At 58.9% G+C, this 54,176-nt stretch carries 66 protein-coding genes (1 of these 66 cut by a window edge); 59 read left to right on the plus strand and 7 right to left on the minus strand.

The window, feature by feature from the left end; genetic code table 11:
- Positions 1–48 precede the first annotated feature (48 nt).
- The 8 genes from ACA074_RS05810 (at position 49) to rpoS (ending at position 7,267) form a co-directional block, all read left to right on the plus strand.
- Positions 49–1,161, plus strand: a complete 1,113-nt coding sequence (locus ACA074_RS05810) for an S-(hydroxymethyl)glutathione dehydrogenase/class III alcohol dehydrogenase (RefSeq protein ID WP_008081726.1) — start codon at positions 49–51, stop codon at positions 1,159–1,161.
- Between the two features lie 65 nt (positions 1,162–1,226).
- Positions 1,227–2,072, plus strand: coding sequence for an S-formylglutathione hydrolase (gene fghA / locus ACA074_RS05815; RefSeq protein WP_497618198.1), 846 nt, complete (start codon positions 1,227–1,229; stop codon positions 2,070–2,072).
- A gap of 45 nt (positions 2,073–2,117) precedes the next feature.
- Positions 2,118–2,591: a 2-C-methyl-D-erythritol 2,4-cyclodiphosphate synthase gene (gene ispF / locus ACA074_RS05820; protein ID WP_187679140.1), complete on the plus strand. Its 474-nt coding sequence runs from the start codon at positions 2,118–2,120 to the stop codon at positions 2,589–2,591.
- Positions 2,588–3,646, plus strand: coding sequence for a tRNA pseudouridine(13) synthase TruD (gene truD / locus ACA074_RS05825; RefSeq protein ID WP_497678593.1), 1,059 nt, complete (start codon positions 2,588–2,590; stop codon positions 3,644–3,646). The genes ispF and truD overlap by 4 nt, the downstream gene beginning before the upstream one ends.
- Entirely contained in the window at positions 3,634–4,383 is a 750-nt protein-coding gene (gene surE / locus ACA074_RS05830; RefSeq protein ID WP_187679138.1) for a 5'/3'-nucleotidase SurE, read from the plus strand. Before truD ends, surE begins: the two co-directional genes overlap by 13 nt.
- Before the next feature lie 41 nt (positions 4,384–4,424).
- Positions 4,425–5,060: a protein-L-isoaspartate(D-aspartate) O-methyltransferase gene (locus tag ACA074_RS05835; protein WP_177327338.1), complete on the plus strand. Its 636-nt coding sequence runs from the start codon at positions 4,425–4,427 to the stop codon at positions 5,058–5,060.
- 211 nt (positions 5,061–5,271) lie between these two features.
- Positions 5,272–6,153 (plus strand): peptidoglycan DD-metalloendopeptidase family protein, encoded by an 882-nt coding sequence (locus tag ACA074_RS05840; protein ID WP_489880873.1) that lies wholly within the window; start codon positions 5,272–5,274, stop codon positions 6,151–6,153.
- A gap of 106 nt (positions 6,154–6,259) precedes the next feature.
- Positions 6,260–7,267, plus strand: coding sequence for an RNA polymerase sigma factor RpoS (gene rpoS, locus ACA074_RS05845; RefSeq protein ID WP_489880874.1), 1,008 nt, complete (start codon positions 6,260–6,262; stop codon positions 7,265–7,267).
- Between the two features lie 483 nt (positions 7,268–7,750).
- Here the strand turns inward: rpoS and fdxA are convergent, their stop codons facing one another.
- Entirely contained in the window at positions 7,751–8,074 is a 324-nt protein-coding gene (gene fdxA, locus ACA074_RS05850) for a ferredoxin FdxA (RefSeq protein ID WP_054047139.1), read from the minus strand.
- Between the two features lie 163 nt (positions 8,075–8,237).
- Positions 8,238–10,820 carry a DNA mismatch repair protein MutS gene (mutS, locus tag ACA074_RS05855; protein ID WP_497678594.1) on the minus strand — a complete coding sequence of 861 codons (2,583 nt, stop codon included), beginning with the start codon at positions 10,818–10,820 and terminating at the stop codon, positions 8,238–8,240.
- 208 nt (positions 10,821–11,028) lie between these two features.
- Between mutS and ACA074_RS05860 the strand changes: the two genes are divergently transcribed.
- From ACA074_RS05860 to recX, 45 genes are all read left to right on the plus strand, one after another.
- Positions 11,029–11,763, plus strand: a complete 735-nt coding sequence (locus tag ACA074_RS05860; protein ID WP_095191963.1) for a LexA family transcriptional regulator — start codon at positions 11,029–11,031, stop codon at positions 11,761–11,763.
- Positions 11,764–12,280: 517 nt separating this feature from the next.
- Positions 12,281–12,697, plus strand: coding sequence for a tail fiber assembly protein (locus ACA074_RS05865; RefSeq protein WP_489878298.1), 417 nt, complete (start codon positions 12,281–12,283; stop codon positions 12,695–12,697).
- A 152-nt stretch (positions 12,698–12,849) separates the two neighbouring features.
- On the plus strand, positions 12,850–13,188 hold the full coding sequence (locus ACA074_RS05870; protein ID WP_038357950.1) for a phage holin family protein: 339 nt from the start codon (positions 12,850–12,852) through the stop codon (positions 13,186–13,188).
- Positions 13,189–13,259: 71 nt separating this feature from the next.
- On the plus strand, positions 13,260–13,781 hold the full coding sequence (locus ACA074_RS05875) for a hypothetical protein (protein ID WP_497678595.1): 522 nt from the start codon (positions 13,260–13,262) through the stop codon (positions 13,779–13,781).
- Between the two features lie 3 nt (positions 13,782–13,784).
- Positions 13,785–14,393, plus strand: coding sequence for a phage baseplate assembly protein V (locus ACA074_RS05880; protein WP_497616678.1), 609 nt, complete (start codon positions 13,785–13,787; stop codon positions 14,391–14,393).
- Between the two features lie 14 nt (positions 14,394–14,407).
- Positions 14,408–14,740: a phage baseplate protein gene (locus ACA074_RS05885; protein ID WP_095188860.1), complete on the plus strand. Its 333-nt coding sequence runs from the start codon at positions 14,408–14,410 to the stop codon at positions 14,738–14,740.
- A complete protein-coding gene (locus tag ACA074_RS05890; RefSeq protein ID WP_497678596.1) occupies positions 14,737–15,732 on the plus strand; it encodes a baseplate J/gp47 family protein in 996 nt (331 codons plus the stop codon). Before ACA074_RS05885 ends, ACA074_RS05890 begins: the two co-directional genes overlap by 4 nt.
- Positions 15,729–16,364 (plus strand): phage tail protein I, encoded by a 636-nt coding sequence (locus ACA074_RS05895; RefSeq protein ID WP_497678597.1) that lies wholly within the window; start codon positions 15,729–15,731, stop codon positions 16,362–16,364. Before ACA074_RS05890 ends, ACA074_RS05895 begins: the two co-directional genes overlap by 4 nt.
- Complete coding sequence (locus tag ACA074_RS05900) at positions 16,365–17,978, plus strand: phage tail protein (RefSeq protein WP_497678598.1); 1,614 nt, start codon at positions 16,365–16,367, stop codon at positions 17,976–17,978.
- Between the two features lie 9 nt (positions 17,979–17,987).
- On the plus strand, positions 17,988–18,581 hold the full coding sequence (locus ACA074_RS05905) for a phage tail protein (RefSeq protein WP_497678599.1): 594 nt from the start codon (positions 17,988–17,990) through the stop codon (positions 18,579–18,581).
- Between the two features lie 94 nt (positions 18,582–18,675).
- On the plus strand, positions 18,676–18,861 hold the full coding sequence (locus ACA074_RS05910; protein ID WP_003222199.1) for a hypothetical protein: 186 nt from the start codon (positions 18,676–18,678) through the stop codon (positions 18,859–18,861).
- A gap of 2 nt (positions 18,862–18,863) precedes the next feature.
- Positions 18,864–20,030, plus strand: coding sequence for a phage tail sheath protein (locus tag ACA074_RS05915; RefSeq protein WP_497678600.1), 1,167 nt, complete (start codon positions 18,864–18,866; stop codon positions 20,028–20,030).
- Positions 20,030–20,536, plus strand: coding sequence for a phage major tail tube protein (locus ACA074_RS05920; protein WP_497678601.1), 507 nt, complete (start codon positions 20,030–20,032; stop codon positions 20,534–20,536). The genes ACA074_RS05915 and ACA074_RS05920 overlap by 1 nt, the downstream gene beginning before the upstream one ends.
- A gap of 154 nt (positions 20,537–20,690) precedes the next feature.
- On the plus strand, positions 20,691–21,272 hold the full coding sequence (locus tag ACA074_RS05925) for a phage tail assembly protein (RefSeq protein ID WP_187679125.1): 582 nt from the start codon (positions 20,691–20,693) through the stop codon (positions 21,270–21,272).
- Positions 21,273–21,400: 128 nt separating this feature from the next.
- The gene (locus tag ACA074_RS05930) at positions 21,401–23,377 is read left to right on the plus strand and encodes a phage tail tape measure protein (protein WP_497678602.1); all 1,977 of its coding nucleotides are present in this window, start codon (positions 21,401–21,403) and stop codon (positions 23,375–23,377) included.
- Positions 23,377–23,760: a phage tail protein gene (locus ACA074_RS05935; protein ID WP_489878306.1), complete on the plus strand. Its 384-nt coding sequence runs from the start codon at positions 23,377–23,379 to the stop codon at positions 23,758–23,760. The genes ACA074_RS05930 and ACA074_RS05935 overlap by 1 nt, the downstream gene beginning before the upstream one ends.
- A complete protein-coding gene (locus tag ACA074_RS05940) occupies positions 23,753–23,965 on the plus strand; it encodes a tail protein X (protein WP_497678603.1) in 213 nt (70 codons plus the stop codon). Before ACA074_RS05935 ends, ACA074_RS05940 begins: the two co-directional genes overlap by 8 nt.
- A 9-nt stretch (positions 23,966–23,974) precedes the next feature.
- Positions 23,975–24,991 carry a phage late control D family protein gene (locus tag ACA074_RS05945; protein WP_497678604.1) on the plus strand — a complete coding sequence of 339 codons (1,017 nt, stop codon included), beginning with the start codon at positions 23,975–23,977 and terminating at the stop codon, positions 24,989–24,991.
- Between the two features lie 146 nt (positions 24,992–25,137).
- Complete coding sequence (locus ACA074_RS05950; protein ID WP_497678605.1) at positions 25,138–25,722, plus strand: phage tail terminator protein; 585 nt, start codon at positions 25,138–25,140, stop codon at positions 25,720–25,722.
- On the plus strand, positions 25,719–25,901 hold the full coding sequence (locus ACA074_RS05955) for a DUF2635 domain-containing protein (RefSeq protein WP_095188872.1): 183 nt from the start codon (positions 25,719–25,721) through the stop codon (positions 25,899–25,901). The genes ACA074_RS05950 and ACA074_RS05955 overlap by 4 nt, the downstream gene beginning before the upstream one ends.
- The gene (locus tag ACA074_RS05960; RefSeq protein WP_497678606.1) at positions 25,901–27,397 is read left to right on the plus strand and encodes a phage tail sheath subtilisin-like domain-containing protein; all 1,497 of its coding nucleotides are present in this window, start codon (positions 25,901–25,903) and stop codon (positions 27,395–27,397) included. The genes ACA074_RS05955 and ACA074_RS05960 overlap by 1 nt, the downstream gene beginning before the upstream one ends.
- 67 nt (positions 27,398–27,464) lie before the next feature.
- A complete protein-coding gene (locus ACA074_RS05965; protein ID WP_007908779.1) occupies positions 27,465–27,812 on the plus strand; it encodes a phage tail tube protein in 348 nt (115 codons plus the stop codon).
- The gene (locus tag ACA074_RS05970; protein ID WP_007908778.1) at positions 27,809–28,105 is read left to right on the plus strand and encodes a phage tail assembly protein; all 297 of its coding nucleotides are present in this window, start codon (positions 27,809–27,811) and stop codon (positions 28,103–28,105) included. Before ACA074_RS05965 ends, ACA074_RS05970 begins: the two co-directional genes overlap by 4 nt.
- Positions 28,106–28,235: 130 nt before the next feature.
- Positions 28,236–29,816: a phage tail tape measure protein gene (locus ACA074_RS05975; protein WP_497678607.1), complete on the plus strand. Its 1,581-nt coding sequence runs from the start codon at positions 28,236–28,238 to the stop codon at positions 29,814–29,816.
- A complete protein-coding gene (locus ACA074_RS05980) occupies positions 29,803–31,038 on the plus strand; it encodes a DNA circularization protein (RefSeq protein ID WP_187679117.1) in 1,236 nt (411 codons plus the stop codon). The genes ACA074_RS05975 and ACA074_RS05980 overlap by 14 nt, the downstream gene beginning before the upstream one ends.
- A 3-nt stretch (positions 31,039–31,041) precedes the next feature.
- On the plus strand, positions 31,042–32,085 hold the full coding sequence (locus ACA074_RS05985; RefSeq protein WP_497678608.1) for a phage baseplate assembly protein: 1,044 nt from the start codon (positions 31,042–31,044) through the stop codon (positions 32,083–32,085).
- A gap of 140 nt (positions 32,086–32,225) precedes the next feature.
- Positions 32,226–32,735 carry a phage baseplate assembly protein V gene (locus tag ACA074_RS05990; RefSeq protein WP_401269992.1) on the plus strand — a complete coding sequence of 170 codons (510 nt, stop codon included), beginning with the start codon at positions 32,226–32,228 and terminating at the stop codon, positions 32,733–32,735.
- Complete coding sequence (locus ACA074_RS05995) at positions 32,735–33,133, plus strand: phage GP46 family protein (protein WP_187679114.1); 399 nt, start codon at positions 32,735–32,737, stop codon at positions 33,131–33,133. The genes ACA074_RS05990 and ACA074_RS05995 overlap by 1 nt, the downstream gene beginning before the upstream one ends.
- Positions 33,123–34,169, plus strand: a complete 1,047-nt coding sequence (locus tag ACA074_RS06000) for a baseplate J/gp47 family protein (protein ID WP_497678609.1) — start codon at positions 33,123–33,125, stop codon at positions 34,167–34,169. The genes ACA074_RS05995 and ACA074_RS06000 overlap by 11 nt, the downstream gene beginning before the upstream one ends.
- On the plus strand, positions 34,157–34,756 hold the full coding sequence (locus ACA074_RS06005) for a YmfQ family protein (protein WP_100847363.1): 600 nt from the start codon (positions 34,157–34,159) through the stop codon (positions 34,754–34,756). Before ACA074_RS06000 ends, ACA074_RS06005 begins: the two co-directional genes overlap by 13 nt.
- 14 nt (positions 34,757–34,770) lie before the next feature.
- Positions 34,771–35,706, plus strand: coding sequence for a hypothetical protein (locus tag ACA074_RS06010; RefSeq protein ID WP_497678610.1), 936 nt, complete (start codon positions 34,771–34,773; stop codon positions 35,704–35,706).
- Positions 35,707–35,708: 2 nt separating this feature from the next.
- The gene (locus ACA074_RS06015; RefSeq protein ID WP_497616707.1) at positions 35,709–36,110 is read left to right on the plus strand and encodes a phage tail assembly chaperone; all 402 of its coding nucleotides are present in this window, start codon (positions 35,709–35,711) and stop codon (positions 36,108–36,110) included.
- Positions 36,111–36,286: 176 nt separating this feature from the next.
- On the plus strand, positions 36,287–37,378 hold the full coding sequence (locus ACA074_RS06020; protein ID WP_497678611.1) for a phage tail protein: 1,092 nt from the start codon (positions 36,287–36,289) through the stop codon (positions 37,376–37,378).
- A gap of 8 nt (positions 37,379–37,386) precedes the next feature.
- The gene (locus tag ACA074_RS06025; protein ID WP_497658830.1) at positions 37,387–37,953 is read left to right on the plus strand and encodes a tail fiber assembly protein; all 567 of its coding nucleotides are present in this window, start codon (positions 37,387–37,389) and stop codon (positions 37,951–37,953) included.
- Positions 37,954–37,975: 22 nt separating this feature from the next.
- A complete protein-coding gene (locus tag ACA074_RS06030) occupies positions 37,976–38,899 on the plus strand; it encodes a glycine-rich domain-containing protein (protein WP_497658831.1) in 924 nt (307 codons plus the stop codon).
- The gene (locus ACA074_RS06035) at positions 38,899–39,366 is read left to right on the plus strand and encodes a phage tail assembly chaperone (protein WP_497678612.1); all 468 of its coding nucleotides are present in this window, start codon (positions 38,899–38,901) and stop codon (positions 39,364–39,366) included. The genes ACA074_RS06030 and ACA074_RS06035 overlap by 1 nt, the downstream gene beginning before the upstream one ends.
- 30 nt (positions 39,367–39,396) lie before the next feature.
- A complete protein-coding gene (locus ACA074_RS06040; RefSeq protein ID WP_497658832.1) occupies positions 39,397–40,137 on the plus strand; it encodes a gp53-like domain-containing protein in 741 nt (246 codons plus the stop codon).
- Positions 40,138–40,139: 2 nt separating this feature from the next.
- Complete coding sequence (locus ACA074_RS06045; RefSeq protein WP_489878322.1) at positions 40,140–40,571, plus strand: phage tail assembly chaperone; 432 nt, start codon at positions 40,140–40,142, stop codon at positions 40,569–40,571.
- Positions 40,572–40,599: 28 nt separating this feature from the next.
- Positions 40,600–41,802, plus strand: a complete 1,203-nt coding sequence (locus tag ACA074_RS06050) for a carbohydrate binding domain-containing protein (protein ID WP_489878323.1) — start codon at positions 40,600–40,602, stop codon at positions 41,800–41,802.
- Between the two features lie 9 nt (positions 41,803–41,811).
- Positions 41,812–42,030 (plus strand): hypothetical protein, encoded by a 219-nt coding sequence (locus ACA074_RS06055; protein WP_497678613.1) that lies wholly within the window; start codon positions 41,812–41,814, stop codon positions 42,028–42,030.
- Between the two features lie 33 nt (positions 42,031–42,063).
- Positions 42,064–42,630 carry a glycoside hydrolase family 19 protein gene (locus ACA074_RS06060; protein ID WP_497678614.1) on the plus strand — a complete coding sequence of 189 codons (567 nt, stop codon included), beginning with the start codon at positions 42,064–42,066 and terminating at the stop codon, positions 42,628–42,630.
- Complete coding sequence (locus tag ACA074_RS06065; protein ID WP_497678615.1) at positions 42,609–43,127, plus strand: lysis system i-spanin subunit Rz; 519 nt, start codon at positions 42,609–42,611, stop codon at positions 43,125–43,127. The genes ACA074_RS06060 and ACA074_RS06065 overlap by 22 nt, the downstream gene beginning before the upstream one ends.
- Positions 43,128–43,195: 68 nt before the next feature.
- Entirely contained in the window at positions 43,196–43,696 is a 501-nt protein-coding gene (locus tag ACA074_RS06070) for a CinA family protein (RefSeq protein WP_187679099.1), read from the plus strand.
- Positions 43,697–43,779: 83 nt separating this feature from the next.
- Positions 43,780–44,838 carry a recombinase RecA gene (gene recA / locus ACA074_RS06075; protein ID WP_187679098.1) on the plus strand — a complete coding sequence of 353 codons (1,059 nt, stop codon included), beginning with the start codon at positions 43,780–43,782 and terminating at the stop codon, positions 44,836–44,838.
- A gap of 9 nt (positions 44,839–44,847) precedes the next feature.
- On the plus strand, positions 44,848–45,315 hold the full coding sequence (gene recX / locus ACA074_RS06080; RefSeq protein ID WP_187679097.1) for a recombination regulator RecX: 468 nt from the start codon (positions 44,848–44,850) through the stop codon (positions 45,313–45,315).
- Positions 45,316–45,372: 57 nt separating this feature from the next.
- On the opposite strand, the gene ACA074_RS06085 is transcribed toward recX, so the two are convergent.
- Complete coding sequence (locus tag ACA074_RS06085; RefSeq protein WP_497616719.1) at positions 45,373–46,491, minus strand: LOG family protein; 1,119 nt, start codon at positions 46,489–46,491, stop codon at positions 45,373–45,375.
- A gap of 351 nt (positions 46,492–46,842) precedes the next feature.
- On the opposite strand from ACA074_RS06085, the gene ACA074_RS06090 reads away from it, so the two are divergent.
- Entirely contained in the window at positions 46,843–47,037 is a 195-nt protein-coding gene (locus tag ACA074_RS06090; protein WP_401270014.1) for a hypothetical protein, read from the plus strand.
- Here the strand turns inward: ACA074_RS06090 and ACA074_RS06095 are convergent, their stop codons facing one another.
- Entirely contained in the window at positions 47,038–47,463 is a 426-nt protein-coding gene (locus ACA074_RS06095; RefSeq protein ID WP_187679094.1) for a PA3611 family quorum-sensing-regulated virulence factor, read from the minus strand. It lies immediately after the preceding gene.
- Between the two features lie 189 nt (positions 47,464–47,652).
- Between ACA074_RS06095 and ACA074_RS06100 the strand changes: the two genes are divergently transcribed.
- The 3 genes from ACA074_RS06100 (at position 47,653) to ACA074_RS06110 (ending at position 49,709) form a co-directional block, all read left to right on the plus strand.
- On the plus strand, positions 47,653–48,399 hold the full coding sequence (locus ACA074_RS06100; protein ID WP_497678616.1) for a tRNA-uridine aminocarboxypropyltransferase: 747 nt from the start codon (positions 47,653–47,655) through the stop codon (positions 48,397–48,399).
- Between the two features lie 222 nt (positions 48,400–48,621).
- Positions 48,622–49,272, plus strand: a complete 651-nt coding sequence (erdR, locus tag ACA074_RS06105; RefSeq protein ID WP_042557931.1) for a response regulator transcription factor ErdR — start codon at positions 48,622–48,624, stop codon at positions 49,270–49,272.
- 74 nt (positions 49,273–49,346) lie between these two features.
- Positions 49,347–49,709 (plus strand): diacylglycerol kinase, encoded by a 363-nt coding sequence (locus ACA074_RS06110; RefSeq protein ID WP_129390014.1) that lies wholly within the window; start codon positions 49,347–49,349, stop codon positions 49,707–49,709.
- On the opposite strand, the gene ACA074_RS06115 is transcribed toward ACA074_RS06110, so the two are convergent.
- Positions 49,706–50,632 (minus strand): LysR family transcriptional regulator, encoded by a 927-nt coding sequence (locus ACA074_RS06115; protein WP_187679092.1) that lies wholly within the window; start codon positions 50,630–50,632, stop codon positions 49,706–49,708. The two genes, ACA074_RS06110 and ACA074_RS06115, sit on opposite strands and share 4 nt — an antisense overlap.
- A 142-nt stretch (positions 50,633–50,774) precedes the next feature.
- Between ACA074_RS06115 and fpr the strand changes: the two genes are divergently transcribed.
- Positions 50,775–51,554, plus strand: a complete 780-nt coding sequence (gene fpr, locus ACA074_RS06120) for a ferredoxin-NADP reductase (protein WP_002554680.1) — start codon at positions 50,775–50,777, stop codon at positions 51,552–51,554.
- Between the two features lie 387 nt (positions 51,555–51,941).
- Entirely contained in the window at positions 51,942–52,913 is a 972-nt protein-coding gene (locus tag ACA074_RS06125) for an IS110 family RNA-guided transposase (protein WP_497657519.1), read from the plus strand.
- Positions 52,914–52,945: 32 nt separating this feature from the next.
- On the opposite strand, the gene tsaA is transcribed toward ACA074_RS06125, so the two are convergent.
- A complete protein-coding gene (gene tsaA / locus ACA074_RS06130; RefSeq protein ID WP_497678617.1) occupies positions 52,946–53,644 on the minus strand; it encodes a tRNA (N6-threonylcarbamoyladenosine(37)-N6)-methyltransferase TrmO in 699 nt (232 codons plus the stop codon).
- An 84-nt stretch (positions 53,645–53,728) separates the two neighbouring features.
- A protein-coding gene (locus tag ACA074_RS06135) for an SDR family oxidoreductase (RefSeq protein ID WP_497658836.1) crosses the window boundary here: on the minus strand, positions 53,729–54,176 show its 3' portion. Its footprint extends 323 nt past the window's final position; the window shows 448 of its 771 coding nt (coding positions 324–771); its start codon lies beyond the right edge, outside the window — the gene reads right to left on this strand; the stop codon is at positions 53,729–53,731.

A 54,176-nucleotide genomic window follows, 5' to 3' on the forward strand; every position in this document is an offset into this window, starting at 1 on the left:
CACTCCTTGTCTGGTTTTTTTATTCAATGGATTCACTGGAGAGTCAGCATGATCAAGTCGCGCGCCGCCGTTGCCTTCGAGGCCAAGAAGCCGCTGGAAATCGTAGAAGTCGATGTCGCCATGCCCAAGGCTGGTGAAGTGTTGCTGCGCGTGGTGGCTTCCGGCGTTTGCCACACCGACGCTTACACCCTGTCCGGCGCAGACCCGGAAGGCATCTTTCCGTCGATCCTCGGCCACGAAGGTGGCGCAATCGTTGAAGCCATCGGCGAAGGCGTGACGTCAGTTGCCGTCGGCGATCACGTGATTCCGCTGTACACCCCGGAATGCGGCCAGTGCAAATTCTGTAAGTCGGGCAAGACCAACCTGTGTCAGGCGATTCGTGCGACTCAGGGCAAAGGCTTGATGCCGGACGGCACTTCGCGCTTTTCCTACAAGGGCGAAACGATTTTCCACTACATGGGTACTTCGACCTTCTCGGAATACACCGTGTTGCCGGAAATCTCCGTCGCAAAAATTTCCAAAGACGCACCGCTGGAAAAGGTCTGTCTGCTCGGTTGCGGTGTCACCACCGGTATCGGCGCAGTGCTCAACACTGCCAAAGTCAAACCGGGTGACACCGTGGCAATCTTCGGCTTGGGTGGCATCGGCCTGTCTGCAGTGATCGGCGCGGTGAAAGCCAAGGCTGCACGCATCATCGCCATTGACATCAACCCGGCCAAATTCGAAATCGCCAAGCAGCTCGGCGCCACCGACTGCGTGAACCCGAAAGACTTCGATCGTCCGATCCAGGAAGTGATCGTCGACATGACCGATGGCGGCGTCGACTTCTCCTTCGAATGCATCGGCAACGTGCAACTGATGCGCGCAGCCCTTGAGTGCTGCCACAAAGGCTGGGGCGAGTCGGTAATCATCGGTGTTGCCGGTGCTGGTCAGGAAATTTCCACCCGTCCATTCCAGTTGGTCACCGGTCGCGTCTGGCGCGGTTCGGCGTTCGGTGGCGTGCGCGGTCGCACCGAATTGCCAAGCTATGTCGACATGGCCCAGAGCGGCGAAATCCCGCTGGATACTTTCATCACCCACACCATGGGCCTGGAAGATATCAACAAGGCGTTCGACCTGATGCACGAAGGCAAGAGCATTCGTACCGTCATTCATTTCTGATCAATCGTGGTGACATGGCAACAAGTCGTGAAGTCTTGTTGCCGTGACCGCGTAGGAGTCTTTACATGAGTCTGGAAAACATCTCCTGTCAGAAAAGTTTCGGTGGTTGGCACAAGCGCTATCGCCACCGATCCGACGTGCTCGGTTGCGACATGGTATTTGCCGTGTACCTGCCGCCGCAGGCGGAGCAGGGCGGCAAGCTGCCGGTGTTGTATTGGCTGTCGGGTCTGACCTGCACCGATGAGAACTTCATGCAGAAGGCTGGCGCCATGCGCATGGCCTCCGAGCTGGGCTTGATCATCGTGGCGCCGGACACCAGTCCGCGCGGCCCTGATGTCCCGGGCGATCCGGATGGCGCGTGGGATTTCGGTCTCGGTGCCGGTTTTTATCTGAATGCCACGCAGGAACCCTGGTCGCGGCACTATCGGATGCATGACTATGTCGTGCAGGAATTGCCTTCACTGGTTGAAGCGCATTTCCCGGCGTCCGATAAGCGCAGCATCAGCGGGCACTCTATGGGCGGTCACGGTGCGTTGGTCTGTGCATTGCGCAATCCGGGGCGTTACCAATCGGTGTCGGCATTTTCGCCGATCAACAATCCAATGGATTGCCCGTGGGGGCAGAAGGCGTTCTCCCGTTACCTGGGCGAAGACCGTTCGAAGTGGAAAGAATGGGATGCCTGCGCGCTGATCGCCGAGGCCGATGAAAAGCTGCCGCTGCTGGTTGACCAAGGTGATCGCGACGACTTCCTCGCCACCCAACTCAAACCGGAAGCCCTGCAACAAGCAGCAAAACAAGCGGGCCATCCGCTGACCTTGCGCTCTCAACCGGGCTACGACCACAGCTATTTCTTCATCTCAAGCTTTATAGACGACCACTTGCAGCATCACGCACGCGCTCTGCGCGGTTAATGCAGGTAGAATCACGCCCTGACAAAAATCGGGGCGTTTTTTCTTATGCGTATTGGCCACGGCTATGATGTGCACCGTTTCGCTGAAGGCGATTTCATTACTCTGGGCGGGGTGCAAATCGCACACAGCTTCGGGCTGCTCGCTCATTCCGACGGTGACGTCCTGCTGCACGCCTTGAGCGATGCCTTGCTCGGTGCCGCGGCGCTGGGTGATATCGGTAAACACTTTCCGGACACCGATCCGCAGTTCAAGGGCGCCGACAGCCGTGCGTTGTTGCGCCATGTGGTCGGGCTGATCCACGCCAAAGGCTGGAAAGTCGGCAACGTCGATAACACCATCGTCGCGCAGGCACCCAAAATGGCCCCGCATATCGAATCGATGCGCGCGCTGATCGCTGCGGATCTTCAAGTTGAGTTGGACCAAGTGAACGTGAAAGCTACTACTACCGAGAAGCTTGGCTTTGTCGGTCGCGAAGAAGGCATTGCCGTGCACTCCGTTGCCTTGTTGCTGCGCGCATGAATGAACTGCAATTGCTCGGCCCGCGGGCCTATGGCGAACCCCTCGGCACCGCAGTACTGAAAGCCATCGCTGAGGATTTCCAGGTCGATGAAGTCCTCGATATTCCGTTTAGCGGTGACGGCGAACACCTATGGATCTGGGTCGAAAAACGCGGCCTCAATACTGAAGAGGCTGCACGGCGCATCGCCAAGGCTGCCGGTGTGCCTCTGCGCACGGTCAGTTATGCCGGGCTGAAGGATCGTCAGGCGCTGACCCGTCAGTGGTTCAGCGTGCAGCTGCCGGGCAAGGCTGATCCGGATCTGTCGGCAGCGGAAAACGATACGCTGAAGATTCTCAAAACCACCCGCCACAAGCGCAAGCTGCAACGCGGCGCGCATTCGGCCAATGGTTTTACCCTGCGCCTGACCCAATTCGCTGGCGACAAAGCGGCTATTGAAGAGCGTCTGCAACTGATCGCCAAGCAAGGCATTCCCAATTACTTCGGCGCTCAGCGTTTCGGCCATGACGGCGGCAACGTCGTCGATGCGCGTGCGTGGGCGGCGCGCAAGGCGTTGCCTGAGCAACGCAATGTGCGCTCGCGACTGCTGTCGACGGCACGCAGTTTTCTGTTCAATCAGGTGCTGGCGGCGCGGGTCGCCGATGGCACCTGGCAGCGCGCGCTGGTTGGCGACCTGCTGGCATTCACCGACAGCCGCAGCTTTTTTCCCGCCGGTGAAGCTGAATGCAGCGATCCGCGTCTGGCGATTCTCGACCTGCATCCCACCGGCCCGCAGTGGGGCGAAGGTGACTCCCCGGCCGCTGGCGCTGTCCATGATCTGGAGCAGGGGATTACCGCCCGTGAAGCGGATCTGCGAGATTGGTTGATTCACGCCGGCATGAGCCACGAACGTCGCATCCTGCGGCTGCCCATTGGCGGGTTGACGTGGCATTATCCCCAGCCTGACATTCTGCAACTGGAATTCGTCCTCCCGGCCGGATGCTTCGCCACCGTATTGGTGCGCGAACTCGTTGATCTGGTGCCGGTGGGGCAGACGGACAGCCCATGCGTATTCTGATTTCTAACGACGATGGGGTAACCGCACCCGGTCTCGCCGCGCTTTATGCTGCGCTGGCAGATTACACCGAGTGCGTGGTTATCGCCCCGGAGCAGGACAAAAGCGGCGCCAGCAGTTCGCTGACGCTCGACCGTCCGTTGCACCCGCAATATCTGGCCAACGGCTTTATCAGCCTCAATGGCACACCGACCGACTGCGTGCATCTGGGCCTTAATGGTCTGCTGGAACGTGAGCCGGACATGGTGGTTTCCGGTATCAACCTCGGCGCCAATCTTGGCGATGATGTGTTGTATTCCGGGACAGTGGCGGCCGCCCTTGAAGGGCGATTCCTCGAACGTCCGTCGTTTGCCTTTTCGCTGGTCTCACGTCAGGTGGATAATCTTCCTACGGCGGCCTACTTTGCGCGCAAACTGGTCGAGGCCCATGCCGGGCTCGATCTGCCGCCGCGCACGGTGCTCAACGTGAACATTCCCAATCTGCCCATCGACCATATTCGCGGTATTCAGCTGACCCGACTTGGCCATCGTGCCCGGGCGGCGGCGCCGATGAAAGTCGTCGATCCACGCGGCAAAGCCGGTTATTGGATTGCTGCCGCTGGCGATGCTGAAGATGGCGGGCCGGGCACGGACTTTCATGCCGTGATGCAAGGCTATGTTTCCATCACCCCTTTGCAGCTCGATCGCACCTTCAACGATGCCTTCAGAAGTCTCGACGGCTGGCTGGAGGGACTGCGCTGATGGCTCGTGAACACGAAGACAGAATGCGCAGCGGCATCGGCATGACGTCCCAGCGCACGCGGGAACGTCTGATCCAGCGCCTGTACGAAGAAGGCTTGTCCAACGCCAAGGTGTTGGAAGTGATTCGCCGCACGCCGCGACACCTGTTTGTCGACGAAGCACTGGCGCACCGCGCTTATGAAGACACGGCGCTTCCAATCGGCCATAACCAGACCATTTCCCAGCCTTATATGGTGGCGCGCATGAGCGAGCTGCTGCTTGAGGCCGGTCCGCTGGACAAGGTACTGGAGATCGGCACCGGTTCGGGTTATCAGACGGCCGTGTTGTCGCAACTGGTGGAGCGGGTGTTCTCGGTTGAGCGCATCAAGGTTCTGCAGGATCGCGCCAAGGAACGTCTGGTCGAGTTGAACTTGCGCAACGTGGTGTTTCGTTGGGGCGACGGTTGGGAAGGCTGGCCGGCCCTGGCGCCTTACAACGGCATTATCGTTACAGCCGTGGCCACCGACGTGCCGCAAGCGTTGCTTGATCAGTTGGCTCCGGGTGGACGTCTGGTGATCCCGGTAGGCTCGGGGGAAGTACAGCAATTGATGCTGATCGTGCGTGAAGAGCACGGTTTCTCACGACACGTTTTGGGCGCTGTTCGCTTCGTGCCTTTGCTCAATGGGCCGTTGGCCTGAGCATTTATGCACAGGCGCTGAATTCCTTTCGTTCGCCTCGGTCTTACTCCGGCGACGATGGTTTAAACGGCGCAGATTGTCAGCTTGCAAACGTGTGCGCGAAGCGATTTCGCTTCATTAAAGGTAAAGCCGATTCGGCCCGTTATACTTGCGATACTTATGCCGAAATCCGGCATTCAAAATTTTTCAGCCACCACAAAGGGAGCGGCGGGTGAGTCTCACAGTCATTGCGCAGCGTATGGGTAACACGAGCTTTCAGCGCCTGGTGACTGGCCTTGTCTTGAGCACCTTGCTGGTGGGTTGCTCCAGCACCAAATCGAGCAATGTCCGGGTAGTCGATCGCAACAATGCAGTCGCGCAGCGTCCTACAGTGACGACCGGGCAATACGTGGTCCGTCCGGGCGATACGATGTTTTCAATCGCTTTTCGCTACGGCTGGGACTACAAAGCCCTCGCAGCCCGGAACAATATTCCTACGCCGTATACGATCCATCCGGGTCAGACAATTCGCTTCGACGGCCGCGCCGGTTCAACGTCCACGGCGGTGGTAAGCAACGCCAGTTCTTCGCCTTCATCATCCAGCAAAACTACGGTAATCCGGCGTCAGGCAAATGGCACGACCACCACTACAACCACCGGTTCTGCGGGCGGTTCTACTGGTGCAGTACCGTCCGTCGCCAACAAGCAAACCCAAGCTCCACTGCCTCCAGCGGGTCCAGCCCCGACCGGCTGGGGATGGCCATCTAATGGCATTCTGATTGGAAAATTCTCTTCAAACGGTAGTTTGAATAAAGGAATTGATATCGCCGGGGATTTGGGACAGCCTGTTTTAGCTGCGTCTGATGGGACGGTGGTATACGCCGGGAGTGGCTTAAGGGGCTACGGCGAATTAGTCATCATCAAACACAGCGAAACCTACGTCAGTGCTTACGGTCACAACCGTCGGCTGTTGGTTCGGGAGGGACAGCAGGTCAAGGTCGGACAGACAATTGCCGAAATGGGGTCAACGGGTACAGACCGGGTGAAACTGCATTTTGAGATTCGCCGACAAGGTAAACCTGTAGATCCGCTGCAGTTCCTGCCAAGACGTTGATTTGTAAGCCAGCCTGTTCCGTCGCGTAGAGGGGACAGGCTCCAGCGCTGCCAAGGATAAAGGCGTCGCTTGAGCTTGGGGTCGAACTCACCAAAGGACTATAACAATGGCTCTCAGTAAAGAAGTGCCGGAGTTTGACATCGACGATGAGGTTCTCCTTATGGAGGCCGGCATCGATTCGGATTCGATGTCGAATGATGAAGGGGCTGCTCCACCTTCCGTTCGTTCCAAATCCAAACACTCCGCTTCACTTAAACAACATAAGTACATCGACTACACGCGGGCACTCGATGCCACGCAGTTGTATCTCAACGAAATCGGCTTTTCCCCATTGCTCTCCCCGGAGGAAGAAGTTCATTTTGCGCGCTTGTCGCAAAGTGGCGATCCCGCCGGGCGCAAGCGCATGATTGAAAGTAACCTGCGGCTGGTGGTCAAAATCGCCCGGCGTTACGTCAATCGGGGGTTGTCGCTGCTGGATTTGATCGAAGAGGGCAACCTCGGATTGATCCGCGCGGTGGAAAAGTTCGATCCCGAACGCGGTTTCCGCTTCTCGACCTACGCGACCTGGTGGATTCGTCAAACCATCGAGCGCGCCATCATGAATCAGACCCGGACCATTCGGCTGCCGATTCATGTGGTCAAGGAGCTCAACGTGTACCTGCGGGCTGCACGGGAGCTGACGCAAAAGCTCGACCACGAACCTTCACCCGAAGAAATCGCCAACCTGCTGGAAAAACCAGTGGCCGAGGTCAAGCGCATGCTGGGCCTGAACGAGCGGGTTTCTTCGGTCGACGTCTCGCTGGGTCCGGATTCGGATAAAACCCTGCTGGACACCCTGACGGATGATCGGCCAACCGATCCATGCGAACTGCTGCAGGATGACGACTTGTCGCAGAGCATCGATCAATGGCTGTCGGAGCTGACCGACAAGCAGCGCGAGGTGGTCATACGCCGCTTCGGTCTGCGCGGCCACGAGAGCAGCACACTGGAAGACGTAGGCCTTGAGATCGGTCTGACCCGGGAACGGGTGAGACAGATCCAGGTGGAGGGCCTCAAGCGCCTTCGGGAAATTCTCGAGAAGAATGGCCTGTCGAGCGAGTCGTTGTTCCAGTAAGCGCATCGAACCACCGCCCACAAAAAGCCCCGACTGGTTCGGGGTTTTTTGTTGCCGGACATACGGTCAGCATTTCCATCATTTGTAGTCTCTCGGTGTAAGCTTCGGCTTACTCTTTCGTAAGTGTTCGCAAGATTTGCACGGTGGCAGACGTCTATTCTGATTGTGGTATTTTTATAACTTATTGATTTATATCTTTATTTATTAATATGAAGTGCTTGTGACAGCCCATTCCAGTCTCCACCGCCAATTGCTCTTGGCAGGGAACTCTTTAGTATCTGGGTTGTGTCGACGGACAGACACGCCCTTCAAGGACGAGGGGAAGGACATCGCAGGACGCGATTCATCAGGACGATGAAAAGGAACACAGGGAATAGGGAAAAAATGTGGGCGGGTCAAACCGCCCCTTTTTTTGTCTGCAAAAAAGCAATCCCGGAAAAGCAAAAGGCCCGCAAGGGGCCTTTTTATTGAACGCGGGGCAGATCAGCGTTCGAGGTCTTTGATCTTGCCTTTGACGCCATCCCACTCTTCGGCATCCGGCATCGATTCTTTCTTCTCTGTGATGTTCGGCCAGATCTCGGCCAGCTCGACGTTCAACTGAATGAACTCCTGCATCTCCTCCGGAACTTCGTCCTCGGAGAAAATGGCTACGGCCGGGCATTCTGGTTCGCACAGGGCGCAGTCGATGCACTCATCCGGGTGAATGACCAGGAAGTTCGGGCCTTCGTAAAAGCAGTCCACCGGACAGACTTCTACGCAGTCGGTGTACTTGCACTTGATGCAGTTGTCGGTGACGACGAAGGTCATTTCTAATTTTCTCCTCAGGCGGCGGCAGCGTTGCCCCTTCACGGTTGGGGTCGCCAGGTTCGGGAGCGATGCCTGCTGGCCAGGCTATTAGCCAGCAGCATCCCAAACCGCGCGAGATTCTAACAGCTTGAAGCCGTTTGCGTTATATCCGCTTCTTCAGTGCTTATATCCGGTTCTTCAATGCATAGAGCATTTCTAGCGCACGGCGTGGCGTCATGTCGTCGATATCCAGTTTAGCCAACTCATCCAGTACCGGATGCGGCAGGCTGGCGAACATGTCGCTCTGTTGTGGCGTGGCCGGTTTACCTTTTGCGGCTGGTTTCGGTGCCTCATGCGGCAATGCCGTATCTTCCAGGCGGCTCAAGTGCTCGCGGGCACGCACGATCACTTCGCTTGGCACACCGGCCAGTTGCGCAACCGCCAAGCCGTAGCTCTGGCTCGCAGGCCCCGGCAGCACATGGTGCAGGAACACGATGCGCTCGTTGTGCTCTGTTGCGTTGAGATGCACGTTGGCCACCAGCGGCTCGGCTTCCGGCAGAACAGTCAGTTCAAAATAGTGAGTCGCGAACAGCGTGTAGGCACGCAGGTGCGCCAGACGCTCAGCCGCCGCCCATGCCAGCGACAGACCGTCGAAGGTGCTGGTACCGCGGCCGACTTCGTCCATCAGCACCAGACTGCGCTCGGTCGCGTTGTGCAGGATGTTGGCGGTTTCGCTCATTTCCACCATGAAGGTCGAACGGCCACCGGCCAAGTCATCGCTGGAACCGATCCGGGTGAAGATCCGATCGACCAGCGACAGTTCGCAACTGGCAGCCGGCACGAAGCTACCGATATGCGCCAACAGCACGATCAGAGCAGTCTGACGCATGTAGGTGGATTTACCGCCCATGTTCGGGCCAGTGATCACCAGCATGCGCGTGTTGTCATCCAGACTCAGGTCGTTGGCCACGAACGGCGTGGTCAGCACTTGCTCGACCACCGGGTGGCGACCCTGGGTAATGCGCATGCATGGCTCGCTGACAAAACGCGGGCAGTTCAGATCAAGGTTCAGCGCACGTTCGGCAAGGTTGCTCAGCACGTCCAGTTCGGCCAGTGCGCCAGCGGTGTCCTGCAACGGCGGCAACTGGCTGATCAGATCTTCCAGCAGCGCCTCGTAGAGCATCTTCTCGCGCGCCAGGGCGCGGCTCTTGGCGGATAGCGCCTTGTCTTCGAACTCTTTCAGTTCCGGCGTGATGAAGCGCTCGGCGCCTTTCAGCGTCTGGCGCCGGATGTAGTCTGCCGGAGCCGATTCCGCCTGTTTGCTCGGCAACTCGATGAAGTAGCCGTGAATGCGGTTGTAGCCGACTTTCAGGTGGGACAGGCCGGTGCGGGCTTTCTCCCGCGCTTCCAGATCGATCAGGAACTGCCCGGCGTTTTCGCTCAGCGATTGCAAGTCATCCAGTTCGCTGTCGTAACCGGTCTTCAGGACACCGCCATCACGGATTACCGCAGGTGGGTTATCGATAATGGCTTTTGCCAGCAGCGCCGCCAGTTCCGGGTAAGTGCTGGTGGTGGTTGCCAGGCCTTGCAGGTGCGGCGCTTCGAGATCGGTCATTACCACTTGCAGTTCCGGCAGCGCGCCGAGGGCATCACGCAGGCGCGCGAGGTCACGTGGACGGGCATTGCGCAGGCCGATCCGCGCAAGAATGCGCTCGATGTCGCCGATTTCCTTGAGCTGCGGTTGCAGCTTTTCGAAGCGGTAACCGTCGAGCAGGCAGGTGATCGAGGTCTGGCGCGCCAGCAATACAGTCAGATCGCGCAACGGACGGTTCAACCAACGGGTCAGCAAGCGGCTGCCCATGGCGGTCTGGCAGCGATCGACGACTGATTGCAGGGTGTTGTCGCGGCCACCGGCCAGATTGGTGTCGAGCTCCAGGTTGCGCCGGCTCGCGCCGTCCAGTACCACGGTGTCGTCGAGACGTTCGTGGCGCAGGCTGCGCAAGTGGGGCAGGGCGGTGCGCTGGGTTTCCTTGGCGTAGGCCAACAGGCAACCGGCGGCGCCGATGGCCAGGGTCAGGGTTTCGCAGCCGAAGCCTTTCAGGTCTTGTGTGGAAAACTGCTGGCAGAGACTTTTCAGCGCCGAGTCACGCTCGAAATCCCACGGCGCACGACGACGCACGCCACGGCGTTTTTCCGCCGGCAGATCCTTCGGCCAATCGTCCGGGATCAAAAGCTCAACCGGATTGACGCGCTCCAGTTCCGCCAGCAGGTTTTCCCAGCCCTTGATCTCCAGCACGGTGAAGTTGCCGCTGGTGATATCCAGCACCGCCAGACCGAACAGACGCTCGTCACCCAGTACCGCAGCGATCAGGTTGTCGCGGCGCTCATCCAGCAGCGCCTCGTCGCTGACCGTTCCCGGCGTGATGATTCGTACAACCTGGCGCTCTACCGGGCCTTTACTGGTGGCCGGGTCGCCAACCTGCTCGCAGATCACCACCGACTCGCCGAGCTTGACCAGTTTCGCCAGATACCCTTCCGCCGCGTGGTAAGGAATCCCGCACATCGGAATCGCCTGCCCCGCCGACTGCCCGCGCGCTGTCAGAGTGATGTCCAGCAACTTGGCTGCCTTCTTCGCGTCTTCATAGAAGATTTCGTAGAAATCGCCCATGCGATAGAACATCAGCTGATCCGGGTGCTGGTTCTTCAGGCGCCAGTACTGCTGCATCATCGGAGTGTGGGAGGACAGGTCGGAGACGGCTTTATTCATCGGATTGTCAGGCAACTCGTTCAAAGGTGTAGGGCAAAAGCGGGGCATCCGCCGGGCTTTTCCGCGATGGGCGCAAGATTACCATGGCGGTCTATCCGACGCAGGCATGACGGCCCACTGACACTTTTGCCCATAATTTGTGTGTTTATGCACAATTTATGCAAATCAGCATTTGTCTTCGATAAAAACTTCAAGCACTATGCGCGTTATGCAAAAACGCAACGTATCCTCCGTCTTAAGAGCACTGCTCGACCAGCACGGGATCTCCCCCACGGAGCTCCATCGTCGCACCGGCGTGCCTCAATCCACTCTCTCGCGGATTCTCAGCGGGAAGATCGTCGATCCTTCGGATAAACACATTTCGAAAATCGCCGAGTACTTCAATGTAAGCACCGATCAGTTGCGCGGCCGTGCAGATGTTGCGCCGTCGGCCGGTGCCGCGCGTGATGACGTGCATGCGGAACTCAAGGACATAATGCTGTGGGACGACGACACGCCTGTCGATGACGACGAGGTGTCGGTGCCCTTCCTTCGCGAGGTTGAATTGGCAGCAGGATCAGGAAGATTCGTCATCGAAGAGAGCGAGCGCTCTAGCCTGCGCTTCGGCAAGCGCAGCCTGCGCCATAACGGCGTGCAATTCGATCAGGCCAAGTGCGTGACGGTGCGTGGCAACAGCATGTTACCGGTGCTGCGTGACGGCGCCACGGTCGGCGTGAACGCGGGCAAGTGCGGTATCGGCGACATCATTGATGGCGACCTCTATGCGATCAATCACAACGGCCAGTTGCGGGTGAAGCAACTCTATCGCCTGCCTACCGGTATCCGCCTGCGCAGCTTCAATCGCGACGAACATCCGGACGAGGACTACACCTTCCAGGAAATCCAGGAAGAGCAGATCGTCATCCTCGGTCACGTCTTCTGGTGGGGCATGTACGCCCGCTAAGCAGACCCCGGTCAGATAAAACCCGCCATCGGCGGGTTTTTTTTCGCCTGCGCAAAACCCTCAACGCCACGATTTATGCGGCATGCATGCGTCAATGCATTTCTTGTGCATAAATAAATGCATTTACGCATTGACTGTATATGCATCCATGCATATTATTGCCACCAAGCCGCTCGACAAAGCGGCTGGAAACGAAAGCTCTTTAGTTCCACAAGAACAGGCAGCGATGAACCGGCCTCAACGGTTCAGAGGGTTGGCAACTGACCCGGGTGTGCAGCGTAAAGCACCAGAAGCAGTTATCCGGCGGGCAGGGACCGCGGTCGGAAAAACAATTTGAACGGACTCGTACCGCGCCAGTAGCGCCGAAAAGTCAGCTTCCTTTTTTGACTAAAGGACTTAAAGGAAGGCGAAGGAGCGCATTACTGAAAAGCCCGGCGGATTTGCCGGGCTTTTTGGAATGCCTACCCGGGCAGGAACTGAAAGGCCGGGATGCCGGCAATCAATAAGGAAGATGAGCATGAAAAAGTACGCACGTGTAGTTGCTGGTCAGGTCGACAATATTTTTGAAACCGATAACCCGATCACCGATGAGTTTCCCGCCAATCAGGTCTGGGTAGATGTCACTGCTTTGCCCAAGATTGATTACTCCTGGAACGCAGTAAAAACCGACGGTGTCTGGAAGTTTACCGACAGCGATATGTGGGGGCAGCCGTCGCAGCTTTCTAACGAACTGCGTAGCGCAAGAACGCCACGACTCGAACGAGCCAATAACACTTTGGCTTCCAGTGCGCTGGCGTACAAGGTTGAGCTGGGTCTGGCTACGCCAGCCGATGAAGCCGCATTGCTGGCCTACAAGCAGTTTTTCATCGACATGAGCAACGTCAATAAACAGCCGGGTTATCCGCTGACCGTCACCTGGCCTGAAGTTCCTTGAATCCGGGTTGATGCATTTGCTTTCTCTGCTTGAACCGGAGCGCATTACTGAAAAGCCCGGCGGATTTGCCGGGCTTTTTGGAATGCCTACCTCAAGAGAACACGATTGAACCCAACACACACTATTCATCAATCACCCCCAGGAGGCGTGACATGACAAGCGAGCAACAAGCGTTGGCGGACATGCCGATCTGGCTGGTCATCCTACTCGCCGTAGTGGGCGGGGTGTCCGGCGAAATGTGGCGCGCCGACAAGGAAGGCGCCCGCGGCTGGTCATTGCTGCGGCGCCTGGCCCTGCGCTCCGGCGCCTGCATGATCTGCGGCGTCTCGGCAATCATGCTGCTGTATGCCGCGGGATTGTCGATCTGGGCCGCCGGCGCGTTCGGCTGCCTGACAGCAATGGCCGGCGCCGACGTCGCGATCGGCCTGTACGAACGCTGGGCCGCCAAGCGCATCGGTGTCTGCGAAGTCCCGCCGCGCGACCAGCCTTAACCCTGACTGTTTTCCGTGCCGCCATTTTTGGCGGCAGGGCTTCGCGTGGACGATTGAAAAGGAGGTCATGTATGCCCACACCGATCCAGCAGCCGTCGCAATTGTTCACAGCCATCGCGACGACGCTGCGCAACACCGCAGGACTCACCCTCAGTGTCGGCAATCAAGATGATTTCAATGCTCCCGGCGATCAGGCCTGGGTGCTGATCGACTTCGACCGAAATGCGTCGGGAGTTCGCTCCGCCGATGGGCGAATTGCTCATGTCATGACGTTGTCGCTGCAAGTCATCCCGGCGCTTTCCGCCACGGCATTTGCCGCCTGCGATCTGATCGCCATGCTGAAAAACCTGATCACCGACAACCGCTGGAATCTGCCTGGCGATCAATGCGATTTGCCGATGAATATTGATGGCTTGCCTTCACTACTCATCCGCGCCGATCAGCAATACAAGGCCTGGACATTGACATTCAACCAGACCCTCTACCTTGGCCCGACGCTGCTCGACGATCCGCTCGGCACGCCGAAATTCGCCCGTACCTGGGAAGTCAGCAATATCGACGACCCCGACCAATACACCGCGCTGGAGGCCTGACCGATGTTCGACGCATTACTGCGTATGCAACTGGGCCCGATCATCGAACGCCTGGCGGAGATGGAAGCGGAAATCGAAGACCTGCATCGGCGTGCCGAGAGCTACTGCCGCATCGGCGTCTGCCAGACAGTCGACGCGGCGAGCAACACCTGCACGGTCAGCCACGGTGGACTGCTCACGCCGGCCATCAAGTTCTTCAATCCGAGCGCCGGAGCGCAGAGCGAATCGCGGATCCCGACCGTGGGTGAGCAGTGTCTGCTGTTCAACTACGGCAGCGGTGAAAGCGGTGCGCAATCGGTGGCGTTGTTCGGTTTGAACAGTGATCGCTTTCCGCCGACTTCGACCGTACCGACGCTGACGCGCCGCGTGCATCAGGACGGCAGTGAAAGCGGTTACGACGACGCCTCGCACACCCTTCACTGGCAGAACGGTCCGGCAGCGTTCAGCGGTTCTCGCGAATCGCTGGAGCTGAGTATCGGCCCGGCGCGACTGGCGCTGACCCCGCAGGCCATCAACCTGCAACTGGGCGCCGTCGGCCTGACCATCGACGCTTCGGGCGTTCACTTCAGCGGCCCGCTGGTCGATCACCAGGGCCGCGTCATCAGCCCCTGATTCAAGAGCCTTCCATGATCGGAATCGATAGAGACAGCGGGGCCACGGTCGACGACTGGCTGCAATTTGTGCAGCGCGCGACCCGGGCCCTGACCACGCCGCTGGGCACCCGGCAAAAACGGCCCCTGTATGGCTCGCTGATCCCCTCGCTGCTCGGGCAGAACCTCGGCGACGACGTTTTGCTTCTGGCTCAGAGCCACGCAGCGCAAGCGTTCTACAACAAGCAAAACGGTATCGATGATTTTCAGCCGCAAGTGATTGTCGCCAGCCGTCAGGGCGCCGGTCTGCTGCTGCGTTTCGCCGGCACCTGGAAAAACCGTCAACAAACCTTCGAGGTCGTGACATGAGCATGTTGATCCCCGGCCAGAACCAATTGGCCGAACCCGCGCTGATCGCGGTCGACGCCTTCGAAGACCTGCTCGCCGAGTTCAAAAGCTTCGTCATCGAATACGTCGGCGCCCGCTCGCCGGACAGCGCAGCGAAACTCAAGACCAGCCTGGAAAACGAAAGCGAACTGCTGACCCTGGCGCTTGAAGCCTTCTGCGTTCGGCTGCAAACCCACGAACGTAAATACAACGCCCGCATCAAGCAGATGCTGGCGTGGTGGGCGACCGGCAGCAACCTCGATGCGCGGCTGGCGGACATGGGTCTGGAGCGGCAGTTGCTCGATCCGGGTGATCCCGCCGCATTCCCGCCAGTGCCGGCGATTTACGAAAGCGACGACGACGCCCGGTTGCGTTATTACCTGGCGCCCCATGCACCGGCGGCGGGGTCGCGGATGCAGTATCGCCGCGAGGTGTTCACCCTCGGCGAGCGGCCGACGGTGAAAGTCGAATCTACTGATGCCGGTGTGGTGAATGTCACTTACACCTTCAACCCGGATGGCCTCGCCGCGCAGGTCAAGGACGGCAATGGACGCCGCACCGCACCGGGTGAAGTGCAGGTAACGGTACTTGCGCGGGATGGTGACGGCACACCTTCGCAGGCATTGCTTGAAGGCGTTCGCCAGCACTTCGCCCGACCGGATGTGCGACCGGAAACTGACCTCGTCACCGTCAAGGCTGCCGAGATCCAGCGCTACAGAATTCGCGTCGTCGCCAAGATCAATTCCGGCCCCGATTCGGGCCTGACCCAAGTCGCTGCGCAGCAACAATTGCAGGCTTACGCAGACAGTTGCCATCGCCTCGAAGGGCGGGTTGATCCGAGCTGGATCGACTACACGCTGCACAGCGCCGGTGCCGCGCAACTGCAGATTCTGGAACCGCTGGCGCCGATCGTGACCACCGCGTTTCAAGCGCCGTACTGCACGGCAGTCGAGGTCGAGGTGCTTACGCTATGAGTGAAAAAACTCAACGCCCGACGCTGCTGCCGGCCAACAGCTCGGCACTCGAACGCGGTCTGGATCTGGGCTTCGGCGCATTGCTTGATCGCATCGCGCCACCGTTCCCCGAGCTGATGAATCCAAGCGAAACGCCGGTCGCATTTCTGCCGTATCTCGCAGCGGATCGCGGCGTCGCCGAATGGAGCACCGCCGCGCCTGAAACGGAAAAACGCCTGACCGTCGAACTCGCCTGGCCGACTGCGCGTCAGGCCGGCACTCGCAAGGCACTGGAAAACGCCGCCAAGGGTTTGCAACTGCGCCCGGAAATCCGCGCCTGGTACGAACAGACGCCACCCGGTGCGCCTTACAGCTTTTCCGTACGCGCCTTCAGCGACCAACCTTACAGCGAAGAAATCGACGCCCGTCTCGACCGACGCCTGGCCGATGCCAAAAGCGAACGGGATGTGCTGTCGGTCTCGGTCGGGTTGAGCGCATTCGGCAATCACGTCATCGGCGCCGCGACCTTCTGCGGCGAGCTGACCACGGTTTATCCGGTGTTCATCGAAGGGCTCGAAACCTCGGGAGAGGCGTTCATGGCCGCCGGTATGTACACCGTCGAAACATCCACTATTTATCCTCAGGGGGCCTGAATGGCTGACTATTACACCCTGCTCACCAACGCAGGGATTGCCTACGAAACGGCGTGCAAGGCCGCGGGCGTGCCGATCAAGTTGACGCAGATTTCCGTCGGCGACGGCGGCGGCTCCGTCTACAACCCGGCCGCGACCGCCACGGCGCTGAAACGCGAAGTCTGGCGCGGGCCGCTCAATGCACTGTTCCAGGACGAGAAGAATCCGAGCTGGCTGCTCGCTGAAGTGACCATTCCGCCGGATGTTGGCGGTTGGTATGTGCGTGAGGCAGGGCTGTGGACCGATACCGGGATTCTCTACGCCATCGTCAAATACCCGGAGTCGTTCAAACCGGTTTTGGCCACGTCCGGCTCGGGCAAAGAGTTCTACATTCGCTCGATTTTCGAGACCAGCAATGCGTCGCTGGTGACGTTGTTGATTGATGACACGGTGGTTAAAGCCACACGTGCCTGGGTCATGAGTTACCTCGCCGAAGAACTTGGCAAATTGGATGGCAAACAGTCGGTGCGCGTTGCGGCATCCACCAACATCGTGTTGAGCGGTGCGCAGCAGATTGACGGTGTGGCAGTGATTGCTGGTGACCGCGTGTTGCTGGCGAATCAGACCTTGGCCAAGGACAACGGCCTGTGGATTGTCGCCAACGGTGACTGGGTGCGGGCGAGCGATGCCAACAGCAGCGCCAAGGTCACTCCGGGGCTGACGGTGATGGTGGAGGAGGGCACGGCGAACGGAGATTCGCTGTGGCACCTGACCACCAATGCGCCGATTGCGCTCGGTACGACTGCGCTGACGTTCAAGATGCTGGCGGGGCGCACAGGGATTGCGGCCGGGACTTACAAGAGTCTGACGGTTGATGAATATGGCCGGGTGACGGCAGGAGCGAATCCTGCGACGCTTGGTGGGTACGGAATTACGGACGCCCTCGGCATCAATGGAACCGCAGTCGCGGCTCGCAAACTTGAAGCAGCGCGCAGTATTGCTATCTCCGGTGCTGCAAGCGGTAGTACGTCATTTGACGGATCAGCGAACACTAACATTTCCATAGCGCTCGCCGACTCAGGCATTTCTGCCGGTACTTATACTAAAGTCGCCGTCAATGCCAAAGGGTTGGCCACCAGTGGCGGGAACTTGATTGCATCCGACATACCCGCATTGGATTGGAGCAAGATCACCTCAGGCAAACCCAATTCGTTGGCGGGCTACGGGATTATCGACAGCTATACCCAAGTCCAGACCAACAGCGTAGTCAATACCGCTTTCGCGAACTTTTCTGCGGCAAGTATCAAAGTGCCAGCGCTTATCAACGGCTTCGCCGACGCCAACACAACCCGATACTGGAAGGCCAACGGCAATGTCTACGTGAACATCGACGCCTCACGTTGGGTCAGCAACGGTCTCGATCCGTTGGTCATATTCACACTTCCACCAGGCTATCGGCCTATCACCAGAATGTGCGGGACTGGTGATTGGGCTACCAGCAGTCCACTCGCGTTCGGGTGGCTGTCGTGGCGCGTGGAAGTCACAGGCGAGGTTGTTCTGGATTATGCGATGGGGTCCACGGCCGGCGCGGGCGGCTTTGCGTGTCAACTCAGTTTCTGCGTTCAAGCGGTTTAAGGGGGAAACATGATTTTTATCATTGATCAACACGGCCGGTTTCTCTACGCCGCCGATGCCCCGGCAGGGGCCGCCGACTGGACGGCCGTCCAGTTGCCCCAGCCTTGCTGGAACCCGCGATTCAAGGGAACGCGAATCCCGGATAGCGGCGAATGGGAAGGCCAATGGGAGCATGACGGCGAGCCTGTGCCTACCACCGCTGACTTGTGCGTAAGGATTGATAACTACGCTGACCAAGCTCGGCAGATTGTTGCAGGCGACCCACTCCGGGCGGTCGAATACGAACGAGCAGCGGAAGAGGCGAAAGCGTTCAGAGACGCCGGCTATCCAGCAGACACAGTACCGCGCAGCGTTGCTGCTTGGGCGATAATGGGCCGCACGGCACAAGAAGCTGCAGACAGTATTTTGACCGAAGCAGCTAAATACGCAGAGGTACTCTATCTGGTCCGTGATCGACGTCTGGAGGCGAAGGAGCTGATCAAAGGCAAGATCGCGTCTGGCGCACTCGATGAAGCCCGGCGCGTCGCCGACGAAGCAATCAAGGCTATCCAATCCGCAGTTAGCGATCCGGCACGAACCGGTAGCTCAATAAGCACCCCGTAGCCCGGGGTGTCTTCTAATCCGCCAAAAAAACCTTTAACACCCGCCACTAAGCCCCTCCCCACGAGGGGCTTTCCCGTTTATGGAGAAACGAAAAATGGCAACCCGCCAAACCTACACCGTGCTCGTCCCATTCCCCACCGGCGGTGGGCACTGGTCGAGCGTCGGTCAAGACCTTGATCTGCTCGACGTCGAGGCCAGTGCCCTGCACACCGCCGGTCGACTGGAACTGAAAACACCTACCACCCAGGCCAAAAAGGCCGCTGCCAAGAAGGCTGACTGAACATGGCTGAGGTTTTGAACTTCGAGCACAACGGCATTACCGTCAATGCCACTGAATCCCCCGAGGCCATGGGTGGCCTGGGTGACAATGTCATCGGTCTGGTCGGCACCGCGCCGAAAGCCGATCCGCTGATTCCGCGTAACGCCCCGTTCCGCATCAACAGCTTCACCACCCATGCGCTGCTCGATCCGACCGGTTCGGAAGAGGGCACCCTGTATCACGCGGTTTACCAGATCCTCAAAGTGGTCAAGGTGCCGGTGTATGTGGTGATTGTCGAAGCGGGCGCGACCCCGGCCGACACCGTCAACGCAGTGATCGGCGGCGTCGAGCCGGCGACTGGCCGCAAGCTCGGTCTGGCGGCACTGGGCAGTGTCCCGGAAGACCTGACCATCATCGGCGCGCCGGGCTTCACCGGCACCAAAGCGGTGGCCAGCGAGTTCGCCTCGTTCGGCAAGCGCATCAAGGCTCGTGTGGTGCTGGATGGCAAGGACGCCTCGGTCGCTGATCAAGTGACTTACAGCCAGGAACTCGGCGGCGCTGATCTCGGTTTCGACCGTTGCCTGGTGGTGCACAACATGCCTGCCGTGTACTCGAAAGCGGCGAAGAGAAACGTCTTCATTGCACCGTCCAGCCTGGCGATTGCCGCGCTGGCCAAGGTCAAGCAGTGGGAGAGCCCGGGCAACCAGGTGACCTACGCCGAAGACGTGTCTCGGGTCGTGGAATACAACATCCTCGACACCTCCACCGAAGGCGATCTGCTCAACCGTTACGGCGTCAGCTACTACGCCCGCACCGTGCTCGGCGGCTTCTCGCTGCTGGGTAACCGCTCGATCACCGGCAAGTTCATCAGCTACGTCGGCCTCGAAGATGCGATCAGCCGCAAGCTGGTCAAGGCCGGCCAGAAAGCCATGGCCAAGAACCTCACCAAGTCGTTCATGGATCAAGAGGTCAAGCGCATCAACGACTGGCTGCAAACCCTGGTCGCCGACGAAACCATTCCTGGCGGCAGCGTCTATCTGCACCCGGAACTCAACAGCGTCGAGAAGTACAAGAACGGCACCTGGTACGTGGTCATCGACTACGGCCGCTACGCGCCGAACGAACACATGGTTTATCAACTCAACGCCCGCGATGAAATCATCGAGCAGTTCCTGGAGGACGTTCTCTAATGTTTACCAACCGCAATCGCCAGGCCATCGCGGCCACCCTGCAAGGCTTGCCGCTGTCGGCGACCGTTGAAGAATTTACTCCGCCGAAGATCGAATTCGATGTGGAAGAGATGCGTGGCGGCCGCTTCATTGTTGAAGAAATGGTCAAGGGTGGCAAAGCGCTCAACGCCAAGTTGACCCTGCAAGGCATGGGCACAGAAGTCATGCTCGCACTGGGCGTGAAGCTGGGCGACGACATCCTGCTGAACGTGCGTGAAGCCGGTCAGGATCAGGATGGCAACACCTGGTTCACTTACCACACCGTCGGCGGCAAGCTGAAATCCCTTGAGGAAACCGCGGTGAAGATGGGCGAAAAACCCAAGACCAACCTGGAGCTGTCCTGCCGTACCTACACCCGCCTGGAAAACGGTATACCGGTGATCGACATCGACGTGCGCACCCAGAAGTTCGTGCTCAACGGCGTCGACATCCTCGGTGATGCCCGTCGTGCGGTGCTGATGCCGTAACCCTCCCATCACCACAAAAACCTGTAGGAGTGAGCCTGCTCGCGATGAGGCCAGCACATTCAACATCAATGTGCCTGAAAGACCGCTGTCGCGAGCAGGCTCACTCCTACAAGGGAATTGCTACACCCCTCAAGAATCACCAAGGAATTCATTCATGTCGTGGATGCCACCCAAGCATGACCTGTTGTCGCCAATCACCGGCGATGACGGCGCGCAGATCGAGCAGATCCAACTCAAACCGCTGTTCTACGCCGCGCAGAAAGAAGCGCTGGAACGCGCTGGCGATGACGAAGACGATCAGTTCTTCGAGCTGGCGCTGTTGGCCACCGGCCTGTCGATCAAGGAACTCGACCAGCTCAAACGCCCGGACTACGTGAGCATTGCCCAGTACGTACACGAGATGTCGACCCGGCCGGCGTCGTACTTCCTCGACCAGGTCGAAGACGCGGAAAAAACCGACGATCCCGATCAGGTGCAACTGCTGCAACCGCTCGCCGTGACCGGCCGCACCGTGACCTCGCTGTCGCTGGAAATGCCCGCACTGCGCGCCACCAAAGTGATGAAGAAACTGAAAACGGCCAAGGAACGCGCCGAGTTCATCACCGCCCATTGCACCGGTCTGATGATCCCGGATCTGGCCCACTTGACCGTCCCTGACTGGACTCAGCTACAGGTGCGCATAGACGATTTTTTAAACCAGCCGGCGGCCTACTTTCGGAACGCGACATCGAAGTAATCCTCGATATCGTCCCGCTCATTTACCCGGTAAGTGAGGCGGAAATTCTGGAATGGGACGCCGAAAAGGCGTTGCGCCGCTACGACATAGCGATCACTCGCCTTGGCGTGAAACAGGAGTAGAGCGGCATGGCAGAGAGCAAATATGCGCCGATTAACGCCGATGAGCGCAGTACTGCGGCCCCAGGCAATAGCAGTTTGAATATGGCAGCGGCGAGCACCGGTACAGGACCAATCGCCCGCGAGCAGATTTCCAGACTGAGTCAGGCGCTCATCACAGCGAGTATCAAAATCGGATCGCTGACGGCGGCGATTGATTCATTGAGGGTAGTGCTGTCCAACCTGCGTTCGATCTCGCTGAATACCGCCTCGAAGGGTGAGGCCACCAGCGAATCGACTACGCCGGGTGAGGCCAGTGAGCGGGCCAAGGCGCCCGAAAGTCTCAAACCGTCGATTGACTTGTACTCGGCTGCCGCCGAGTTGGGCAGCGCCGCACAACTGCCGCCCAAGCAGACCGATGAAATGGCACTGTCTAGCTTGATCATGGCCAGTAAGCCATTGGTGGCGGCGGGCGGCACCAGCGGTCTAGAGTTGCTCAAGGTCGCCACGCTCGCGGCTGACGCAGGGGTCGGCAATGAGCTGACCAATGCATCGGACAAGCCGTTTGAATTGCTCAACTTCGCCGGCGACGCTGCGGTCGTTGCGTCAGCATTCAAAGTCCCCGCCATGGAAGTCGCCGAAATGATGGCGGTGTGGCGCACTTCGATGAAGCTCACTCGCGATCAGGCGTTTGACCTCGCGGATGCGACAAACCAGCTCGGCAAAATGCCGGGTGGCGCCAAACCGGCAGACATCGGTGCTGTTCTCAAGCAGTCGGGTGATGCGGCGATTACGGCGGGCCTGCAGCCCGAGCAAGCTGCCGCGCTGTCGGCAGCCTTGCTCAGCAGCGGGACAAAAAAAGACGATGCCGGCGAGGCGTTGAAGCGAATTTCCCTCGCGCTGGACAAGGGGGGCAACGCGTCCGCCACCGAGCGTGGCGCCTGGAAGCAACTGGGGCTGGATCCCGCAGCCGTGACCACGGCGATGCATGATCCTGACAAGCAAAATGCACAGGGTGCGGTGCTCTCGGTGCTTGCTGCGCTGAACGCCAAGCCGGCCGAGCAACGCGCCCTGTTAGCGCAGACATTATTTGCCGATGGCGCTAATGCCGTGCAGTTGCTGTCGCAGAACCTTGGCGATGTTAACCAGGCTTTCACGCAAGTGAGGGACAAAGACCAATACGCGACGTCGAAGGTCGGTGATCAGAGTTCGGTGCGACAGTCTGCAATGGTGCTCTCCAATACCCCCCAAGGACAGTGGAACGCGCAGAACGCGCGAAACGAGCGCTTAGCCATCGCCAGTGCCAATGCAGTAGCGCCTTCTCCACAAGCACTAAGTGTTGTCGGTGCCAGCATCGACAGGATGAGTGAATTCGCCGAGGACCATCCGACGACCTCTGCCGTGATCATCACTGTGGGAACAGCCCTGAAAAAGATATTCGATGTGCTGTTGGACACCGTTGTCGATGAGGGGAAAGACCGGCTGCGCAAACGGATACCCGGCAGCGCGTCCGCCAATCCCCCCGACCTTTCGTCTACCGCAGATTCTGCAGTGCAGCTTCCAACGGATACGCCGACGGCGAAGATCGCCAGTCTGGCGCCTGCGACCGTCAAGGAAGTGGCAATCGGCGAACAGTCGTCATTGCTCAATACGCACCGCCTGGGGCAATCGAGTGTTGCAATGGTGGCGATTTCGCAGGTTGTTCCAGCCTCGGACAAGGACGTGGAGACTACCTTGAGTGAAAGGCTTGCTGTCTTCGCCCCCGACAAACTCTCCGCCCCCGGCCAGGTCAGCAAGGATCTGACGAGCGCCCAGGCCGCCAACCAGTCTGTCACTTACGCACCTTCGGTTCAGGTGTACTGCAGCGATCCAGGCAGTTCGGAAAAGATCGGATTGCTGGTTACCCAGCATCTGCAAAGCCAGTTCGACAGCCAATTCACACCGCTGATGTCCAGTAACCCCCTCGCCACCCGCCGTGACGCAGCCCTGACCGATGGAGTCGCCTGATGAAACAACAAATGGCACTCGGCAGTTTCATCTTCGGCCTGTCGCGTAATTTCGCCTACAGCACGCTGGCGCGAAAGTCCGACGGTGGCTGGACGGAACTGCCAATTCTCACCAGTAAACCCAAATCCCATCAGACCGGACAGAAGCCCGAAACCCTGACCATCGGCGGCACAGCGATGTACGCCGTGGCCATGGAGCGGCTCGATGAGCTGCGTGCGCTGCAAGCCTTGAGAGCACCGCTGCCGTTGATCGACGGCATCGGTCGCAACTGGGGTTTGTGGCGGATCAGCAGCGTTCAGGAAAACCAGAGCGAGGTCATCGATGACGGCACCGCGATGGTGATCAAGTGGGTACTCGAATTAGCGGAGTTCAACAATGCGTAAGGTCCGAAGTGTGGCCGGTGATTCGGTCAATCTGCTGCTCTACCACGAATCGGGTCGTTCAGACGATCAGGCCGAAGCCGCGTTGTGGACACTCAATTCGACCCTGGCCGAACTCGGCCCCGTTTTGCCGGCGGGCATCTGGGTGACGCTGCCGGAACTTGACAGCAGACCCGCCGCGATCAAGCCGGTTCTGGCTTGGGACTAAGGAGTTTGCATGGCACAGGGATTTACACCGGCGATCGAAATCTACGGCGCCAACCACGCCTTGCTGAACCAGCGTCTGATCAGTTGGGAGCACATTGATGCTGCCGGGATGGAGTCCGATCAACTGACATTGGTGATCGACCTGGAAGGCCTTGAAGGCTTGCCGACTCTGGGCGGAACAATCGGCCTGCGGGTTGGCTATCTGGAGTCCGGGCTGGTCGAAAAGGGCCAGTTCAAGGTGACTCGACTGACCCCGACGCTGTTCCCGTTGCGCTTGACGCTGGTCGCTACCGCAGCGCCTTTTAGCGGCAAGGATGAGACCCGATTCAAGGAACGGCGCACGGTCAGTCATGGCCCCATAACCCTTGGCGCACTGTTTCGCCAGTTGGTCTCGCCGCACGGTTTTTCGCCGCGCGTCGATCCCGAACTGGCGCTGATCCGGATCGCTCATGTTGATCAGTCGAACGAAACCGACATGAGCTTCATCACGCGACTGGCGCTCAAGTACGACGCGGTGGCCAAACCGTACAACGACCTCTACGTATTGGCGAAACCTGCGCAGCTGAAAAACCTGTCGGGCCAGGTGATACCGGACGTCAGGCTGTCGGTGACCAGTAACAATCGACCGGGTGATCACGCCTTCATCAGCGCCACACTGGAAGAGACCGCTCGTACTCAGAATCAGGGTTGCAAGACCTGCTTCTGGGACATCGCCGCCGGCAAACTGCGCGAGGTGATAACCGGTTCCGAGCCCTACAAGGTCATTCGCCAGAAACAGGCCAGTGAAGAAGAAGCCAAAGCCATCGGCGAAGCCGAAGTGCGCAAGATGCTGCGCGAGAAATACAAGCTGAAGGTCACCTGTCCGGGCGATCCGCTGCTGGCTGCCGAAGGCCTGTTGGTGCTCGATGACACCTGGCCAGACTTCATGCGCGGTCGCTGGTCGATCGAAAAAGTCACCGCCAGCGGCAAGCGTGAGGAAAGCTACCGCTGCTTGATCGAGGCAACCGGCCTCGATCCCAAAGCCTGATCCCTCCACAACATCCTGTGGGAGCGGCCTGCTCGCGAAGAGGCCGGCATAGCCAACATTGATGGCGACTGACCCAGCGCTTTCGCGAGCAGGCTCGCTCCCACATTGGGTTCTGCGTTAACTCCCTCTAATTCCGGAACACCAACATGAAGATCACCCCGATCCTCACGCAGTTGCGTGCGCAATGCCCAAGCCTGGTCAATCACATTGCGGTGGGTGTCGACCTGGCGTTGCTGCAAGGCAACCCCGATCTGCCGACACCTTCGGCCCACGTTACACCGCTGGCCGATGTGGCCAGCAACAGCACCGCACAAAACCTCACCTGGCAACCGATCCGCGATCGCTTCGAAATTGTCCTGGTGCTTGACGCCACCGACGCTACAAAAGCGCTGGATCTGTTGCACGACCTGCGCGCCGAACTGTGGCGCGCACTGGTGGGTTTCAAAGCCGATGCCGACTACAGCGCCATCGTTTATGACGGCGGTGAGATGGTCTCGATCAACAGCAGCCGGGCCTATTACCGGCTGCGCTTTTTTGCCGAGTTCCAGCTCGGTCGCAATCTGCCAAGTCAGCCTGCGGAGAGTTGGCACGAACGTGAACTGGACGGTTTGTCGTCCTTTACCGGGGCCACCGTGCGGGTCGATGCGATCGACCCGGCCGACCCCAACCTGAAACGCCCGGGCCCCGATGGGCGCGTGGAACTGACTTTCTCTGGAGACGTAACCCCATGAGCAATCGCATCACCGTAGTGCCGGCCGCTGGCCGTGCCGTGCCAGACCCGGAGGCGGGCGATCTGCTGCCTCTTGAAGGCCGTGAAGTGCTGGACAGCGCCTGGTGGCGCCGACGTCTGGCCGACGGCGATATCACACTCAAAACCGCAAAAGCGGCTAAACCACAGGGAGCCAAATAATGGCGATCGGATTCAGCAACATCCCCGCGGACATTCGTGTACCGCTGTTCTATGCCGAAATGGACAACTCGGCCGCCAATAGCGCGAGCTCGACCCTGCGTCGTTTGATCGTGGCTCAGGTCAACGACAACATCGCCCCGACTGAAGTCGGCAAACTGGTTTTGGTCTCCAGCGTGGCGCTGGCAAAAAGCATCGGCGGCCAAGGCTCCATGCTCGCTTCGATGTACGAGACCTTCCGCAAGGCCGACCCGATCGGCGAGATCTGGTGCCTGCCGCTGCACAACGCTGAAGGTGCCATCGCCAAAAGCGTGCTGACCCTGACCGGCACCGCGACTCAGGCTGGCGTACTCAACCTGTATGTTGGTGGTGTGCGTGTGCAAGCCACCGTGGTCAACGGTGCTACCGCCGCTCAAGCAGCGACTGCGCTGGCGCAGAAAATCAACGCCACGGCCGATCTGCCGGTGAGCGCTGCGGCTGCCGAAGGCGTCGTGACCCTGAACGCCAAATGGACTGGCGACAGCGGCAACGACATCAGCCTGCAATTCAATCGCCTGGGCAAGAGCAATGGCGAAGAAACCCCGGCCGGCCTGACCAGCGCAATCACCGCCATGACCGGCGGCGCCGGCGTGCCTGATCAGATCGCTGCCGTTGCGGCACTGGGTGACGAGCCATTCGAGTTCATCGCGCTGCCATGGTCGGATCTGTCGACCCTCAACACCTGGCAAGCGGTCATGGATGACAGTACTGGTCGCTGGTCGTGGGCCAAGCAACTGTTTGGTCACGTCTACAGCGCCAAGCGCGGCACCGTCGGCACTCTGGTGGCGGCCGGTCAAGCGCGTAACGACCAGCACATGACCATTCAGGCGCTGGAGCCGGGCGTTCCGCAACCGTTCTGGGTACAAGCTGCTGCACTGGCTGCGCGCACTGCGGTGTTCATCTCCGCCGACGCCAGCCGTCCGACCCAGAGCGGCAGCCTGCCGGGTGTCGATCCTGCGCCAGCGAGCGAGCGTTTCACCCTGACCGAGCGTCAGTCGCTGCTCAACTACGGCATCGCCACTGCGTACTACGAAGGCGGTTACGTGCGCATCCAGCGTTCGATCACCACCTACCAGAAAAACGCTTACGGCCAGGCCGACAACTCCTATCTGGACAGCGAAACCATGCACCAGTCGGCGTTCATCGTGCGTCGTCTGCAAAGCGTGATCACCAGCAAATACGGTCGGCACAAACTGGCCTCCGACGGCACCCGCTTCGGCGCCGGTCAGCCCATCGTCACCCCGAGCACCATTCGCGGTGAGCTGATCGCCCAGTACGCCAAACTCGAACTGGAAGGCCACGTCGAGAACGCCGAACTGTTCGCCGAGCACCTGATCGTCGAGCGCGACGTGCAGGACCCGAGCCGCGTGAACGTGCTGTTCCCGCCTGATTACATCAACGGTCTGCGCGTGTTCGCACTGCTCAACCAATTCCGTCTGCAGTACGACGACGCGGCTTGATAACTGCGTTTAGCGTCAAGCATTCAGCCCACCTCGCGTGGGCTTTTTTATTCAAGGGAGTAACACCATGGGTCAACTGATTGCAGGCACCTGCTACGTCAAGGTCGACGGCGCACAACTGACTATCAACGGCGGCTGCGAAGCCCCGCTGATGGCCGTAAAACGCGAAACCGTCGTACCCGGCTTCTACAAGGAAACCGACATCGCACCGTCGTTCAAAGTAACCGCGCTGCACACCGCCGATTTCCCGCTGAAGAAGCTGATCGAAGGCACCGACATCACCGTCACCTGCGAATTCAGCAATGGCAAAGTCTACGTGCTGGCCGGTGCGTACCTGGTTGAAGAACCAGTCTCCAAGGGCGATGACGCCACCATCGAACTTAAATTCGAAGGTATCAAGGGGACCTGGCAATGAGCGGCGCCGTGAAGCTTCAGGTTGCGATCGAAGCTCACGGCGAGCCCCTGACCGAACTCGTCCTGCGCCGTCCGACGGTGCAGGAAGTGCGAGCGATCAAGGCGCTGCCGTACAAGATCGACAAGAGCGAAGAGGTCAGCCTCGACATGGACGTCGCGGCCAAATACATCGCCGTGTGCGCCGGCATTCCGCCGTCGTCGGTCAACCAGCTCGATCTGGCTGACCTCAACGCGCTGAGCTGGGCTGTTGCGAGTTTTTTCATGAGTGCGGCGTCGGCGCCATCACCGACCTGATCGCAGTCGCCTATGACCTGGCCTGGTTCTGGAAGGTTGACCCCGAACAGATGATGGCCAGGCCACTGGATGTGCTCCGCGAATCGCTGGAGCACGCGCAACGGATCAATGCGATGCAGCAGGTGCAGTGATGGCAGACACAGATAGCAAACCGAAAACCTCGGTGCTGATTACTGGCATCGATGAGCTGTCGCCCAAACTCGGTGCCCTTCGGGCCAAGGTCGAGAGCTTCAAGAAAAACCTCGAGCAGACCGGTCTGGGCAAACTCGATATCAGCGGGTTGTTCAAGGGCGGCAGCGTGATCACGCCGTTCGTGGACGGCATCAAATCGGCGGCAGCCTTTCAGGGGAAATTAACCGAAGTCAGCGAGACGGCGAAAACCGTCGACCTGCCCGCCGCACCGAAAGTCGCGGCGCAGAACATGAACGTGTTCAGTGCTTCGATGGAGAAGGTTTCCAATGCGGTGAATGCCGCGCTGGTGCCGGCGGTCGGTGCCGTGGTCGTTGGCCTTGAGCCGATGCTGACGGGGTTCGGCAGTTTGCTCGATGACAACCCGGAGCTGGTGCAGGGGCTGGCGGCGGGGGCCATCGCGTTTTCAGCGATGCAAACCGCCGTGGCCGGAGCGACCCAGGTGTTCGATGTCATGAGCATGGTGATGAAGGCCAACCCGATCATGCTGATTGCCACAGGCATTGCCTTGGCCGCCGGTTTGATCGTGGCTTACTGGAAACCGATCTCGACGTTTTTCATCGGCCTCTGGCAAAAGATTGCCCCGGTTGTCATCCCGATGGCGGATTTTTTCAAGACCATGTTCGGCTACACGCCGCTGGGACAGTTGATCAGCAACTGGGGGCCGGTGACGGCGTTTTTCGCGACGTTATGGGATGGCGTCAAGGCTGTTGCCGTGCCGGTGATCGAGTTCTTCAAGACCTGGTTCAACTACTCGCCGCAAGGGTTGATCATCAATAACTGGATGCCGTTGGTGGGGTTGTTCTCATCGATCTGGGATTTGCTCAGGGCGGTGTCGGTACCCGTGCAGGCCTTTCTCAAGAGCTTCTTCGATTGGTCACCGCTTGAGGTGATCCAGGCGATCTGGGGCACAGTGGTCAGTGTGTTCACGGCGATCTGGGATTACATCAAGCTGCCGTTCCTGGCGATGTACGCGATTATTCGAGAGCAGTTGGGCTGGTCGCCACTGGAAAAAATCATCGAGAACTGGGCACCCGTTACCGCCTGGATCGAAAAGTGGGCGCAGAAGTTTCAGGACGCCATCGCACCGATCAAGGCGTTTTTCAACGGCGGTTTCGGCGAGCTGATTGCCGATGCCAAGGCCCGCGTGGATGTCTTCACTCAGGCTCAGCTGAAGACTAATGCCGAAGGCAAAGGCGAGTTGGCGCCGGTGTTTTTCAAGGGCAGCAGTGAATCGACCTCTAGCGAGTTGTCGGTACCGGGAAACCTGGCAACACCGGGGCATCTGCCGGAAAAACCGCCGATGCAGGCCGGCTCACTGTCGCAAACCTCCAATACCCTGATCCAGCAAAGCGCCGCCAACAACCGCACACAACTCGAAGGCGGCCTGACCGTGCGCTTCGAAAATGCGCCGGCGGGGCTGCGTACCGATCAACCGCAAACCAATCAACCGGGCCTGGCGCTGTCTTCGCGCATCGGTTATCGCTCGCTGTCGGCAGGAGGTTCCAATGAACTGGCGTGACCGTTTGTTGCCGGCATCCTTTCGCGGTGTCGGGTTCTGGATCGATCAGGCGAAAACCCCGGTCGGTCGCAAAGGTCAGTTGCATGAGTACCCGCAGCGTGACCTGCCGTTTTTCGAGGACCTCGGCCAGCAGGCCAAGACCCACGATCTGACGGCGTTCATCATCGGCCCTGATTGCCTGGAGCAGCGCGACAAGCTGCTCAAGGCACTGGAGGCGGGCAGTGGTGAACTGGTGCATCCGTGGCTCGGCCGCCTGCAAGTCAAGGTCGGCGAGTGCGACATGACCCACACCCGCCAGGACGGCGGGTTGGTGACGTTTGCGCTGAAGTTCTATCCCGATCAGCCGCTGCCATTTCCGACCGCCACCGTCAGCACCCAGAAGGTCTTGTTGTCGAAAGCCGACACGCTGCTGGGTTCGGCGGTAGCGCGGTTCGAACAGGCGATGACCCTGATCAAGGCTGCGCGGATCGGCATCGCCAATCTGCGCAACAGCCTCACCGGGGTTTATGAGGTGATCAAGGAGCAACTCAAACCGCTGATCGAGCAATACCGGCAGATCACCGAACTGGTCAAAGCGGTCAAGGAACTGCCCAAGGAAGTGGCGGCGGAGTTCAAGGGCTTGCTCGGCGATATCAAGGAGCTCAAGGAATTCGCGAAGGAGGGCTACCGTGGCGTGATTGCCGACGTGTCCCAACAACTCGAAGCCATCCGCAAGGCTGATGCGCCGAAGATCACCACCGGCAAGGACACCAACGCAGCGGCACAAGCCATGGCCGATCTGGTGCAGGACACTCTGCTGGTCAAAGTGGCGCAGTGGGTGGCGTCGATGCCGGTGGCGACCCCTGCGGTGAAACTGTCATCGACACCTTCGCTGGCTCAGCAGGCGAATCAACCGGTGACCCGTCAGGAAGTGCCGGTGACCGATGAGATGAAAGCTCTGCAGAAGGCTGTCGGGGCGGCCATTGATCCGATGCTGGACAAGGCCGATCCCAAGCATCACCAGGCAATCAATGATGTGAAGGAAGCGCTGATTGCGCATCTCAAGGCAGTGGCGTCATCCGGTGTGCGACAGGTCAGTAAGTCGTTCCAGGAAAACCTGCCGGCGCTAGTCGTGGCCTACAAGCAATTTGCCGATGCCACACGGGTGACTCAAGTGACTCAGAGCAACAAGATGAACCATCCGGGCTTTTCACCCAACGACGTGAAAGTGTCCAGGGAGTAAACCATGAGCGAGATGGATAACCGCGTCACGCTGACGGTCAACAACATGGAATACGGCGGCTGGAAAAGCGTGGAAATCAGCGCTGATCTGGAGCGCCAGTTCCGTACCTTCAAACTCGACATCACTTGGCAATGGCCGGGGCAGACGGTCGATCAGCGGATCAAACCGGGCGACCCGTGCGAAGTGAAGATCGGCAAGGATCTGGTACTCACCGGTTACGTGTTCAAGGCGCCGATTCGTTATGACGGCCGGCAGATCAGCCTGAGTATCGAAGGCAGTTCCAAGACTCAGGACCTGGTCGATTGCGCTGCCACCAACCGGCCCGGTCAATGGCAGGAACAACCGTTGCTGACCATCGTACAGGCGCTGGCGATGGAGTACTCGCTGATGGTCGTCAACGAGATCCCCGAGACATCGCGGCTGGCCAAACACACGATTGTGCCGGGTGAAACGGTGTTTCAGTCGATCGACCGTTTGCTCTCTCTTTTCCGGGTGTTTTCCACCGATGACGAGCAGGGCCGGCTGGTGCTGGCCAAGCCCGGCAGTGGTGGTCGGGCCAGTGATGCGCTGGAGCTGGGCAAGAACATTTTGTCGGCCAACGCGCCGATGGATCAAAGCCAAGTGTTTTCCGAATACCGGGTGATCGGCCAGCAGAAAGGCTCCGACAAGAAGAGCGGGGCGGCGGTCAGCGAGGTTGAATCCACTGCGGCCGATCTGACCTTCAAGCGCCGGCGCACTACGATCATCAACGAGGGCACTGCGCTGACCTTTGAGCTGGCCCAGCAACGTGCCCAGTGGGAAAGTGCCACCCGAATGGGCAGGGCTCAGTCCACTACTTATCAAGTGCAGGGCTGGCGTCAGTCCAACGGTGATCTGTGGCGCCACAACACGCTGGTCAAGGTCACGGATCCGGTGCTCGATTTTGAGGGCGACATGCTGATTTCGAAAGTGACTTATTCACTGTCGGCGCAGGGGGCGGTGACAACCCTGCAAGTCGCGCCGCCGCATACCTTCGATCCTGATCCAATCCCACCGAAAAAAACCTGAGCGCTACACCGACGCTGTGGGAGCGAGCCTGCTCGCGAAAGCGTCGGCAGCCTCAGCATCACAGTGCCTGATCCAGCGCATTCGCGAGCAGGCTCGCTCCCACATTGATCCCGTTCGGGCCATTTTTTGAAGGACACCCCATGAGCCTACTGACACGCCTGCTGGCGCGCGGCACTGTCGTGCTCGCCAATTCGGCATCCAAGCTGCAATCGCTGCAAATGCGCCTCACCGCCGGGGAAGTCAACGACGACCTCGAGCACTTCGAACCCTACGGTTTCACCAGCCACCCGCTGGCTGGCGCCGAGGGCGTCGTCACCTTCCTCGGCGGTGATCGTTCCCACGCCATCGCCCTGGTAGTCGCCGACCGCCGCTATCGCCTGCAATCGCTGGCCGCCGGTGAAGTGGCGATCTACACCGACGAGGGCGACAAGATTCACTTCAAGCGCGGGCGGATCATCGACATCGAAACCGCCACGCTGAATATCCGCGCCAGTACCGCTGTGAACTTCGATACACCAGTCATTAATCAGACCGGGAAAATCGTTTCCACTGGCGATCAACTCGCCGGCGGCATCAGCCAGATCAAACACGTGCACGTCGGCGTGCAGGCCGGCAACGGCCAGACCGGTGCGCCGGCAGGAGGCAAGTGATGTTCATCAGCCAGAACCTCCATGCCGCGCTGACCCGTGCCGTGCTCATCAGCCTGTTCACCTGGCGCCGTGCCGCCGATGACGACGCCCTCGACGACGACGAACGCTACGGCTGGTGGGGCGACACCTTTCCCACCGTCGCCGACGACCGCATCGGCTCGCGGCTGTGGCTGTTGCGCCGGGTCAAGCTGACCCGACAGACCCAGATGGATGCCGAGTTCTATGCCCGTGAAGCCTTGCAATGGCTGATCGACGACGGCCACTGCAGCGCCATCGACATCATCAGCGAACGCCTCGACGCCCAGCGCCTGAACCTGCGCACGGTCCTGACCCTGGCCGATGGTGAACGTCTGGACATCAACCCCGATAACAGTTGGCAGGTGATCTATGCCGTTTGAAACCCCTTCGCTACCGGTGCTGATCAAGCGCACCCAAAGCGACCTGGCCGGCGATTCGCTGCGCCAGTCCGATGCGCAAGTGCTGGCCCGCACCTTAGGTGGCGCCGCTTATGGTCTGTACGGTTATCTCGACTGGATTGCCGAGCAGATCCTGCCGGACAAGGCCGATGAATCGACCCTGGAGCGCATCGCTGCATTGCGCCTGAACCAGCCACGCAAACCCGCGCAAGTGGCCACCGGTAGCGTCAGTTTTACTGCGACCGCCGGTGCGGTGCTCGACGTCGATACGTTGCTGCAATCGAGCGACGGTCGTACTTACAAAGTCACCGCTTCGCGCACCACGGTGAATGGCAGCAACAGCACCACCATCGCCGCACTGGATGCCGGCAGTCTTGGTAATGCCGATGGCGGTCTGGCACTGAATCCGGTGCAGCCGATTACCGGCGTCGTCAGCAACAGTTTCGTGGTGCTGGCGCCGGGGCTTAGTGGCGGTGTGGCGCGGGAAAGCCTGGAGTCGCTGCGCTCGCGGGTGATCCGTTCCTATCGCGTCATCCCGCATGGCGGTTCTGCCAGCGACTATGAAACCTGGGCGCTGGAAGTGCCGGGCGTGACCCGCGCATGGTGCCGTGGTGGTTTGCTCGGGCCGGGCACGGTGACGGTTTTCATCATGCGTGATGAAGACCCGCAACCCGTGCCGAACGACGAGCAACTGGCCGAGGTTCAGGACTACATCGAGCCGCTGCGCCCGGTCACCGCCGAAGTCCATGTGCAGCGACCGATTCAGGTGCCGGTGGTCTATCGCTTCAAAAGCGTCAACCCGGACACCACCGCTGTACGCGCCGCCGTCGAAGCGCAGTTGCGCGATCTGCACAACCGCGAGGCCGACCTCGGCGTGCCGTTGCTGATCAGCCATATCCGCGAAGCCATCAGCAGCGCCGGTGGCGAATACGATCACACGCTCACCGCGCCGGCCGCTGACGTGCCGGCCGGGCAAAGTGAACTGCTGACCTTTGGAGGTTGCGTATGGGGGGCATAAGAACCGCCGCGCAATACCAGGCGCAGTTACGTGCCTTGCTGCCGAGCGGCCCGGCATGGGACCCGGAGCGCGTGCCGGAACTGGAGGAAGTGCTGCAAGGTGTCGCCGTCGAACTGGCCCGCCTAGACGCCCGCGCCGCCGACCTGCTCAACGAAATGGACCCGGCCGGCGTCAGCGAACTGGTGCCGGACTGGGAGCGGGTGATGGACCTGCCCGACCCGTGCCTGGGTGCCACGCCACTGTTCGACGACCGCCGCCTCGCCGTGCGTCGCCGCTTGCTCGCGGTCGGCAGCCAGGCCGTCGGCTACTACCTCGAAATCGCCAAGAGCCAGGGCTACCCCAACGCCAGCATCACCGAACACGAAGCCCCACGCATGGGCCGTGCACGGTTCGGCGCGGCGCATTGGGGAACGTGGGAAGCGCAATTCATGTGGACGCTCAACACCGGCGGCCGCCTGCTGCTTGGCCGGCGTTTTGGTGCGAGTTACTGGGGCGAGCGCTTCGGCGTGAACCCGGGCTCGGCGCTGGAGTGCCTGATCCACCGCAGCGCGCCAGCGCATACCAAGGTGCACATCAATTATGACTAGGGAGGAATGACGATATGGATTATCCGAAGAGCGTGCCCAGTTCCGGTCTGGTGAATGGCAAGTTTGTCGATGAGAACCCGTTGACCGGCACGCCGGGCTCGTTGATTCCAGCCACCTGGGGCAATGCGGTGACCGAGGAGCTGCTGACCGTGATTCGCGCGGCAGGTCTGGTGCCTTCCGAGAGTGAGTCGAACCAACTGCTCAAGTCACTCAAAACCGTGCTGTCCCAGGATGCCTTGCCCTTCGCCGCGCTGGCATTTCCGACGGTGGCTACGGTTGATGGCCGCATCGCAGTGACCGCTGCGAGCGGCTCGGCGGGAGGCAACGTGTCGGTACCGGGCGGTGTTCTGGTCAGTCTCTGCGAAGAAGTGACCGTTGGCATGACAGCTCGGCCGCGTGGCTTGTTGACGACAGCTTGGGCATCGCCTGCGCTTGATATCAACAGCACTTATTTTCTGCGATTGCAGGTGCGTGACGGGGCACTGGTTTGCTACATGCAAAAAGGTGCCGATACCGATGCGATCCCAGCGGCATTGAAGGGCGGAACCGGGGGCAGCGGTGGCGGATTCGACTCCACCTGTATCGACATGCTTGTAGCCAAAGTGGTGACTGCAGGCGCAGGGACGGCGCCCAAGCTGACGCTGTTGGCGAACAAGGCGCGGCTTGAAGCCGTAGGGGTCTGGTCCGCTGCCAGTGGCAGTTACTCGGTAACGTTGAACTGGGCCCGTAAACCGCGCGCGTACATTGCAGGGATCTACGATTTTGACGGCAACGTGAAAACCGATTATGGCGTGGTCAGTGAAGAGATCGGGGTAGCTGTGTCAGGGACGCAGGTTGTACCAGAGGGTGGATTTACGGACCGTTATATGGGACGTGTGTTAATTGTCGCGTGGGCGCAGAACCTTAGTGCGGCAGGTGTCATCAATGCGCGCGTGCGTTGGGAGGTTTGACTATGAAAGCCATTATCGAAAACGGTTTGGTGACTGCTTTGGTGAACGGAGACGTCGATTGCGGCGTTGTGATTCCCATTGGCAAGCCGGTCTCCACCGGTTGGATCTATAAGGACGACACCTTCAGTGAGCCTGCCGCCGTGACCGTTTCGCAGGACGCAGCAGCAACAGCGGAGCGCCAATGGCGCACCGCAGTGCTCATCGAGTCTGACTGGCTGGTGATCCGTCATCGCGATGAACTAGACGCCGGAGTACAAACAAGTTTGAGTTCCAAGCAGTTTGCGAAGTTGCTCGCCTATCGCCAAGCCCTGCGTGATTGGCCCGCCGCAAGCGATGCCGTTGATACCGCGTCGCGCCCACAAACGCCTAAGTGGCTTGCCCGGTTGTCTCAACGAGTGGCTTGAAATATTGCTCCGATCAAGATCGGTTATCCGATCAATCAGTTGCGATCCCTTCGTGCTGTATCACCAAAGCCCACTCCAAAGTGGGCTTTTTTATTTTCGGAAACCGACCGTGGACGAGGTTGCAATGGCAGCGCTCGGGACGCGGTTCATTTGTATTTCAGAGGAACGAAAAATTTATGGATTATCCAAAAAGCGTCCCCAGCGTCGGCCTGGTCGATGGCCGCTTCGTTGATGAAAACCCGGTGGCGGGCACGCCCGGATCGTTGATTCCGGCGGTGTGGGGTAACAGCGTTACTCAGGAAGTCCTGAGTGTGATTATCGGTGGCGGGCTGGTGGCTTCTGAAGGGGACAACAATCAGTTGTTCAAAGCGATTCAGGCGATTGTCGGGAACGGCAGTCCTATGCGTTCGGTCATCACTCGACTGGCTGCTTCCAAAACGCTGACCGAGCAAGAACTCGGTCTCGTGCTGATCGACGGCAGCCCGGCTCCGATGACCGTGCTGTTGCCGCCGGCCAACGTCGCACTCGGTGTACGCGATGTGATTGTTCGTCGTGTGGACAACAGCGGCAATCGTCTGGTGATCCAGGCTTCCGGCACTGACCGCATCCGTTTTCATACGCACCTTTCGCCGAATGGTTATCCATTCTTCGTACTGATGGGCGGTGGGGACTGGTGGCATTTGCGCAGTGATGGTGCGGGGAGTTGGTGGCCGGTTGGTCGCTTCGACAACACCCCGTTAGGCAGGCCGTTTTTCGAGACCACCGTGGTGCTGAGCCCCGGTGGTTATGGCGCGCTCAACGGCACGTTGATGAATCGTGCCGAGTGGCCATGGCTGTGGGATCACGCCCAACGTTCGGGAATGCTCAATACCGAGGCAACCCGTGCTGGAAATGAAGGTAACTGGACGCTAGGTGATGGCGCGTTGACCTTTCGAGGCCCGGAACTGCGCGGCGAATTCCTGCGGGTTCTGGACGAGGGGCGTAACGCTGACGTCGGCCGCGTCATGGGTACCAATCAAGCCGGCACGGTGCATTCGTATGCCTTGGGGGCAAACGGCGCCGGGACGGTGGGTTCGCGCTGGTCTGACAGCCTTTCTGCGGTGGGGCAGCAGACTCACGAAAATCAAACATGGGTCAAACCGAGCAACGGCGGCCCGATTTTTCCCGCAGGCACCAGTTGCCAGCAGGACGCTGCCAACACGCTTTTGTATACGTTTACGTCCCGTCCCCGCAACGTCGCCTATCCCGGCCGCATCAAGGTTATCTGAGGCTCAGCATGTTCAATTACTTAATGGATGACGCCGGCGCTCTTGTGGGGCCGGTGGAGTTTTTTGTGACGCCAGGCATCGGCGTTCAATTGCCCGCTAACGCGGTTCAACTGGCTTACGAATTGCCAGAAGCGGAACAGGGGCGTACCTGGGCGATGGCCAACGGTGTGCCTCGCGAGCTGATCGACCTACGTGGCACCGTCTATCGCAAAGATAACGGTGCGAAACAGACCTGGAGTGAATTGGGAGCCCTGCCGGAAGACCTCACTGCCGAGCCGTGCCCCGACGAATTTCATCTCTGGCAGGACAACGCATGGGTGCTGAATGAACCCCTGCGTCTGGCGGACTTAAAGGCCAAAGTGATTGCTCTGCGTGACACCTTGCTGCGTGACGCCGTCCTGCGCATCGCGCCCCTCCAATACGCCGAAGACGTCGGTGATGCAAGCCATGACGAACAACTGCGCCTGCTCGAATGGAAGCTGTACAGCGTTGAACTCAACCGCATCGAAAAGCACGCTGGTTTCCCTGAGGAAATCACTTGGCCGACCGCACCTGGCGCAACCGTAGACAGCTGATTGCTGCACAGGGAGTAAAACAGTGGACTATCCAAAAAGCATCCCCGGTGTGGGCTTGGTCAACGGCGGTTTCGTCGATGAAAACCCCGTCGCCGGTACTCCGGGATCGTTGATCCCCGCCGAGTGGGGCAACAGTGTCACGCAAGAAATACTCAATGCCATCAAGGCTGCCGGGTTAACGCCGGATGAAGCCAAAACCGATCAGTTGGCGACTGCCATTGGTGCACTGGTCGACTTCACCAAACTGAAAAATACCCCGACCACGCTGGCGGGTTACGGCATCACTGATGCGGTGGGGCGGTTGCTGGCAGTGAGGCAGATCGAGACGATCGGGATCACGGTTTATGTGCCAAACCCGAGAGCCAAACGCATTCGTGTGCGGTTAGTCGGCGCAGGTGGATCGGGCGGCGGATGCATGCCCGTTCCGACGGGTAATCAAATCCTGGGAGGCGGCGGTGGGTCCGGTGCCTATGCCGAAAGCCTGTATGACTTGACTGCGCAAATGCTCAGCGGTGTACCTGTTTCCTTAGGCGCTGGTGGAGTGGTGAGCAACAGCACGGGCTTATCGGGGGGCGGCGCTTCTTTTGGCGCTTATATGAGTGTTTCGGGAGGCGGCGGCGGGCAGAAACTTGCGATTGTAACCACTGCCACCTCGTCCGGATTCATACAGGGTGGGGTCGGCGGAGCGGTCACGGGCGGCAATCTTTGCAGCGCTCGGGGACTCTCCGGCGGATTTGGAATGAGCAATGCAAATTGGGGATTGCTCTCCGGTTGCGGAGCCGCCAGTCCGTTCGATGGCGGGGCCCCTTTCACCGGATCGAACACGGCTGGCAACGCCGGCATCCGCGGCTCAGGTGGCAGTGGTTCGTGCTCGGTCAACCCGTCCGCCTCAGTGGTCAGCGGCGCTGGCGGAAACGCCTTTTGTGAAATCTGGGAGTACGAATAATGGCCCGTTATGCACGAGTTGAAAACGGTGTCGCGGTCGAACTGATCGATACCGGTGATTACCTGATTACCCAACTGTTCGCCCCAGCCTTCGTCGAGACAATGGTGCAGGTGCCGGAAGGCATGGAGGTCGAAATCGGTGGGCCAGTCGGCGAACTTCGCCAGGGCAACGAGTCGTTGCTCGTAACAGAAAATCCTTTGGTTATCCCGCAAGTCGCAGCGGAGGAAGAAGAGCCATTGGCGGCTGCGCGCACTTGGCGGCAGACGAGCCTTTCGTCCACCGAGTGGTGGGTGACGCGTCATCGCGATGAACAGGAACTCGGCCGCGGCACGACACTTAAGGCCCAGCAATATCTGGAGCTGCTGGAGTACCGGCAGGCCTTGCGTGACTGGCCCGATTCGGATCATTTCCCGGCAGAAGTTTTCCACCCGTCAGCACCGGTGTGGATGGCAGGATTTCATGGCTGACGTCTTATTTTTTAAACATGGAGTAGCGTGATGGATTACCCGAAAAGTGTGCCCAGTGCCGGCCTGATCAATAACAAATTCGTAGACGAAGACCCAATCACCGGAACGCCGGGCTCGTTGATTCCGGCAACTTGGGGCAATAGCGTCACGCAGGAAATTCTTGAAGTTATCAGAAGCTCAGGAGCAGTCGCGGACGAAGCTGATAACACTCAGTTAAGAGCAGCTATCAATACGCTGATCTCGAAGAAATACAGCGAAAGCTTGGCGAGTCAGGAGGATGCGGAGTCTGCTGCGAGTACTACCAAGTTGATGACACCGTTGCGCGTAGTCCAATCCATTGCGAAAAAAATCCAACAGGCGACAGAGTCCATCGTAGGCATTGCAAAAGTTGCTTCTCAGGCAGAGGTCAATGCTGGCGCTAGCGACGCGTCTATTGTGACTCCGAAAAAACTCAGACTTGGATTCATGGTGAAGCTGGGGATTTCAGGCTACATCGTTTTTCCGTCCTGGATGGGTGGCTTGATCATCCAGTGGATTAACGGCAGCGCCAGTCAGTCAGGCAATAACAACTACGGTGATCTGAATCTATGGCCATTGGCATTTCCTAATGCTCTGTTTCTTGCAGTTGCCACCCATGAAGGCACTTCAACAGCAACGTTTCTGACATGGAATGCTGTTTCTACAGTGAGTCGGCAAGTGGGCATCAATGTGCGCTGTCCTGATTATTCCAATTCGTCCATCTCCGCCCGAATCATAGGAATAGGGTACTGACTATGTATTATTTCTCGCCGGCAACTTCTGGTTTTTATCATTCGGATTTACATGGAGTGAGTATTCCTTCCGACGCGTTTGCACTAAGCGAAGGTGACTACTGCGGGCTGGTATCGAATGCTCCAAAAGGTACGGTTCTTTCACTGAATACTGAAGGACGACCGGAGCGGATATTTTTAGCGGAACCGTCCAGCGACGCGCAAGAGCGAGCGTGGCGAGACAAAGCGTTGGAGCTGACTCAGTGGTTGGTCCTTCGTGATAGCGAAGAACTGGAAATGGGCGAGGGCACAACCTTGCGCGTCGAAGAGTTCAAACAACTGCTGGCGTATCGACAAGCGTTGCGCGACTGGCCAAACGATCCGGACTTTCCGGAGGCACGCTCCCGCCCGGTCAACCCCGACTGGCTGGAAAGCTTGCTCCGAGTCAACGGTTGAGCCGTCGCTGACCTGAAGAGGAATTAACGTGGATTATCCAAGAAGTGTCGCCAGCTCCGGTCTGGTCGACGGCAAGTTTGTTGATGAAGATGCGATAGCCGGAACGCCGGGATCGCTGATTCCGGCGGTCTGGGGCAATAGTGTTACTCAGGAAATACTCAGCGCGATTATCGCGGCTGGTTTGAAACCGGACGAGCAACAGACTGATCAATTGGCTCAGGCTATCCGGCAATTGTCCAAACCCGATCCGTTGCAACAGTTTCCGGTGCAGGTGTACCGCAGGAATTTGTTGATCAATGGTGGATTCGATATCTGGCAGCGTGGTACGACCAACCAAGGGCCAAGTATTGGCGGTTATGTAGCCGACCGTTTTCGCTGTGACTGGAATGGCAATGCCGCCGTGACCATCTCTCGCCAGGACTTCGCCCCCGGTCAGGCAGAAGTGTCCGGCGAGCCGAGCTATTTTTTGCGCTGGCAACAAACCACGGCGGGTGTCGGTGCGACCACGCATACAGTTTCCCAGAGCATTGAATCGGTCAGAACATTGGCCGGGAAAACCGCCACTGTGACCTTTTGGGCGCGATCCGATGCCGCACGGCCGTTGAAGGTGACGATAGGCCAGTTTTTTGGGGCTGGCGGTTCGGAAGCCGTTGTGAAAGCGGTCGACGTCTTTCAATTGAGCACCGCCTGGGCCAGATACACCGCAACGTTTCAGGTGCCGGTCATTGCGGGAAAAATGCTCGGTGCGAATGATTGCCTGAGACTTGCTTTCGATCTTCCGCTGAACGTCTTGCAAACAGTTGATCTGGCAAGAGTGCAGTTGGAGGAGGGACCAGTCTCCACGCCATTCGAGTACCGCCCTATGGCTGAAGAATTCGTGCTTTGTCGGCGTTATTTCGAGAAGTCTTTTGCCGACCGTTTAACGATTGGCGCGAACAATGGCACGGGTACATGCATTGTCACGTTTACCCAGGCAGCGGCTGCAAATGTCGGTCAATACGGTATGGCCGTAGACATGCAGGTGCAAAAGAGAGTGCAGCCTACTGTCGTGCTCTATTGCCCTGCAAATGTTAGTAACCAGGTTTGGAACTACTCGATTGGAGCTGCCTGCACGGGAACAATTGTACAAAGTGTGACACAGCGTAGTTTCGCAGTTGGCACGGTGACGCCTGTAAACAGCCAGCCCGGCAACGGCTTGCAGATTGAATGGACAGCAGATGCTGAACTCTAGGAGTGCAACATGGGTTATCAACTGACGATGTGTGGCGTGCTGCGGGTGAGTGATTCAGCGTTTATCCCGCAGGATCCGACCAATCGCGACTGGCTTGAGTATCAGGATTGGTTGCTCTCAGGCGGACAGGTCCTGCCATTGAATGAATCACTCGAAAAGGCTGCACCGGACAGCTCCGTGAAAACTCTGGCAAAAAAATGGTTGGCAGGCATCCGTGCCCAACCATGATTCAATCCGGGCATCCAGGGAGGATTACGCATTATGCAAATAACTGAAAACAACCTTATCAACATCATGCCCAACGCCCGCACCCAAGCGGGCGTTTTTGTTTCTGCGCTCAACAGCGCCATGGCCAACCGTCGTATCGATACGCCCAAACGTATCGCTGCATTCCTCGCGCAAATCGGCCACGAGTCGGGCCAGTTGCGGTACGTGCGCGAGTTGGGCAACAACCAGTACCTGAGCAAGTACGACACCGGCACCTTGGCGTTACGGCTGGGCAACACGCCTGAGGCCGATGGCGATGGCCAAAAGTACCGCGGTCGCGGGCTGATCCAGATCACCGGTCGCGCCAACTATCGCCAATGCAGCCTCGGCTTGTTCGGCGATGAGCGTTTGCTGTCCTTGCCGGAACTGCTGGAACAACCGCAATGGGCCGCCGAATCCGCTGCATGGTTCTGGGAAAAGAACGGCTTGAACGAACTGGCCGACCGCGACCAGTTCAACTCGATCACCCGGCGCATCAACGGCGGGTTGAACGGTTTGCAGGATCGGCTGGAAATCTGGGCGCGGGCGAGGGCGGTGCTATGCCAATCCCCTGGCGAGTGATTGGCGTTGTTTTGCTCGCCGCCGGGGCGGCGGCGCTGGCCTGGCAGTTTCAGGACTGGCGGTATGGTCGGCAGTTGGCCGAGCAGGCTCGGTTAAACGCCGAAGCCCTTAATCAACAGACCATTGCCGCCGCCACCGCACATCAGACCGAGCAGGATAAACGTCTGGCCCTGGAGCAACGGCTCGCGGCCAGTGAACAAAACCATTTTCGAGCCATGACCGATGCCCAACGTGATCAGGATCGCCTGCGCGATCGCCTTGCCACTGCTGATGTGCGCCTGTCAGTCCTTCTCGACGCCGGCGACGTTGCCGCCGGCTGTACGGTGCCAGCCACCGCCGGCACCGGCGGCGTGGATCATGCAACCGTACGCGCCCGACTTGACCCGGCGCATGCTCAACGAATTGTCGCCATCACCGACACCGGCGACCGCGGACTGATTGCCTTGCAAGCCTGTCAGGCCTATGTCAGAGCATTGGCGCCCGCACATTTTGAATAAGCTTGTGTATTGAAAGCGCAACCGGCTCGTGTACGGTGGGACCCATTCCACCCGATCCGGAGCGCACCGTGAAAGAGATCACTCAACTGGCCGCCGAACTTGGCCGACGTCTGCAAGTGCTCAATGCCCACGTCACTACGGCCGAGTCTTGTACCGGTGGCGGGATTGCCGAAGCCATTACGCGGATTCCGGGCAGCTCGGCGTGGTTCGAGGCCGGTTACGTGACCTATTCCAACCGGCAGAAAACCCAGCAACTCAACGTGCCGGCCGAGCTGTTCGGCACGGTGGGGGCGGTCAGTCGCGAAGTGGTCGAGGCGATGGTGGGCGGCGCTCAGGAGAAAAGCCTGGCACGGTTCGCCGTGGCGGTCAGCGGCGTGGCCGGCCCCGACGGCGGCACGCCGAACAAACCGGTGGGCACGGTGTGGCTGGCCTGGGGTGTCGACGATGTGGTTTCCAGCGAGGTGCAGCACTTTCCCGGCAACCGCGATGAAGTCCGCCGACAAACGGTGAAGGCCGCGCTAGAGGGGCTCCTGCGACTGGCGGCACGAGAAATCGAAAATCAGGGGTAGGCGATCCGCGAACGCTGTGGAATAATACTGGCTACTTATACAGGTGTTGGCCGTCAGGCCTTATTGATTACGTGAGGACTTTAATGGACGACAACAAGAAGAAAGCCTTGGCTGCGGCCCTGGGTCAGATCGAACGTCAATTCGGCAAGGGTGCCGTAATGCGTATGGGCGATCAGGACCGTCAGGCGATCCCATCCATCTCCACTGGCTCTCTGGGTCTGGACATTGCACTCGGCATTGGCGGCCTGCCAAAAGGCCGTATCGTTGAAATCTACGGTCCTGAATCTTCCGGTAAAACCACACTGACTCTGTCCGTGATCGCCCAGGCTCAAAAGGCTGGCGCGACCTGCGCATTCGTCGACGCTGAACACGCCCTCGACCCTGAGTACGCCGGCAAACTGGGCGTCAACGTCGACGACCTGCTGGTTTCCCAGCCGGACACTGGCGAACAAGCCCTGGAAATCACCGACATGCTGGTGCGCTCCAACGCCGTTGACGTGATCATCGTCGACTCCGTGGCTGCACTGGTGCCGAAGGCTGAAATCGAAGGCGAAATGGGCGACATGCACGTGGGCCTGCAAGCCCGTCTGATGTCCCAGGCGCTGCGTAAAATCACCGGTAACATCAAGAACGCCAACTGCCTGGTGATCTTCATCAACCAGATCCGCATGAAAATCGGCGTGATGTTCGGTAGCCCGGAAACCACCACCGGTGGTAACGCGCTGAAGTTCTACGCATCGGTTCGTCTCGACATCCGCCGTACCGGCGCGGTGAAGGAAGGCGACGAAGTGGTCGGCAGCGAAACCCGCGTCAAGGTTGTGAAGAACAAAGTGGCTTCGCCGTTCCGTCAGGCCGAGTTCCAGATTCTTTACGGCAAGGGCATCTACCTCAACGGCGAGATGATCGACCTGGGTGTACTGCACGGTTTCGTAGAAAAATCCGGCGCCTGGTATGCCTACGAAGGCACCAAGATCGGTCAGGGCAAGGCCAACTCGGCCAAGTTCCTGGCAGACAATCCGGAAATCGCCGCCAAGCTCGAGAAGCAACTGCGCGACAAGCTGCTGGCGCCAGCAGCAGACGTCAAGGCTTTGGCGACCCGTGACAAGGTCGACGATATGGCCGAGGCCGACATCGACGTTTGAAGTCTTTGAATGACACTTGTACTTGATACCCTCGTCGCGGTGCGGCGAACCGCCATGGACCTGCTCGCACGTCGCGAGCACGGTCGAGTCGAGCTGACGCGTAAACTTCGTCAGCGCGGCGCCGAGGCGGAAATGATCGAAACAGCCCTCGACCGTTTGACGGAAGAGGGGCTGCTTTCCGAAGCCCGTTATCTTGAAAGCTTTGTTTCCTACCGAGCGCGTTCCGGCTATGGCCCTCTGCGAATCCGCGAGGAACTCAGCCAGCGTGGTTTGCAACGTGCCGATATCGAACTCGCCCTGCGCGAAAGCGGTATCAGTTGGCAGGAGCAACTTAAGGAAACGTGGCAGCGGAAATTCTCCGGGCATTTACCGATTGATGCCAAAGAACGTGCCAAACAAGGCCGGTTCCTAGCGTATCGGGGCTTTTCGATGGAGATGATCAACCGCTTGTTCAGCGGTAGAGGAATGGACGATTAACACGCTTGAGTAAAAACGGCCCGCTATGAAAATAGCGGGCCGTTTTTTTTTTGCCTTTTAAATGACTTTCGACGGTTCTCGGCTGCGTTGCGCGGTCGGTGGTTTGGAGTCGGCCCAGTTGTCCGGCAAGTTGATGTAGTCCACCAGCTCCCTCAAACGCCCGTGATTCCGGGCGTTGAAAGCAAAGGCCAGCCGCGTCAGGTGGCTGAACTGCGCTTCATCGTGTTCTTCGCCGGCGTAGGCGTGTTGATGGAACTGGTCGCTCAAGCACAAATCGGCAAAGGCTTCCTGCATATGCTCCAGCGCCTGGTCGCTGAGTTTGTGATTCATGCGGATCACGAATTGGCGCTTGAGCCAGCGGCTGGAGTGGAAGTTGCTGTAGAACTGGGTGATCTGTTCCACCGCTTCCTCGACGGTGTAGACCAACCGCATCAGCTTCGTGTCGGTTGGCAAAATGTAGTGATTGTCCGCGAGTTGCTGGTGGATGAAATCCATCGCCCCCTGCCAGAACGTGCCACCCGGCGCATCCAGCAAGACCACCGGCACCAGTGGGCTTTTGCCGGTCTGGATCAGCGTCAGCACTTCCAGTGCTTCGTCCAGCGTGCCGAACCCGCCCGGGCACAGCACCAATGCATCAGCTTCCTTGACGAAGAACAGCTTGCGGGTGAAGAAGAAGTGGAAGGGCAACAGATTACCTGTGCCGCCCACCGTCGGATTGGCATGTTGCTCGAAGGGCAGGGTGATGTTGAACCCGAGGCTGTGATCACGTCCGGCACCTTCATGCGCGGCGGCCATGATGCCGCCACCGGCACCGGTGATGACCATCATGTCCGAACGCGTCAACGCCGCACCGAGTTCCCGAGCCATCGAATACAGAGGATGTTCGACTGGAGTGCGCGCCGAGCCGAACACGGTGACTTTGCGCCGCCCCTTGAATTGCTCCAATACGCGAAACGCCTGCTCCAGCTCGCGCAAAGCTTGCAGGGTGATCTTGGCGTTCCAGCGGTTGTGGTCTTCCTGTGCCATGCGCAGCACGGTCAGGATCATGTCGCGATAGATGGGAATATTCGGACTGTTGGGTGAAACACGGTTGAGTTGCTCTTCAACCTGGCTGATGAGGTCGGGGCCGCTTTCCTGAAAATGACGGCTGAGCAGGTCATTCGGTTGGTAAGGCATTCAACGTCTCCTTCTGCACAGAGCGGGTGGCCCTGACGAGCGGCGTCAGTGCCGCGCTGCAAAAAAACACACAATCGGCAGTTCCTTTCCTGCCTTGAACCAGTGAGCGGGAATACTTTGAATCTAGACCCTTGCACGCATTTGCGCTGACTTGATCATTGCGCTGCAAAGTCCTGACTGGCAACCGCTTATTGTTTTTCAGCCAATTGCACCACCGCTCGTCCGAACGTGTGCCGGACGGCAAACCCTCTGATTAACTCTCAGGCAGGCACCATGCAAATTTTGCGTCAATCACCATACGCAAGGTGCATGCGATTCAAGGATTTGCGGGTGGCAAGGAGGCGAGGGAACATGACCAGAGTGATTCTGGAGATCGATACGCAGCTGTATCGGATGTTGAAAGCATCGGCCGAGACCAACCAAGTGAGTCTCGAAGAGGAGTGCTGCCGCAGGTTGGCAGGCGGGGAACGCCGTTCGCGTTATTTACAGGCACTGGTGGCCGAACTGCGCGCCGAAGATGAACAGCGGCGCGCCAACTCGCGATGATTACTTCTTCTTCGCCGGGGCGGCTTTCGGGCAATCCGAGTCCTGATAGCTGGCGGAGCCGATCGCCTTATTGGTTTTCACTTCAGTGAAGTCGTAACGCATGACCGCGCCTTTAGCCATCAGCTTGCGGTACGACGGGTTGTTGCAGACCGAGGCGCCGAGCTGGAAATACACGGCTTTTGGATCAGCACGCATCTTGTCGGCGTGGCTCTTTTGCACGCTCAGGTGGTTGATCAACTGAGTGCCTTCAACGGTGTAGCCCTGATCAAGAATGTCTTCATTGATTGCCCGAGGCGTGCCGACGCTGCTTTGGGCGGCGACGTTGCGCAGCTCTCTGTTCAGATTCTGCTCACTCAAGGACGCAGCCTGAGCGGTGAAGGACGACGCCAGCAGAATGGCAGCGGTGGGAACGATAAGGCGCAGCATGAAACTCTCCTGGTTCAGTGACTGGTGGTTCGACCAGCCACGTGACTGTGCGTTCAGTGGCGGCGAATTATAGGGGAGCCGGTCTGGACGGTACAGGCTTGTGCCCGTTGCTCTGGTAAACTGCCGACCTTTATTGCCCTGCCGAGTGTTGTTCGTGTCGAATTTCCCTGTCTGCCGGCCTTGCCTGCGATGAACCATGCCCCCAACGCCGTAGCCCGCCTGCGCGATCAGCGCGAGGACGAGGGCATCAAGCCGATTCAGGCCCGGGGCTTTCGCTCCGAACGTTGCCGCGACTGCCGGGTGATCATCAGTCATTGCCTGTGCGCCTGGCGGCCAAGTGTGGAAACCCGTTCCGGCGTGTGCCTGATCATGACCGGCAAGGAAGTGTTCAAACCGAGCAATACCGGTTGGCTGATTGCCGATGTGGTGCGCGATAACCATGCGTTCATCTGGTCGCGCACCGAGCCGGACCCGCAGATGCTGGCGCTGCTCAACGACCCGCAATGGCAGCCGTATCTGGTGTTTCCCGGCGAATACGTCGAGCCGTCGCGCGTGACGAATACCGTCGCCCTCGATAACAGCAAGCGGCCGCTGTTCATTCTGCTGGACGCGACCTGGACCGAAGCGCGCAAGATCTTCCGCAAGAGCCCGTACTTCGACAGCCTGCCGATCCTCAGCCTGTTGCCCGACAAACTTTCGCGCTACCGCTTGCGTCGTTCGACCCGTAGCGAGCACCTGTGCACCGCCGAGGTCGCGGCGCTGTGCCTGGAACTGGCGGGTGACAGTGACGCGGCCTCGGCGCTGGACGCCTATTTCGACGTGTTCAGCCAGCATTATCTGGGCGCCAAACTGCAGCTGGACATGAATGAATCCACGCCGGCTCACGCCGAGTTGCAACCCTATATACGAAAGCCGCAGCCGGAGTTGGCCCAATAGTGGCCCATACTGTACGCGGCGGCGGCCGTGCTGCTTGACCACCCCGTCTTCGCTGGGCATGCTTGGCGCCGATTAGGGTGCGGCCAAGGTTTGAAACGCCGTGTTTGCTGGTTATTGGCGTTGAACGTGCCCCTGTGGATGCCGCTTAAACGCGCATCTTGAGTTGCTTTGGCGAACCCCGAATACACCGGGTCAGCCATCAAAAACAGGATCATTTGAAAAATGGCCACATACGACATCCTGATTGCCGATGATCACCCCCTGTTTCGTAGCGCCCTGCATCAAGCGGTGACGCTGGGCCTTGGCCCGGACGTCCGGCTGGTGGAAGTGGCGAGCATCGCCGAACTGGAAACCCGTCTCACCGAAAAAGCTGATTGGGATCTGGTCCTTTTGGATCTGAATATGCCCGGCGCGTTCGGGTTTTCCGGGCTGGTGATGTTACGCGGTCAATACCCGCAGATTCCCGTGGTGATGGTCTCGGCGCAGGAAGAAGCCTCGGTGATGGTCAAATCCCGTGAATTCGGTGCCAGTGGTTTTATTCCCAAGTCCAGCGACCTGAGCGTGATTCAGGAAGCGGTGCGCAAAGTCCTTGATGGCGATGTGTTCTGGCCGCCGCAGGCGTTCGAAGCGGTCAGCGTTTCCGCCGAAGCGAAGGCTGCCAGTGATGGCCTCGCCAGCCTGACTCCGCAACAGTTTCGCGTGCTGACCATGGTCTGCGAAGGCTTGCTGAACAAGCAGATTGCCTATGAATTGAGCGTGTCGGAAGCGACCATCAAGGCCCACGTCACAGCGATCTTTCGCAAGTTGAATGTGCGTACTCGCACGCAAGCGGCTTTACTGCTGCAACAACTTGAGTCAATTCCCAGCCAATAACTATTGGCGTATTCACGCTTTTTTGACTTTCGTTGATCTAGCTTTCTCACTCCTTTTCAGTTGGTTTCCACTTTATGTCACCTTTCAAGGGCCAGACCGGCCTGAAACGCATCCTCAACGCTTCCGGTTACTCGCTGGACGGTCTGCGCGCAGCCTTCACCGGTGAAGCGGCGTTCCGCCAACTGGTGCTGCTTAATGTAGTGCTGATTCCGCTGACGTTCTTCCTCAATGTCAGCCGCGTCGAGCAAGCGCTGTTGATCGCCGTGTGCTTGCTGGCGCTGATCGTCGAGTTGCTGAACTCGGCGGTGGAAGCGGCCATTGACCGTATCTCCCTGGAACTGCACCCACTGTCCAAGAACGCCAAGGACATGGGCAGCGCCGCGCAATTCGTGGCCTTGACCATGATCGCTCTGGTTTGGGCGGTGATTCTGCTTTAAGCGATAGTGGGCAAGACGATCTCGTCGCTGCGCTGCACCCCGGCGGTGAAAGCGCGGCACAGATCGAGAAACTCGCGCATGGCCGAGGTCTGGTATTTCTGCTTGTGCCAAATGAAGTAGAACTGTCGCGCCAGATCCAGATCCGGCGTCTCCACAGGCACCAGACTCCCACGGCGGAAGGCATCACGTAGCGCCAGCCGCGAGATACAGCCAATCCCCAGCCCCGACTCCACCGCGCGTTTGATCGCTTCGGTGTGCTCCAGCTCCAGACGGATATTCAGCGCACTGCGATGGTGACGCATGGCCTGATCGAAGGTCAGGCGCGTGCCGGAACCCTGTTCGCGCAGAATCCACGCCTCATGCGTCAACTCTTCCATGGTCGCGCTGCCGCGTTTGGCCAGCGGATGCTGCGGCGCGCAAAACACCACCAGCTCATCCTCGACCCAGCTCTGCACTTCGATGTCCGGGTGGCTGCAATCGCCTTCGATTAGACCCAGATCAATTTCGTAGTGAGCGACTTGTTGCACGATATTGGCAGTGTTCTGCACGTGCAGCTTCACCTGACTTTCCGGGTGGCGCTGCATGAAACTGCCGATCAGCAGGGTTGCCAGGTAATTGCCGATGGTCAGCGTTGCGCCCACCGACAGCGAGCCGAAACCGGATTTGCCGTTGAGCAGGTCTTCGATTTCCTTGGACTGATCCAGCAGCGCCACGGCTTGCGGCAGCAGCTGTTTACCGAGGGCATTGAGGCTCAGCCGTTTGCCGGCACGGTCGAACAGCTGGCAGCTGGACTGGCGCTCCAGTTCGGTGATCGAGGTGCTTGCCGCCGATTGCGAGAGGTTGAGCAGACCCGCAGCACGGGATACGCTTTCCTGCTGGGCGACAGCGACGAAGACTTGCAGTTGACGGAGAGTAAATCGCATATCGATATAACCGATAACCCTTATCTTAATAATCCAGTTAACAGATATTGTCGGCGCTATTAGAATGCGATGCAATTGCGCACCATCGGCATTTATTCAGCCCAGAGCAAGCGCAGAGCCAATATCCAGGAGTCAAACGTACATGAGCAACATGAACCACGAGCGTGTCCTCAGTGTTCATCACTGGAACGATACCCTGTTCAGCTTCAAGTGCACCCGCGATCCGGGCCTGCGCTTCGAGAACGGGCAGTTCGTGATGATCGGCCTGCAACAGCCAAACGGCCGCCCGCTTATGCGCGCTTACTCGATTGCCAGCCCGAACTGGGAAGAGCATCTGGAATTCTTCAGCATCAAAGTACCTGATGGCCCGCTGACCTCGCAGTTGCAGCATCTGAAGGAAGGCGACGAGATCATCATCAGCAAAAAGCCTACGGGCACGCTGGTGCTGGACGATCTGAAGCCTGGCAAGCACCTTTACCTGCTCAGCACCGGTACCGGACTGGCGCCGTTCATGAGTGTGATCCAGGATCCGGAAACCTACGAGCGTTTCGAAAAAGTCATCCTTTGCCACGGCGTGCGTTACGTGAATGAAGTCGCTTACCGCGAATTCATCACCGAGCACCTGCCGCAGAATGAGTTCTTCGGCGAAGCGCTGCGCGACAAGCTGATTTACTACCCGACCGTCACTCGCGAGCCGTTCGAGAACGAAGGCCGTCTGACCGACCTGATGCGCAGTGGCAAACTGTTCAGCGACATCGGCCTGCCGCCGATCAACCCGCAGGACGACCGCGCCATGTTGTGCGGCAGCCCGAGCATGCTCGACGAGACCAGCGAAGTGCTCAACAGCTTCGGCCTGACCGTGTCGCCGCGTATGCGCGAGCCGGGTGACTACCTGATCGAGCGTGCGTTCGTCGAGAAGTAAGCCCCACTGAAAAAGCCCCCATTGTCTGAATTGGCAATGGGGGCCTTTTTATGCCCGCGACATTCACCTGTAGGAGCTGCCGCAGGCTGCGATCTTTTGATCTTGTTTTTGAAGAGCAAAATCAAAAGATCGCAGCCTGCGGCAGCTCCTTGTATCTCGACTATCGCTCCGTCAGGAGCGATAGTTCTCGACTGATCATCGAGGGAGGGACTTGGAAGCCGTGCAGCTCCTTAGGCTTTTTGCCTGTGATGTAGATCGTGCTCCAGCCCTCCACACTCACTCGTATAGTTCGAACGGTATCTTGGGCCCGTCTCTGGCGAGAGCCCGCATTCGCAAGGTTGGACAGAGTGCAGTGATGATCGAAAACGGATTAATGGAGAAACGGTCATGTCCAATTTCGTCGGCGTCGATGTCGCTAAAAATACCTTTGATATTGCCACTCACCTGCCAAACGGCAAGCACAAAACCAAGGCCAAACTGGCTAACGACTCAAAAGGTTTCAAAGAGTTTGACGCCTGGCTGAACAAGCAGGTCGAGCCTACAGCTCTGATCGTGATGGAAGCCACCAGCGTTTATCACCTGGAACTTGCCGAGTTCGTCTACAACAAGGGTTACCGGGTCTGCGTCGTCAATCCGGCTACGACCCACGCTTACGCTGACAGCGAGCTGCGCCGGATCAAAACCGACAAAAGCGACGCCAAATTGATCGCTGACTTTGCTCGGGAAAAGGCTGAAAAGCTTCAGCTTTGGGCTCCAGAGCCGCTGAAATATCGTCAGCTAAAGGCGATGGTACGTCGCTTGGATGACCTTCAGGAAATGGAGCAAATGGAGCTCAATCGCCTGGATGTGTCCGACGAAAAGGTCAAAGACTCGATCAACTCTGTGCTGCGTCACATCGAGAAAGAGATCGTTGAAACTCACAAAGCAATCAAAAAACACATCGACGATGATCCAGACATGCGCCAAATGCGCGACTTGATCGTGACCATCGACGGTATCGGCCAGAAAACCCTTGAGCGGCTGCTGGCCGAGTTGGGCGACCTGCGTAAATATGACGACCCTCGCAAGCTGGTCGCTGCCGCCGGGTTGAACCCAAAGCTGCAGGACTCGGGAAAGTTCAAAGGCAGAACAGTGATTTCGAGAATCGGATCGGCTCGCGTTCGGGCGGGTCTATACATGCCTGGGTTGGTTGCACTGAAGCACAACAAGGCAATCATCGCCATGAAGGACCGCTTGAAGGCCAACGGCAAGGCCCCCAAGCAAATCATCTGTGCAGCGATGCGCAAACTCCTACATTTTGTCTACGCCGTTCTTAAATCGGGCCAGCCATTTGACCCGAAAATTGCCCTTGCCCGATGAGGGGCAAGACGGTATCTACATTGGGCGCGGGTTTAGGCGCTGGCGGGGATGACTTCGAGGACGCGAATCTGTTGAGGGGTCGGATAGTGCCAGCGCACATCCAGATCCCAGAACTGTGCGCCATATTCACGTTCCGGCGCCGGGGTCTGATACGCCGGGCGCGGATCCTGGGCCAGACATTGCTCGATCAACTCGACCAGAGGCTCGGCAAGGCGCTGAGCGTGGGTGTGAGCCTGTTGCAAGGCTGCGTCCGTCCACTGCACGTCAATCAACAGCGGCGCAGCGCTGGCGATGCTGTTGGAGGCGCTGGTGATGATGTCGGCGTAAGGCACGTAGGGTTTGATGTCGAGAATCGGCGTGCCATCGAGCAAGTCGATGCCGGAGATGAACAGGCGATTGGCTTCGACCTTGTCGAGTTTCACCACGGATTGGCCGATGCCATTCGGGCGGTGGGTGGCCCGGGTGGCGAAGACGCCCATGGACTTGTTGCCACCGAGTCGGGGAGGGCGGACTTTCAGGCGCGGTTTTTCTTCCAGCGCCTGATGGAACAGGAACAGCAGCCAGACGTGGCTGACCTGTTCCAGACCCTGCACCGCGTCACCCTGATCGAACGGCGCCACCAGTTCCAGCACGCCCCGGGCAGCGGGGGCCAGTTGCGGTTGGCGAGGGATGGCAAACTTCTCCTTGAAGCAGGAGCGCACGAAGCCGATGGGAGAGACGCTGTAAGTCATGGTTTGCAGTCGAGGCGGGAATCAGGGCGGGCATGATAACCCGAGTACGGTGGTGACTTGCCATTGATGGCCGCGCCGCCGATCTCAGAGGCTGAACCCACCATCCAGCGGAATGATATTCCCCGTCATGTACGCCCCGGCCGTACTCGCCAGACTGATCGCCAACGCCGCCATCTCCTCCTCACGTCCCCAACGCTTCATCGGAATCAGTGCCGTGTCCTCGGCCAATGCCTGCTGATCATTGCCGATGTGCTGGGTCATCTTGCTCGGAAACCGCCCTGGAGCGATCACGTTAACGTTGATGTGTTGGCTCACCAGTTCCCGCGCGAGAATCCGTGACAGTTGATGCAGCGCGGCTTTGCTCGGCCCATAGGCATACGCCTGCTCGCCGAAAGACGAAATACCCGCCACAGAACCGATGTTGATGATCCGCGCCGGATTCGCCGCCGACCCTGCTTTGCGCAGCAGCGGCAGGAACTGCTGAATGCAACTGAACACCGACGTCACGTTGAGCTGCATGACTTTCTCCCAG

The organism is Pseudomonas sp. LBUM1655 (assembly GCF_059716085.1).

Excerpts from the sequence above, each read along its gene's own strand:
- ACA074_RS05810 (WP_008081726.1), top strand. The coding sequence starts at position 49 with ATGATCAAGTCGCGCGCCGCCGTTGCCTTCGAGGCCAAGAAGCCGCTG.
- fghA (WP_497618198.1), top strand. The coding sequence starts at position 1,227 with ATGAGTCTGGAAAACATCTCCTGTCAGAAAAGTTTCGGTGGTTGGCAC.
- ispF (WP_187679140.1), top strand. The coding sequence starts at position 2,118 with ATGCGTATTGGCCACGGCTATGATGTGCACCGTTTCGCTGAAGGCGAT.
- truD (WP_497678593.1), top strand. The coding sequence starts at position 2,588 with ATGAATGAACTGCAATTGCTCGGCCCGCGGGCCTATGGCGAACCCCTC.
- surE (WP_187679138.1), top strand. The coding sequence starts at position 3,634 with ATGCGTATTCTGATTTCTAACGACGATGGGGTAACCGCACCCGGTCTC.
- ACA074_RS05835 (WP_177327338.1), top strand. The coding sequence starts at position 4,425 with ATGACGTCCCAGCGCACGCGGGAACGTCTGATCCAGCGCCTGTACGAA.
- rpoS (WP_489880874.1), top strand. The coding sequence starts at position 6,260 with ATGGCTCTCAGTAAAGAAGTGCCGGAGTTTGACATCGACGATGAGGTT.
- fdxA (WP_054047139.1), bottom strand. The coding sequence starts at position 8,074 with ATGACCTTCGTCGTCACCGACAACTGCATCAAGTGCAAGTACACCGAC.
- mutS (WP_497678594.1), bottom strand. The coding sequence starts at position 10,820 with ATGAATAAAGCCGTCTCCGACCTGTCCTCCCACACTCCGATGATGCAG.
- ACA074_RS05860 (WP_095191963.1), top strand. The coding sequence starts at position 11,029 with ATGCAAAAACGCAACGTATCCTCCGTCTTAAGAGCACTGCTCGACCAG.
- ACA074_RS05865 (WP_489878298.1), top strand. The coding sequence starts at position 12,281 with ATGAAAAAGTACGCACGTGTAGTTGCTGGTCAGGTCGACAATATTTTT.
- ACA074_RS05870 (WP_038357950.1), top strand. The coding sequence starts at position 12,850 with ATGACAAGCGAGCAACAAGCGTTGGCGGACATGCCGATCTGGCTGGTC.
- ACA074_RS05875 (WP_497678595.1), top strand. The coding sequence starts at position 13,260 with ATGCCCACACCGATCCAGCAGCCGTCGCAATTGTTCACAGCCATCGCG.
- ACA074_RS05880 (WP_497616678.1), top strand. The coding sequence starts at position 13,785 with ATGTTCGACGCATTACTGCGTATGCAACTGGGCCCGATCATCGAACGC.
- ACA074_RS05885 (WP_095188860.1), top strand. The coding sequence starts at position 14,408 with ATGATCGGAATCGATAGAGACAGCGGGGCCACGGTCGACGACTGGCTG.
- ACA074_RS05890 (WP_497678596.1), top strand. The coding sequence starts at position 14,737 with ATGAGCATGTTGATCCCCGGCCAGAACCAATTGGCCGAACCCGCGCTG.
- ACA074_RS05895 (WP_497678597.1), top strand. The coding sequence starts at position 15,729 with ATGAGTGAAAAAACTCAACGCCCGACGCTGCTGCCGGCCAACAGCTCG.
- ACA074_RS05900 (WP_497678598.1), top strand. The coding sequence starts at position 16,365 with ATGGCTGACTATTACACCCTGCTCACCAACGCAGGGATTGCCTACGAA.
- ACA074_RS05905 (WP_497678599.1), top strand. The coding sequence starts at position 17,988 with ATGATTTTTATCATTGATCAACACGGCCGGTTTCTCTACGCCGCCGAT.
- ACA074_RS05910 (WP_003222199.1), top strand. The coding sequence starts at position 18,676 with ATGGCAACCCGCCAAACCTACACCGTGCTCGTCCCATTCCCCACCGGC.
- ACA074_RS05915 (WP_497678600.1), top strand. The coding sequence starts at position 18,864 with ATGGCTGAGGTTTTGAACTTCGAGCACAACGGCATTACCGTCAATGCC.
- ACA074_RS05920 (WP_497678601.1), top strand. The coding sequence starts at position 20,030 with ATGTTTACCAACCGCAATCGCCAGGCCATCGCGGCCACCCTGCAAGGC.
- ACA074_RS05925 (WP_187679125.1), top strand. The coding sequence starts at position 20,691 with ATGTCGTGGATGCCACCCAAGCATGACCTGTTGTCGCCAATCACCGGC.
- ACA074_RS05930 (WP_497678602.1), top strand. The coding sequence starts at position 21,401 with ATGGCAGAGAGCAAATATGCGCCGATTAACGCCGATGAGCGCAGTACT.
- ACA074_RS05935 (WP_489878306.1), top strand. The coding sequence starts at position 23,377 with ATGAAACAACAAATGGCACTCGGCAGTTTCATCTTCGGCCTGTCGCGT.
- ACA074_RS05940 (WP_497678603.1), top strand. The coding sequence starts at position 23,753 with ATGCGTAAGGTCCGAAGTGTGGCCGGTGATTCGGTCAATCTGCTGCTC.
- ACA074_RS05945 (WP_497678604.1), top strand. The coding sequence starts at position 23,975 with ATGGCACAGGGATTTACACCGGCGATCGAAATCTACGGCGCCAACCAC.
- ACA074_RS05950 (WP_497678605.1), top strand. The coding sequence starts at position 25,138 with ATGAAGATCACCCCGATCCTCACGCAGTTGCGTGCGCAATGCCCAAGC.
- ACA074_RS05955 (WP_095188872.1), top strand. The coding sequence starts at position 25,719 with ATGAGCAATCGCATCACCGTAGTGCCGGCCGCTGGCCGTGCCGTGCCA.
- ACA074_RS05960 (WP_497678606.1), top strand. The coding sequence starts at position 25,901 with ATGGCGATCGGATTCAGCAACATCCCCGCGGACATTCGTGTACCGCTG.
- ACA074_RS05965 (WP_007908779.1), top strand. The coding sequence starts at position 27,465 with ATGGGTCAACTGATTGCAGGCACCTGCTACGTCAAGGTCGACGGCGCA.
- ACA074_RS05970 (WP_007908778.1), top strand. The coding sequence starts at position 27,809 with ATGAGCGGCGCCGTGAAGCTTCAGGTTGCGATCGAAGCTCACGGCGAG.
- ACA074_RS05975 (WP_497678607.1), top strand. The coding sequence starts at position 28,236 with ATGGCAGACACAGATAGCAAACCGAAAACCTCGGTGCTGATTACTGGC.
- ACA074_RS05980 (WP_187679117.1), top strand. The coding sequence starts at position 29,803 with ATGAACTGGCGTGACCGTTTGTTGCCGGCATCCTTTCGCGGTGTCGGG.
- ACA074_RS05985 (WP_497678608.1), top strand. The coding sequence starts at position 31,042 with ATGAGCGAGATGGATAACCGCGTCACGCTGACGGTCAACAACATGGAA.
- ACA074_RS05990 (WP_401269992.1), top strand. The coding sequence starts at position 32,226 with ATGAGCCTACTGACACGCCTGCTGGCGCGCGGCACTGTCGTGCTCGCC.
- ACA074_RS05995 (WP_187679114.1), top strand. The coding sequence starts at position 32,735 with ATGTTCATCAGCCAGAACCTCCATGCCGCGCTGACCCGTGCCGTGCTC.
- ACA074_RS06000 (WP_497678609.1), top strand. The coding sequence starts at position 33,123 with ATGCCGTTTGAAACCCCTTCGCTACCGGTGCTGATCAAGCGCACCCAA.
- ACA074_RS06005 (WP_100847363.1), top strand. The coding sequence starts at position 34,157 with ATGGGGGGCATAAGAACCGCCGCGCAATACCAGGCGCAGTTACGTGCC.
- ACA074_RS06010 (WP_497678610.1), top strand. The coding sequence starts at position 34,771 with ATGGATTATCCGAAGAGCGTGCCCAGTTCCGGTCTGGTGAATGGCAAG.
- ACA074_RS06015 (WP_497616707.1), top strand. The coding sequence starts at position 35,709 with ATGAAAGCCATTATCGAAAACGGTTTGGTGACTGCTTTGGTGAACGGA.
- ACA074_RS06020 (WP_497678611.1), top strand. The coding sequence starts at position 36,287 with ATGGATTATCCAAAAAGCGTCCCCAGCGTCGGCCTGGTCGATGGCCGC.
- ACA074_RS06025 (WP_497658830.1), top strand. The coding sequence starts at position 37,387 with ATGTTCAATTACTTAATGGATGACGCCGGCGCTCTTGTGGGGCCGGTG.
- ACA074_RS06035 (WP_497678612.1), top strand. The coding sequence starts at position 38,899 with ATGGCCCGTTATGCACGAGTTGAAAACGGTGTCGCGGTCGAACTGATC.
- ACA074_RS06040 (WP_497658832.1), top strand. The coding sequence starts at position 39,397 with ATGGATTACCCGAAAAGTGTGCCCAGTGCCGGCCTGATCAATAACAAA.
- ACA074_RS06045 (WP_489878322.1), top strand. The coding sequence starts at position 40,140 with ATGTATTATTTCTCGCCGGCAACTTCTGGTTTTTATCATTCGGATTTA.
- ACA074_RS06055 (WP_497678613.1), top strand. The coding sequence starts at position 41,812 with ATGGGTTATCAACTGACGATGTGTGGCGTGCTGCGGGTGAGTGATTCA.
- ACA074_RS06060 (WP_497678614.1), top strand. The coding sequence starts at position 42,064 with ATGCAAATAACTGAAAACAACCTTATCAACATCATGCCCAACGCCCGC.
- ACA074_RS06065 (WP_497678615.1), top strand. The coding sequence starts at position 42,609 with ATGCCAATCCCCTGGCGAGTGATTGGCGTTGTTTTGCTCGCCGCCGGG.
- recA (WP_187679098.1), top strand. The coding sequence starts at position 43,780 with ATGGACGACAACAAGAAGAAAGCCTTGGCTGCGGCCCTGGGTCAGATC.
- recX (WP_187679097.1), top strand. The coding sequence starts at position 44,848 with ATGACACTTGTACTTGATACCCTCGTCGCGGTGCGGCGAACCGCCATG.
- ACA074_RS06085 (WP_497616719.1), bottom strand. The coding sequence starts at position 46,491 with ATGCCTTACCAACCGAATGACCTGCTCAGCCGTCATTTTCAGGAAAGC.
- ACA074_RS06090 (WP_401270014.1), top strand. The coding sequence starts at position 46,843 with ATGACCAGAGTGATTCTGGAGATCGATACGCAGCTGTATCGGATGTTG.
- ACA074_RS06095 (WP_187679094.1), bottom strand. The coding sequence starts at position 47,463 with ATGCTGCGCCTTATCGTTCCCACCGCTGCCATTCTGCTGGCGTCGTCC.
- ACA074_RS06100 (WP_497678616.1), top strand. The coding sequence starts at position 47,653 with ATGAACCATGCCCCCAACGCCGTAGCCCGCCTGCGCGATCAGCGCGAG.
- erdR (WP_042557931.1), top strand. The coding sequence starts at position 48,622 with ATGGCCACATACGACATCCTGATTGCCGATGATCACCCCCTGTTTCGT.
- ACA074_RS06110 (WP_129390014.1), top strand. The coding sequence starts at position 49,347 with ATGTCACCTTTCAAGGGCCAGACCGGCCTGAAACGCATCCTCAACGCT.
- ACA074_RS06115 (WP_187679092.1), bottom strand. The coding sequence starts at position 50,632 with ATGCGATTTACTCTCCGTCAACTGCAAGTCTTCGTCGCTGTCGCCCAG.
- fpr (WP_002554680.1), top strand. The coding sequence starts at position 50,775 with ATGAGCAACATGAACCACGAGCGTGTCCTCAGTGTTCATCACTGGAAC.
- ACA074_RS06125 (WP_497657519.1), top strand. The coding sequence starts at position 51,942 with ATGTCCAATTTCGTCGGCGTCGATGTCGCTAAAAATACCTTTGATATT.
- tsaA (WP_497678617.1), bottom strand. The coding sequence starts at position 53,644 with ATGACTTACAGCGTCTCTCCCATCGGCTTCGTGCGCTCCTGCTTCAAG.